This window comes from Clostridium sp. Marseille-P299 (assembly GCF_900078195.1).
Classification (GTDB): Bacteria; Bacillota; Clostridia; order Lachnospirales; family Lachnospiraceae; genus Lachnoclostridium.
Genome location: NZ_FJVE01000005.1, coordinates 245,685 through 303,355, shown reverse-complemented (window position 1 = coordinate 303,355; position 57,671 = coordinate 245,685). Strand labels below are relative to the sequence as shown.

Sequence of the window (57,671 nt, the reverse complement as noted above, 5' to 3'; positions counted from 1 at the left end):
TCCTGGTGAAGGTACATATGGTGATTGGGCTATGACTGCAGGTCCTCAAGAATATTATTGGGGTGGTACTTGGTTAGCAGCTTCTAAAGGTTGCTCGGATACTGACTTAGCAGCTAAAATCATGAGAGCAGCTACCGTTGATACAAAGATGATGAAAGAAATGTGTGTAGAGACTCTTGATTATGTAAACAATAAGCAAGCAATTGCTGAATTAATAGCAGCTGGTGAAGGTAACTTTGATTTTCTTGCTGGACAAAATTTCTTAGAGTATTTCTCACCGTTAGCAGACGCTATTGAATTACCAGCAATGAGCGCGGAGGATTTCTATATCACTCAGAAATTTGACGATCAGGTGACCGAATTTGTAAATGGTAATAAAACTAAAGATGAAGCGTTAGAAGAATTTAAGAAAAATGTTATTGATGCTTATCCTTATTTGTCAAAATAACTTATAAATAAAATAATCGAATAGTTATAAGGGGTATGTTGCAAATGAAATATGAGTTTGCAGCATTCCCCCTATAAATAAATTTGAACAAATCCACATTCTGAACATTTTATAGAGCCTAGAGGTTCTTTGGTGGATTTGGGTTTTATAAAGTGTTCAATGAGTAACATGTAATTATATCAATAATTCAATATAGTAGCATGCATTAGATTGTCCAATATTTTAAAAGGAGTTGGTGCAAATATGGCGAAACAAAATAAGAAAAAACATAAAACGGTAGAATATGGTCGCTACGGATATTATTTTATAGCACCATTTTTTATTGTATACTTTCTTTTCTCATTCTGGCCATTAATTTATACCTTTTGGTTAAGTACTCAAGAGCTTTATTATAGAGGATTAAAAGCAGTAGGACCGACCTTCAATGGACTTACGAATTTCAAACGTGTACTTTATGATACTAATTTAAAAGGAGTAGTGAACGAAGGGGCAAAGCTTTTTGATACAATGACTTTTGATACATTAGGAAACACGATTATTATGTGGCTAATTAATTTTATTCCTCAAATATTGTTATCTTTACTATTAGCAGCATGGTTTACAGATACTAGAATTAAGATAAAAGCTCACGGTGCTTATAAGATTATGATTTATATGCCTAATATCATAACAGCTGCATCAATCGCAGTGCTATTCTATACTTTATTTAGTATACAAGGACCGATTACACAAATTTTCCGTTCTCTAGGGTTGATTGATGTAGGGCGTGATGCAACGGATTATTTTATGCAAAACAAATGGTGGACTAGGATAATCATTAGTTTTATTAACTTTTGGATGTGGTATGGAAATACGATGATCTTATTAATAGCGGGTATTCTTGGTATTAGTCCTACCTTATATGAAGCAGCAAGAGTGGATGGGGCTAGCAGTGTTCAAATATTTGGCCGAATAACGCTTCCATTATTAAAACCAATTTTATTATTTGTTTTAGTAACCTCCTCCATTGGTGGTTTACAGATGTATGATATACCAGCGGTGTTTAATGTAAATAACGCGGGCGATGGATTGCCTGATTATGCGTCTGAAACGATTACAATGTACATAAAGCAAATAGCCTTAGGTAATAGCCGTGATATAGGCAAAGCCTCGGCAGCTTCTCTCGTTTTATTTGCAGTAACATTAATGATTAGTTTAATCTTCTTCTTTACAATGGGTGATAAAGAACCTAAGCAAAAGAAGATAAAAAAAGCGTAAAGGAGGGAAATAAATGAGCAAAACGGCTATGTCTGTTAATGATGCTAGTTATTCAAGACGAATTAAACGAGGAAAAATATTTCGTAATGTTATTTGCATTTTTCTTAGTCTATTAAGTTTATTTCCTTTCTATATTATGATAATTAACTCTACAAGAGCAAGTGCTGCGATTCAACAAGGAATTAGTTTACTACCAGGTAGAGAATTCTTTAGAAATATTGATAAGCTTATAGTAAAGGCAGCTGGAGTTGGTACACCATTATGGAAGAGTATGCTTAATAGCGCTACTATTGCAGTGCCATCAACGATTCTCTCCGTTTATTTTTCTGCACTTACTGCTTATGGAGTGTTTGCTTATAAGTTTAAATTAAGAAGATTCGCATGGTCTTTTATTCTTGCAATCATGATGATTCCCTCTCAAGTGTCTATTATTGGGTTTTATCAATTTATGATTAAGCTACGACTTAATGATACATATATTCCACTGATTATACCCGCATTAGCGGCGCCAACAACAGTATTTTTTATGCGTCAGTACATGCAAGCATCACTTCCATTAGATATTATTGATGCTGCACGTATTGATGGCTCTGGAGAATTTAGTACCTTTAATCGAATTATTATTCCATTACTAAAACCAGCAATGGCGACCCAAGCTATTTTCGCGTTTATTGCTTCATGGAATAATTTATTTATGCCTACGATGATTATAAGCTCACAAACTAAGGTTACTTTACCGATGTTTGTTCAACAGCTTCGAAGTGAACAATTCAGATCTGATTTTGGTATGGTTTATATTGGTTTAGTGTTAACTGTGTTGCCTATCATGGTAGTTTATTTCCTTCTATCAAGGTACATCATTGCTGGTGTAGCGCTTGGTGGAGTAAAAGAATAAAGATTGGGTTGTTGCAAAGATATATAAATTTTTGCAACAACCTTTTTTGTATCACAATAAAAATAAACCACCGGCTATGCCGATGTGTCCCCAATTAGCTTTAGCTTCAAGTAAAAAACCTCCTATGTTATAATAAATTTGGGTTCGCCAACCACAAATATAACAAAGGAGGTATCCAAAAATGGATATGAATAGTTTAGCTCATACAAAATGGGAATGCAAGTATCATTTGGTTTTTGCACCAAAGTATAGAAGACAGATTATATACGGAAAGATAAAAGCAGATGTTGCTCAAATACTAAGCACACTATGTAAAAGAAAAGGAATTGAAATAATAGAAGCAGAGTGTTGCAAAGATCATGTGCATATGCTTGTAAGAATACCGCCAAAGTATAGTGTCTCTGAAATAATGGGATATTTGAAAGGTAAAAGTTCGCTTATGATATTTGAAAAGCATGCGAATTTAAAATATAAGTATGGAAATCGACACTTTTGGTGTAGAGGCTATTATGTTGATACTGTTGGAAAAAATACAAAAAAGATTCAAGAATATATTGCAAATCAGTTAAAAGATGACCTAGAAGCCGATCAACTCATACTGAATGAGTATATTGACCCGTTCACGGGTGAGCCGGTACAAAGAAGCAAAAAGTAATCCCTGGAAGGGAGGCTGGTAAATAAAGCTATCATGAAAGGCTCAAGGAGCTTGCAGGAGTAAGAGCGGTTGGCAAATCCTTCAGGGGCCTTCCGGGCGCAAGCAGGTAAGAGCCCCTTATAGAGGCAGAGCAAACCACCGGATAAGCCGGTGGTCCTGATTAGAACAAAAGATGTGCTATAAAAGATTTGCTCACTGGAGTGTGGGAAGAACACTTTTGTTTTATTTATAGTATCTTGACAAAAATAATTTGCAGGATTATAGTAAATTTATATGCAATAAGTATAGTATTAAAGGAAAGTGAACATATAATCATGCAATCAGACCTGAATGATTTAAAATATATTATGAATCGCCTACGTACGTTAACCTGTCAAATTAAACTCTTTAAAAACATCACATTTGGTGAGTATACCATGTTATGTGCTATTGGTAAGATGATTGAGGGTAATCAGGAGAGTAGGTTGACCCCGACTAAGTTAAATGACTTTTTTGGAACAAAGAAACCTGCAACGTCAAGGATGCTTACTGTATTAGAAAAAAAAGGTTACATTACTCGTAAAGTGGATACAAACGATCATCGTATTGCTTATTTAATGCTTACGGATATAGGGCAAGTTGTTCTAAGAGATGAAACAGAGCCCTACAGGGAATTAACTAAGAGAATCGCAGAACGAATGGGAAAAGAAGAGCTTGCAGATATGATATCAACTATGACTAAGTTTAGCCGTATACTAGAAGAAGAATTAGGGACTTTATCAAATTAGAAAAATAATAAACTTGTTAATAATTATATAATCGCAAATTGCGATAACAAGCTGAACTAATTTATAGATATACACTTATTTTCAAATCACTTATGCTGCATATTTAAGTTGTTCTTCAATAGGCTCTTCTGGAATCTTATAGTGTAGAATTTTACGAGAAAGTGTAATCATTTACTCTTCGATAAAAGCTATATCATCTAGATTATAATTCTGTATACGTTTACCCTATGAAATGAATCTTGGAATGAGACCATTATGTGGCTCATTTGTACCAAGTTCAAAGGATGAATATGCATGTTAGCTGTAAACTAAAGTTGAAGTTTCAGTTTCTAGTTTTGCTAAATCAGCAGACTCAAAACCATTATATCCAACTTGATCAAAACGTTCACCAAAGAAACTACGTATATTATTTAATTCATTCATAATAGCATCCTTAGTTTTTGATGTTATTTTTCGCACGAGTGCGTGACGTATTTGTCACTCTACAATTGTTAGAGGGACACAATCTGTGTTAGTCTTAGTCTTTTCTTCTATAACAGTATCGATTTCCAAATGGCCAAACTCACTAAGTAGTTTTCCGTGTTTGATTTGAGTAGTAGTACCGCTTTTAATTTTTATTAAAAAGAGTATTGATAGGGGGGACCTAATTCCTTGGATATTTATAAGGATTCCAACTATCTTGAAGGCGTATTTCAATTCTCATGCGCTCATTAAAATTTAGGCGTTTGTTTTTACGTGATTATATATTATGATTTGAATAGTCCATAGTGATTATCCTCTTGTATATTGTTTTTTTGTGGTGATTAAATAATAATACAGAGTAATCCACTATGGATTTTTATTTTTACAACTTCATTTAAAACCAGCCATAATTATATAATATACAACTAAATAATATGTATGTAAAATCTAAGTATTATTATATACAAGATTCTCTTGAGAATTCTTCTTAAACTGAAATTGACTACAGTTATTGGCGATTTTAATAGCTGATATAGTGAATAATGTAGTTGTAAGTTTTGTTGGGACAAGAATAAAAGAATTTATTCTAACGAGGTATGCTTTTTCAATATCTAATAGTTAACCTGATTATTCATACTGTAATTATCATCAATTTTCGTAGAAGATAATTTTCATTTTAACGAATGGCGTATAAAGTTTTGTTTGGTTCTAGTTTTTTATACAAAAAAACATCAGCAAATACAATCCTTTCAGAACCTTTAAATTCCGGTCATGAATATCCGATATCGATTAAATGATCGGATTTTCATAAAAGATGGTGAAATAAAATGGGATCGATTAATAATTTACTAAAAGAATAAGAGTCCACGATTGCAATTACTAGAAGATGTAAAACGTCAACTAACCATAATAAGGAACACTAACAATGCTACTATTGGTGTTATAACCATATGGTGGTTTTATCATACTGTTTATAGGTTTGTTGTCCTGTTGTTGATTACTGCTTGAAGAAGTTGGGAATTCAGCATATTTTATGCTGTTCCGGATTGGTTGGAGCCTTGATGTTCAGTATTATCCTGTGTGCGTATACAGATGAAAAAAATTTTCTCACATTAACATATAAGAGTTAAAGTGGTAATTTTTTATTCAAGCATATAGGTTTTGCAGGAAAAAGATTTTGTAAAAGTGTTATTAAAACAAAAGTAATATGATATACTATAAATGGTAAATATTGTAAAAATAGTAAAAAAAGGGAGGGATAATGTGTTGGAAATACGTGCACCGAATACAAAATGCTTGCAATAAACCTCAAATACTCATCATGAATTTTTACCAAATTATTAATGATTTTAATAAAGAAATTTAGAAAGGAAAAAATTATGAAAAAAACTATGAAAAAATTATTTGTTTTAGCTTTTTCATTGGTATTGTTGTTATCTACATCAATAACTACCTATGCGGCTAGTATCTGCCCGCCACATGTTACATATCCGGACATTGGAGGATTAGTAGGAACTAATACAACTTCAAATACTCATGATTATACATATGAATACAGGAATACTATTACTGGAGCTATTGAACTTAAAAGTGCAAAATGTCAAAGTTATATTATTACAAAAACGTATTTAATTAAATATATATGTTCAAGTTGTGGTATAGTCACTGGTAGTGGAACGACTTCTTATAATGAGGAAGTGCATCCTAGTTGTGGCAAATAAAAATTGTTATAAGTTATATGTTTAATAAGATGGATTATATCTCCAACAAAGTTTTATTAGTTGGAGATATTTTTATTGTATCCAATAAAAATAAACCACCGTCTAAGTGGTCATGATTGTATTGCGATGAAAATAAAACAAAAGTAGAGGTAACTTAGATGAGTACACTCGGTGAGTCAGTAAAATAAGCAAAAATAATCACGGAAAGGGAGCCTAGAAAATACAATTACTAAAAAGCTAATGGGCTTACAGGAGTAAGAGAGTATAAATAACCCCTTTTTGAGCAAGCACGAGAGAAAAGCGGCTTATATGATACAAGATTTATTGAATTAAGCATAGAAGGAATTTACAGAGGAGAATTTATGGGTATTTATACATTGGTTTTAAATCCTTTTGTTAACGGAATATTAATAAGTTTTTTAAATAAGTTTCATATCCTATCAGTAATTATATATCTTTTAGGTGTTTTTTATAAGTACTATATTTTTTAGTTTAATAAAAATTAACAGACATGTATAATAATTTACTAAAATATTGAAAAAAATATTGACAGAGGTTTCAATTTATTAGATACTTATAAGTAAAACCAATAATTAACGTTGTTAAATATATCATAAGGAGGAATTCTATGCAAGAAGTAATTTTTCAAATAACACCACAGGTGAAGAAGTTGGTGGAGGTATGTGAAAGATGTGATAAAGTGGAATCTGACTTATACAAAGAATATGATGTGAAGCGTGGATTAAGAGATATTAATGGGAAAGGTGTTGTGGCTGGATTAACGAATATCTCAGAAGTACATGCAAAAGACATTGTGAAGGGCGAAGAAGTACCATGTGAAGGTAAGTTATATTATAGAGGATATGATATTCGTAATCTAACACAAGGCTTTTTAAGTGAAGGACGTTTTGGATTTGAAGAGATTGCGTATTTATTATTGGTAGGAGAGCTACCAAATGAGGAGGAGCTAAAGGAATTTAAAGCGGAATTGGGGAAAAGACGAACACTTCCACAAAACTTTTTTCGTGATGTAATTATGAAGGCTCCTAGCAAGGATATGATGATTTCTTTGTCTAAAAGTATTTTAACACTATATTCCTATGATTCCGATGCGGAGAATACTTCTCTTTCTAATGTAATGAGACAATGTCTAAATCTAATAAGTCAATTTCCTATGTTGGCAGTATATAGTTATCATGCATACAATCAAAGTATCGGTAATAGTTTATTTATTCATCCACCCAAAGAAGAATTATCAACTGCAGAAAATATTTTAATGATGCTAAGACCTAATAAAAAGTATACGAAGTTTGAAGCAGCTGTACTTGATTTGGCTTTAGTTCTTCATATGGAACATGGTGGTGGTAATAATTCATCTTTCACAACACGAGTTGTTAGCTCTTCTGGAACGGATACATATTCAGTTATGGCAGCTGCACTCGGGTCTTTAAAAGGTCCAAGACATGGTGGAGCCAATATTAAAGTAATGCAGATGTTTGAAGACCTGAAAGCGAAGGTTTACAATTGGGAAGACCAAGATGAAGTTGCTAATTATTTAAGAAAAGTACTACGAAAAGAAGAATTTGATCAGTCTGGACTTATTTATGGAATTGGGCATGCAGTATATTCCATATCAGACCCTAGAGCAGAAATATTTAAAATATTTGTAGAAGAACTTGCAAAAAATAAGGGGCAGGAAGCAGAGTTTAATCTTTATACAACCGTTGAGAAACTTGCGCCAAAACTAATTGCAGAAGAAAGAAGAATATATAAAGGTGTTAACACCAATGTAGACTTTTATAGTGGATTTGTGTATCATCTACTTGGACTTCCATTAGAACTCTACACTCCTATTTTTGCAATTGCAAGAATCGTTGGGTGGAGTGCACATCGCTTAGAGGAAATCGTTAGTGCAGAAAAAATTATTCGTCCAGCTTACCAAAGCATTGCGACACAAAGAGAATATAGTCCGTTAGATAAACGGCAATAATAAATATAAAGTAAAGGGACTGATTATGCATGAGTATAATAATTTTAAATTCACGCTTAACAGCCCCAGTTACATACTACATAATATAATTGTTTTTAGTACATCAAAATAGTTTAGCCACGTAGGCCTTTAACAAATCTTTCGACGTCCGCTCTAGTTTGAAATTGATCTCGGTTTCTTGCGATTGCTTCTTTTGTTGAACTATCCAATGTTTCAATGTAATCATCAATACTATAATTAGTAAATGTTACAACTGGATAGACTCTACTACTAAAATTATCGTCTGAATCAAAAGAAAATGGATCCATTTATTATCACCTCAAGTTTAGTTTGTGAGACTTTCTATTTAATATTCATGAATTTTAAATCTGTGGTAGAAATTCCATTGACAAATAATATTTTCTATACTAAGATAAACAACATAAAGTTAAAATTATAAAAACGTTGACGAAGAGAGTAAGAATCAAGGAAAGTCAAAGCGAGTCGCAGAGAGTGTAAGTGCGATACGAGTAGAGGATATCTGAAAATCACTTCTAAGTTGCAAGGCTGAACAGTTAGTAAGCTTTGTCGGTACCTACCGTTATATGGGTAATGTATAAAAGTTGTATTTACAGGAAAGGCTCCTGTAAAGAGATGGAGTACGTGAAATAGGTGGTTACGTGATTGCATATATGCTCTCATCCTGTTTTGGATGAGAGCTTTTTTATTTAATAGGAAATTGCTCTGCATTTCCTATTAAATAAAAGCCCTACGGGCAAATGATGCGCAGCTACGCGCGCGGAACAAAAGCTGTGCTTGGGCAGTATTTGCTCGCGAGAGTGTGCGAAGCACACTTTTGTTCTATTTATAATAAATAAAAGCAAAAAAGCTTTGCTTTATAAATCAGGAAATCAAGAAATCACGTAGGATACGCACTCACACATAGGAAAATATAAAACAATTATTGGTTCTTACAAATCAATGAGAAGACAAATCAGAGAGGTGAGTATGGAACTTTGGGATGTTTATGATCAATGTTTTAGGAAAACAGGTCGAGTGCATGAAAGAGGTAAAGAATTAGCCCGTGGAGATTACCATTTGGTAGTGCATATATATCCAGTGAATGATAAAAAAGAAATATTGATTCAAAAAAGAAGCGATACAGTGGCATGGAAACCAGGGAGCTGGGCAGCAACAGGAGGCTCAGCAATCAAGGGTGAAGATATGTATGAGGCCTGTATTCGAGAATTAAATGAAGAAGTGGGAATTTTAGCGGAAGAAAAGAACATGGAGCTATTTGCAGTTTTTAAACGTGAAAGTAGCTATAATGGAGTATGGATTGTTCGAAGCAATGTAACTATTTCAGAGCTTACTCTTCAAGAGGAAGAGGTTTCAGATGCAAAATGGGCTACTAGTAGTGAAATAAAAGAAATGGTTGCAAATGGCGAATTTCATTCCTATCCATATTTAGATTCACTACTTGATTATATAGATGAAAAATAATGTGACATACAATGTTTAATTGTTTAAGAAAAAAGTTAAAACGATATTTCCCTAATTTTTGAATAAAGGAATATAAGTAGAAAGGATGAATTCACATGTACCAAAAAGTATCTACAAACATGAAGTTTGTTGACAGAGAAAAAGAAGTTCTAAATTTTTGGAAAGAAAATGAAATCTTTGAAAAGAGTATTGATTCAAGAAAAGAAGGAGAAACCTATACGTTTTATGATGGTCCTCCAACTGCAAATGGAAAGCCTCACATTGGTCACGTTTTAACACGTGTTATCAAAGATATGATTCCTAGATATCGTACAATGAAAGGATATATGGTTCCAAGAAAAGCAGGCTGGGATACTCACGGGCTTCCTGTTGAACTTGAAGTTGAAAAATTATTAGGCTTAGATGGAAAAGAGCAAATTGAGAAATATGGACTTGAACCATTTATCGATAAGTGTAAAGAAAGTGTTTGGAAATACAAAGGTATGTGGGAAGATTTCTCAGGTACAGTAGGTTTCTGGGCAGATATGGATAACCCATACGTAACTTATGATAATAACTTTATTGAATCCGAATGGTGGGCACTTAAGAAAATCTGGGATAAGGGCCTTTTATACAAAGGATACAAGATCGTTCCTTATTGTCCACGTTGTGGAACTCCTCTTTCTTCTCATGAAGTTGCTCAAGGTTATAAGGATGTAAAAGAAAAATCTGCAATTGCTAAGTTTAAAGTAAAAGATACAGAAAACGAATATATTTTAGCCTGGACAACAACTCCATGGACATTACCATCTAACGTGGCCCTTTGTGTAAACCCAGAGGAAACTTATGTAAAAGTTGAAGTTGGTGTTAATGCAAAAGGTGATGTTGTAAAAGCGCCAAAAGAAGGGGAAGAACTTACAGAGGCAAATACCGTTGTTGCAAAAGAATACTACATCTTAGCAGAAGCATTACTTAAAGTTATTGAAGGTGATTACCAAGTTGTAGAGACTTATGTAGGTACAGACTTAGAATATAAAGAATACGAACCACTATTTGATTATGCATTTAATAATCCAGATGGTACAAAGAATCCAAAGGCAAATAGAGACAATGTGAATGGTAAAAAAGCTTACTATGTAACATGCGATACCTATGTAACATTAACAGATGGTACTGGTGTGGTTCATATTGCACCTGCATTTGGTGAAGACGATGCTAACGTTGGACGTAAATATGACCTTCCATTCGTACAATTAGTAGATGAAAAAGGTGAAATGAAGCCAGAAGTTACTGATTTTGCAGGAGTATTCTGTAAAAAGACAGACGAAGGTATTATGAAAATGCTTAGAGAGAAAGGATTATTATACAAATCTCTTAAATTTGAGCATAGTTATCCATTCTGCTGGAGATGTGATACACCATTAATCTATTATGCAAGAGAATCTTGGTTTATCAAAATGACAGCTGTGAAGGAAGACTTAATCCGTAATAATAATACAATTAACTGGATTCCTGAAAGCATTGGTAAAGGACGTTTTGGTGATTGGTTAGAAAACGTTCAAGACTGGGGTATTAGCCGTAACCGTTACTGGGGAACACCACTGAATGTATGGCAATGTGAATGTGGTCATATGCACTCCATTGGAAGCATTGAAGAATTAAAATCAATGTCTGATAATTGTCCAGATAATATTGAGTTACACCGCCCATATATTGATGCTGTAACGATTAAGTGTTCCGAATGTGGTAAGCAGATGAAACGTGTTCCAGAAGTTATTGACTGCTGGTTTGACTCTGGTGCAATGCCATTTGCACAACATCATTACCCATTTGAAAATCAGGATTTATTTGAACAACAATTCCCTGCGGACTTTATTTCAGAGGCGGTTGACCAGACAAGAGGATGGTTCTATTCCTTGTTAGCAATTTCAACATTAATCTTTAACAAAGCACCTTATAAGAATGTTATCGTTCTTGGTCACGTTCAAGATGAAAATGGTCAAAAGATGAGTAAATCCAAAGGAAATGCTGTAGATCCATTTGATGCATTAGCAGAGTATGGTGCGGATGCAATTCGTTGGTACTTCTATATTAACTCAGCTCCATGGTTACCAAATCGTTTCCACGGAAAAGCGGTAGTAGAAGGTCAACGTAAATTCATGGGTACATTATGGAATACTTACGCATTCTTTGTACTTTATGCAAATATTGATAACTTTGATGCAACGAAGTATCAATTAGAATATGATAAACTTCCAGTTATGGATAAGTGGTTATTATCTAAATTAAATTCTGTTGTTAAGACAGTGGATGAGAATTTAGCGAACTACAAGATTCCAGAAACTGCAAGAGCATTACAAGAATTTGTGGATGAAATGAGTAACTGGTATGTAAGACGTGGTCGTGAACGTTTCTGGGCTAAGGGAATGGAACAAGATAAGATCAATGCTTACATGACTCTTTATACAGCATTAGTTACAATTGCTAAGGCATCTGCACCTATGATTCCATTTATGGCAGAAGATATTTATCGTAACCTTGTATGCAGCATTGATAGAACAGCTCCTATCAGTGTTCATTTATGCGATTTCCCAGCATATGATGAAGCATTAATTAACGCAGAGCTTGAAAAAGATATGGAAGCAGTTCTTGATATCGTTGTTCTTGGTCGTGCTTGTAGAAATACAGCAAACATCAAACAAAGACAGCCAATCGGTAAGATGTATGTAAAAGCAGATATCACTCATACTGATGATGCTGGAAATACAGTAGAAGGAATGTCTGATTTTTATAAAGAAATCATCGCAGATGAACTTAACGTAAAAAATGTAACATTTACTTCTGATGTACGTGATTTTACTTCTTATACATTTAAACCACAGTTAAAGACATTAGGACGTCGTTTTGGTAGCAGATTAAATGCTCTAAAAGAAGTTCTTTCAGGACTTAATGGAAACAAGGCTATGGATGAATTAAATGAAAAGGGTACTTTAACAATTACCGTTGATGGAGTAGAAGAAGTATTAGAAAAAGATGATTTACTAATTGATGCGATGCAAATGGAAGGTTATGTTTCTGATTCTGACTATGGTATTACTGTTGTATTAGATACAAACTTAACAGAAGAATTAATCGAAGAAGGATTTGTTCGTGAATTAATTAGTAAAGTTCAGACAATGCGTAAAGATGCTGGCTTTGAAGTAATGGATCATATTAATGTTTATGTATCTGGAAACGATAAGATCAAAGAAATTGCATCTAAGAACCTTGATGAAATTAAGACAGTTGTATTGGCAGATGAAATTATTTTTGATCGTTTAAGTGGATTTGAAAAAGAATGGAACTTAAACGGCGAAGATGTTACACTTGCTGTAGAGAAAAGATAATATTATAAATAGGTTATGATTTAACATTAGCAAGGAAGTCCTACTCCATTTTGGCGTAGACTTCCTTGTTTTATTATGTATTTTTATCAAATACAATGACTTAATTTCTTTTGTCCTTTATCCAATAAGCTTTAAAAATTTTTATCATTGACAGATATTTGGAAATATCATATACTTTAGAAAAATATGAAAGGTAGCCAATATCTTGGCTTTAGGTGATGGAATGTTTATTAAGTAATTCAGTGTTCAAAACAATTTAGTGTTAAGTAACGCAATAGAAAAATTGCGCTATTGTTTTGTATGTAAGACTTGGTGTGCCAGGTCTGTTTACCAAGCTGGATTACAGATTATAATATCATTTCATTGCAAAATCTGCTGGATAGGAAGAGCATAAACTATAATTTATTTGTCCCATGTTTTTCATATGAAAGATATAGGGGATTTTAAATGAATCCAAAAGTTTATGAGTTACCTTGGAATCGGATATACTTTTTATGTACCTTTATACTTGCGTTGTTATAGGCATTATGATTTATTTGCATATATCAAGGGCTACTTTAGGTTTTGCAAATGATACTCTTAATTTTAGAAAAATGATTATAATCTTTCCGGCATGGGTTTGTCAGGAGGGATTTTTTTTATGCTATTATTAAAAATAAACCACATTTCAAAAATATTTGGTGATAGAGTTTTATTTAAAGATATGAACTTAGAAGTATTTCAAGGAGATAAGATTGGATTGATTGGAGCCAATGGTATTGGTAAAACAACTTTATTGCATATGATTGCAGGGGATTTAGAATTGGATGAAGGAGATATTCAAAGGTTTGGAACAATCACATATTTAAAGCAAATGCAAAATGATATAAATACAAGGTCTAAGAATGAAACTTTATGTGATACTGAGTTCATAAATAAAGAATTTGCGAAAGCTGAAAAGCTATTTAACATTCAAGAAAAAATGAATCAAGAGGTTGTTAGTGGCGGAGAAGAGATGCGAATAAAAATAGCAAAAGCCTTTAGTAAGCGAGCGATGCTTTATTTATTGGATGAACCAACGGCTAATTTAGATGAAAAAGGGGAGCAATTAGTTGGGGATAAGATTAAGGCATTAGAAAGTTATATTATAGTTAGCCATGATCGTGCACTGTTAAATAAATGCTGTCATCAGATTTGGGAGCTAAGAGATAAAAAAATTTACTGTTATTCTGGAAATTATGATACGTATAAAGAGTTAAGAGAAAAGGAAAGACAGAGAGAAGAAACAGAATACGAAGAATATATTACAGAGAAAAAACGACTTGAAGTCGTCTATCTAAAGAAAAAAGAGGCTGCCAAAGATATAGCAAAGATTCCAAAAGGAATGAGTAAACGGGAAGCCAACCTACGTAATTTCTTATGCGTTACGGGTAGAAATTATGGGGGAAAGCAACGTAGTATGAATAAAAGTGCTGAAAATGTAAGAAAAAGAATCGAAAAGCTAGAGGTAAAAGAAAAGCCACAGAGTGATAAAAGAATGTATATCGATTTCTCACTTACAAATCCACCAGAAAATGCGTATGTAATTCGAGGGGAGGGATTAAATGTTTCCTATGGGGAACATGTTATTTTTAAAGATGTAGACTTTCGAGTACCGAATGGTAAAAAAATAGCGCTCATCGGCGAAAATGGAGCAGGAAAAACAACCTTACTAAATGGGATTATGCGCAGCTATAAAGATATAGAAAAGCTTGGTATAACCACTGTTCCCAAGGCGAAAATTGCTTATTTTACGCAAAACATGGATACATTAAATCTTGAAAAGACTGTTTTAGAGAATATGTATGAAGGAGCAATACAGTCAGATAAAACAATTCGAAGCGTTTTAGCAAAATTTTTATTTACAGCAGATGATATTAATAAAAAAGCAGAAGTCTTAAGTGGTGGAGAACGAATAAAGCTAAGTCTTGCGAGGCTATTTATTTCAGAGCATAATGTGTTGTTATTAGATGAACCAACAAATTATCTTGATATGCCTTCCATACTTGCATTACAGCAAATGATCAAAGAATATGAAGGTACTATAATTTTTGTTTCCCATGATGAAGCTTTTGTAAATGAAGTAGCACAAGAGCTACTTGTAATTGAACAGAAGAAGATTCGCTCCTTTCCTGGAAAATTAAGGCAGTACAAAATCTTTAAAAATGAGCAGCTGCAAAAGGCAAAGAAAAAAGATGTAAAAAAAATAGAGGAAAAACGAATGTTACTGGAGCTTCAAAGAGCAAATATCATTGGGCGTTTTAATCGTAAGAATGAGGATAAAGAAGCCTTAGAGCAGGAATATCAAAGTATAATAAAACAAATGAAAGAATTAGAATTTTGATTTATCTAGTGGAAAATAGCTAGTTTTTTACTCCAACAATGTAATGTTAAATTCCTTAATAATAATTGGTAAAAATGTGTATCCTAACATTAAAAAGATTGTTAGGAGATTGTTATGGATTCTATATGGACAAAGACGGAGACTATTGATGAAAGGCCATCCTTGCACGGGACGATTAACGCAGATGTAGTTGTCGTTGGTGCAGGGATATTTGGAATATTAACGGCTTATTATTTGCAAAAAGCAGGTAAGAAAGTGGTGGTTGTAGAAGGAAATCGAATTGCTAGTGGACAGACAAAAAATACAACAGCAAAAATCACATCACAACATGGCATCATTTATAGTAAATTATTAGATACGATAGGGGAAGAAAGTGCCAAATTCTATGCCATGGCCAATGAACAAGCAATTAAGGACTATGAGACTTTAGTGCAGGAGGAAACTATTAATTGTGACTTTGAAAAAACCCCAGCTTATATTTATACAAACGGTGATACTACGGAATTAAAGCGGGAAGCCAACGTAGCAAAGTCTTTTGGGATAGAAGCAGAATTTTTAGAGACACTTAACATACCCGTTGAAAATAAAGGTGCTGTTTGCTTTCATAACCAAGCACAATTTCACCCAATTAAGTTTATAAAAAAACTAGCTAAGCAGTTAGAAATCTATGAACAATCAAAGGTTAAAAAGGTGGAGGAGCATGCGGTTCTAGGAGATAATTTTAAAGTTGAGGCAAAACAGATTGTTCTAGCGACACATTATCCGTTTTTAAGAACTCCTGGATATTATTTTCTAAGGATGCATCAAGAAAGGACTTATTTACTTTCTTTAGCCAATGCAAACAAAGTAAATGGCATGTACCTTGGCAATGAAGATGGACATACCATGAGAGATTTTGGCCAATATGTTTTATTCGGTGGTGGAAGTCATAGAACTGGTGAGAATAAAGAAGGCGGACGATATCAAAAACTGGAGCAAGAATCAGAGACTTATTTTAAAGGAAGTAAAGTAGTCGCTCAATGGTCAGCTCAAGATTGTATGACTCTAGATGGAATTCCATATATAGGGCATTTTTCTAATGCAAACTCAAATTGGTTTGTTGGAACGGGTTTTGGCAAATGGGGAATGACAAGTTCTATGGTAGGAGCAAAATTAATAACTGATTTAGCAACTGGTAATCATAATCCCTATGATAAACTATTTACACCACAAAGATTCCATGTGACAGCTTCAATGAAAAACTTGTTACATGATGGTATGCAAGCTGTAAAGGGACTTTCAAAAGAATTCTTAAGTTCAGCAAGTGCTGAGTTATCTGCTTTAGCACCAGGACATGGGGGAATCATTTCACATAATGGTGAGAAATATGGTGTATATAGAGATGAAAAAGGGGAGACCCATTTTGTTTCTACAAAATGCCCACACCTAGGATGCGAATTGACGTATAATCCAGATGAAAAGAGCTTTGACTGTCCTTGTCATGGGTCTAGATTTGATTATAAAGGTAATCTAATAGATGAACCTGCAATGACTGGAGTATGGGTGACGATGGATTTAAAAGAGGATGAAAAAGAGAATAAATTAGAGAATGAATCGCAGAATGAGAAAGAGGATGAATAAGAGTGTCACTGTACATTGTATGATTTTTTGTGATACAATTAATGTAATATAAGATTTAAATAGGGTCACTAAAAGATACCAACAAAAAAGCATTTAAGTTTTACTCTATAATCATAAGCATTTAATAGCATTTAACATTAATTCGTTTAGTAAAATATTTAATAACGAATGAAATAGAGATGCAAATATAATCACAAATATAATGAAAAGAAATGAGGGTACAAAAGTGGAACGTATAGAGAAGGTAGAAAAATATTATACTTGTCTAGATCTAATGAAAACTAAGTTTGACAAATATGCAAGAAAAGATAAGCTAAAAGCAAAAAATATTCAGGAATTTACGTTATGGAAAGAAGAGGCAAGGGCAAAATTGCATGAGCTTCTTGGCTTGGAAAAGATGGAAATGCCCGAACTACATTGTGAAACCCTTGAGGTATCAATGATAGAAGAAGGAATTAAGCGAGAAAAGAAGTTATTACAGACAGAACCAGGTGTTTTTATGCCATTTTATGTACTGTATCCAGAGGAAAAGAATCAACGTTATGTAAAGAATGAAAATGGAAATAAACCAGCCTGTATGATAGCGGTACAAGGCCATAGTGGTGGTGGAAAAGAGTCACTTGCAGGAAGAAGAGAAATTCCAGCTATTTCAGATGCAATTGATAAGTTTAACTATGACTATGGCTTGGAACTCGCGAAAGAAGGTTTCATAACGCTCATTCCAGATGTCAGGGGTTTTGGAGAGCGTAGAGAACTTGCTTTTCAAAAGGATGAGGAAAGTGCTTATATCGGTGGTGCATGTTATCAACTAGCACATATGGCAGAGCCTCTTGGGATGACAGTCATTGGGATGCTTACGTGGGATTTGTCTCGATTAATAGATTGGATAGAGCAAAACAATGAATGGGATATGACAGAGTTGGGATGTGTTGGTTTCTCAGGAGGAGGAATGCAAACATTAATGACGGCTGCTCTTGACGATAGAATAAAACAATGCATTATCAGCGGATATATGTACGGATATAAGGACTCACTTTTAGTGCTCAATGGAAACTGTAATTGTAACTATGTACCACATTTGTGGGAACATTTTGATATGGGGGACATCGGGGCATTGCTTGCACCAAGAAAAGTGTGTATACAATCTTGTAAAAATGACCATTTAAATGGGGCAAGAGGCCTTTTAAATGTAAATGAGCAAGTGGATATCATGAGACAAGCTTACCAATTATATTCTGCTGATAATAAATTAACACAGGATATTCGTGAGGGTGGACACTGCTTTCATAAAGAAGTATTTAAAAATTTCTTTTAATATAATACCTATACTACTTATATAGTTCCTTTATTTGTTTTATTGTTACGAAGACGTGCTGGTTACATATAATAAACTAGACGGTTTTTTATTTATATTGAATATTTGTTTTTTAAGCAATTCCATGGGAAGAATCTTTTTATATGAGGAATGTCGTATTGCTATGTATAAAGTGATGAAACATGATTACTAAAATAATGCAAAAGGGCTTCCTTCATGAAACGTTTTCCGCTATAGCGGGGGAATGGGAGGAGAAATGGAATTAAATAAAGAAGTATTGAAGCGTAACATTGAAACGAATTTAAAAACACATTTTTTCTGTAATATAAAAGAGGCTAATGAGCAACAAATTTATCAAGCAGTAGCATATGCATTAAAAGATTTCATTATAGATTGGTGGATTGCAACACAAAAGAAATGCGAGGAATTAGATGTTAAAAGAGTTTACTATCTATCAATGGAATTCTTGATTGGACGTACCCTTGGAAATACATTAATCAATTTAAATGCCAATACAATTGTGAAAGAAGTGCTAGAGGAGCTAGGAATTTGCCTTAATGTAATTGAAGATCAAGAACCCGATGCTGGTCTTGGAAATGGGGGACTTGGAAGATTAGCCGCTTGTTTTCTGGAATCTCTATCTTCTCTTTCCTATCCTGCTTATGGATGTGGAATCCGCTATAAACATGGTATGTTTAAACAAAGGATTGTAGACGGATATCAGGTGGAGATACCAGATGAGTGGCTAAAGGAAGGGAATCCATTTGAATTAAAACGTAGTGATTATTCCCAGATTATAAAATTTGGTGGATATGTACGTGTTAAAAAAGATGAGTTAAACCGAGATTGTTTCGTGCAAGAAAACTTTCAGTCTATTGAAGCTATTCCTTATGATATCCCTGTGGTTGGATATGGGAATCATATGGTAAATACCCTTAGAATCTGGGATGCAAAAGCAATAAATAGCTTAGATTTAAATGCTCTTAATAAAGGTGATTATGCAAAAGCATTGGAACAGGAAAATATAGCTAGTCTTATTTGTGAAGTACTTTATCCAAATGATAGTCATTATGCTGGAAAAGAATTAAGATTAAGACAACAGTATTTTTTCGTTTCAGCAAGTGTGCAAAGTGCGGTAAAACAATATATGAAGTCCCATAAGGATATTAAGAATATTCACGAAAAAGTTTGTTTTCAATTAAACGATACCCATCCAACAGTTGCAATTCCAGAACTTATGCGAATCCTTATGGACGAATATAATATCTCATGGGATGATGCATGGGAAATTGCTACAAAGTCCTGTGCATACACAAACCATACAATTTTGTCTGAAGCTCTTGAAAAATGGCCAATTGAGCTTTTTCAAAAACTCTTACCAAGAGTTTATCAAATTATTGAGGAAATCAATCGACGTTTCATTATTTTTCTAAAAGAAAGATACCCTAGCAACAACCATAAGATTGAAACCATGGCAATACTTTATAATGATCAAGTTAAAATGGCTAATTTAGCAGTAGTAGCATGTTTCTCTATTAACGGAGTTGCAAAACTTCATACAGAAATCTTAAAAAGAGAACAATTAAAAGATTTCTATGAATTATGGCCTGATAAGTTCAATAATAAGACAAATGGAATTACACAGAGAAGGTTTTTACTCCATGGAAATCCGTTGCTTTCAGAATGGATCACGAGTAAAATAGGTGAGGATTGGATTGTAGATTTATCAAAACTTGATGAGCTCTCACCACTAATAGAAGATAAAACTGCGTTAAGAGAATTTGCAGAGATCAAATATAAAAATAAATGCCGTTTAGCAGCGTATATCAAGGAGCATAATGGAATCGAGGTTGATCCTAATTCGCTTTTTGACGTGCAAGTGAAACGCTTACATGAGTATAAACGGCAGTTACTTAATATTCTGCACATCATGCATTTATACAATCAGTTAAAGTCGAATAAAGATTTAGAATTTCACAAAAGAACCTTTATTTTTGGGGCGAAGGCTTCTCCTAGTTATCGTAGGGCGAAAGAAATTATTAAACTTATTAATGCAGTAGCAGAAACAATTAATAATGATGTTTCAATTGAAGGTAAAATAAAAATTGTTTTTATCGAGAATTACTGTGTATCAAATGCAGAGCTTATTTTTGCTGCAGCGGATATCTCTGAGCAAATTTCAACGGCAAGTAAAGAAGCCTCTGGAACTGGTAATATGAAATTTATGTTAAACGGTGCACTAACACTTGGTACCTTAGATGGAGCAAATATAGAGATTGTAGAAGAAGTTGGAGAGAATCATTCGTTTATGTTTGGATTAACATCCGATGAGGTGATTGAATATGAGAATCATGGAGGTTACAATCCAAGAGAAATTTATCAGTCTGATTCTGAAATTAAAAAAGTATTAGATCAATTGATTGATGGTACGTATTCTGCTGGGAATAAAGAATTATTTAAGGAATTGTACCAATCCTTAATTGAAACCAATGGTTATGAGAGTGCAGATCGATACTTTATTTTAAAAGATTTTAGAGCTTATGAAGCTATTCAAAAACAAGTAGAGTTTGTTTATAAAAATAAAGAGAAATGGACAAAATCATCTTTGTTAAATGTTGCAAAATGTGGTAAGTTCTCATCAGATCGTACCATAGAAGAATATGTAAAGGAAATATGGCATCTTGAAAAAGTTACAATTACAATGTAAACATACCTTTGGACCGGTATATAATAAAGAGTCAAAAATATTAATATTAGGCTCCTTCCCTTCTGTAAAATCAAGGGAAGGAGGATTTTATTATCATCATCCCCAAAATCGATTTTGGAAGGTGATTTCTAGCCTTTATGGGGAGGAAACTCCATGTTCTTTAGAAGAGAAAAAAGAGATAATATTAAGAAATCATATTGCAATTTGGGATGTAATTGATCGCTGTGATATTGAAGGATCAAGCGATTCTAGTATAAAAAATGTGGTCCCAGCTGATATTGCAGGATTACTTAAGAAAACCTCCATCCAAAAAATATATGCAAATGGAAATAAAGCTTATGAATTATATCAAAAGTATTGTTTTCCAGTAACAAAACACGATATAATTAAGCTACCATCCACAAGCCCAGCCAATGCGGCTTGGACATTTGAGCGTTTATGTGAGGAATGGAAACAGATAATGGAAGAAGAGGTAGACAAATGACCATATCACTACCATCGAAAGTAAATACTATAATTAATGAACTTATGAAGCATGGTCATGATGCTTATGCGGTAGGCGGTTGTATTCGTGATTCAATCCTTGGAAGAATACCAGAGGATTGGGATATCACAACTTCTGCAAGTCCATATGAAGTTAAAGATATATTTCATCGGACAATTGATACAGGGATACAACATGGTACAGTTACTGTAATGTTTGGAACAGAAGGGTTTGAAGTAACGACCTATCGTATTGATGGAGAGTATGAAGATAACAGGCATCCAAAGCAGGTTGAATTTACAACAAATTTAATAGAAGACTTAAAACGTCGCGATTTTACTATTAATGCAATGGCTTATAATGAAGTGGTTGGATTAGTGGATGCATTTGATGGCTTAAATGACATTAATAATAAAATGATACGTTGTGTAGGCAGTGCGAAAGAACGGTTTGATGAAGATGCACTTCGTATTTTACGTGCTGTTCGCTTTTCCGCACAGCTAAATTTTGAAATTGAGAATGAAACATTAGAGGCGGTGAAAGAAAAAGCCGAAAATCTATGTAACATTAGTGCAGAGCGAATTCGAGAGGAATTAAATAAATTATTACTATCGGATTATCCAGAAAAAATAGTAGTATGCTATGAAACTGGTATAACAAAAATAGTATTAAATGAATTTGATCGTATGGTATTAGAAGGAAGTAATAAAGAGTATTCTTTAATGGAACATTGCATCAAAGCTCTTAAGAATATGAGAAAACTTTCTAGTAACTACGATAAGAAAACCCAGCTAATGTTAATGTGGTCTGTTTTATTAAAAAATGTAGTAATGGGCATATCCGCTGGTGATGAAAAAGCAAAAGAAATCTTAAAAAGGCTTCGATTTGACAATGATACAATTGCAATGGTAACCTGGCTTATTAAGCATCATGGACACCAATATGATTTAACACCAACTGGAATGCGAAAAGCGGTGAACCTTATAGGAATTGATGCAATTGAACTTTTATTTCTTACACAAGAAGCGGATATATTAGCAATGGATTCCAGTGAAATAACGACTAATATGGATGTTCTTCATAAAGCAAGAAAGTTATACGCTGATATCATAGAAAAGAATGAATGTGTAAATTTAAAGATGTTAAGTGTTAATGGGAAAGATTTAATTGATCTTGGATATACTCCTGGGAAAGAACTTGGGGTGCTGTTAGAAAAACTTCTTATAGTCGTATTAGAAAACCCAGAAAAGAACACCAAAGAAGAGTTATTACAAGTCGTTCAATATATAAAACCGTTAAATGAGGCTGTTACGAAATAGCATTTGCTATTTGTAACAGCCTTTTCTAATTCTTTGCTATTGTTTGAAAAAGTACATAAAACAATGCATTTTTTTGCGATTTCTAACATAAGATTAGATGAACTCCCATGGAATAAAGATTGAGAAGGGGAGAGTAAGTTTTCAGTTGGAGGGATGGAATGTGGAGGATAGAAATCAGGAAATCATAAGCAAATATGAATTAGTAATTTACAATACATATCGTACCAGAGGCGCCCTGTTACTGGAGACCAATCAGGGATTAAAACTTATGTGCACTTGTGAGGGTAGCGAAAATCGCTTAGAGTTTGAGGATACCTTGAAAATGTTTCTACTTGCCCAAGGTTATTTTTTTGTAGACAGCTTTGTTAGAAATGAATCAGGCTCTATCATTACAGCAAACGCCTTTGGTGAAAAATTTATAATTAAAGATTGGTTTGATGGCGAAGAATGCAATTTAAAAAAGGACGATAAGATCCGTTTGGCAGCAAGTAACTTGGCAGATTTACATCGCTGCTTAACGGGAGTTTTGGTTGAAGAGGACTGGCGAAAATATAATGTACAACAAAACTTAATGGACATCTTTGAAAAAAGAACAAGAGAATTAAAAAGGGTGAAAACCTATATAAGAGATAGAAAGCAAAAAAATAATTTTGAGGTCACTTATTTAAGTGTTTGTGAAGAATTCTATAAAGATGCACTTAGCGCCACTGAATTGTTAAAGGAGCTATCCTATGATGAGATGCTTAAAGAGGCAATTAATGAAGGTAGCATTTGTCATGGAAACTATACCTATCATAATGTTTTAGTTCTAAATCAGAGTGCAGCAAATGAAGAATTGTGTCATGCAGCAGAACTAAAGGGATGTGAAAGGTTTGTGGCCACGACAAATTATGAAAAGGCAGTGTTTGGCTTACAAGTAACGGATCTGTATCAGTTCATTCGCAAAACAATGGAAAAGAATGATTGGAATATCTCCATAGGAAATCATATTCTAGAAGAATATCAAAAAATTAAACCGTTAACTAAGAAGGAGATGAAGTTACTCTATATCTTATTACTATATCCTGAGAAGTTCTGGAAAATCACAAACTTTTATTATAACAATAAAAAGTCTTGGATTCCTCAGAAGAATGTGCTTAAATTAGTAACACTGCAAGAGCAAATGTCACAAAAATCTAAATTTCTTCAAAAAATAGAGACCTTAATCAGTACTTGCTAAATGCTTCTAGTACTTTATTCTTAAAAAGCTAGAAATACAGAACGTTAGCGTATTCTTAGGTTGATTATGATATAGAATTTTATTATAATGAGCATGTAACTTAACAGAATTTAGTAAAATACCATAACAATGAGGGGTTTATAGAAACGGAAGAGGTATTAATTTGCATAACGTTAACAGAAAGAAAAATTCATCAACAACGATGCTGATACTTATTACATGCTCATTTTTAGCCATTGTAACATTAGCTGTAATCTATGCGGTTGGTGAGAAACCATTAAGTAGTGTTGGTAAAAATGTAGTAGAAGATTTAGTGGATACAATGAATGAAATTACAAGCAGTAGTAATGCGCTAGTTTATAGCGATCATATGCAAGGAGTTATTACAAAGATCGACACCACAGAAAAAAAGGTATCTCTCCTTGATATTTCAAATGGTGTGGAGCATGAGTATCGCTATAGTGGTGGTACATATTTTCTGGATAAATATGATCAAATAATTGCGGCACCTCAATTAACAGAAGGTTTAATTGTTGACGCATATTATATTGAAGATGAAAATAAACTTGCTAAGCTTCAAGTGTCGAAAGATGCATGGGAAAGCATTGGCGTAACAGGAGTTATCATTAATGAAGAAAAAGGAATTTTATCCTACAATGGTCAAAGGTATCCTCTTTTAAAGAATGCGGTGGTATTAGATAAATCACAACCGATTTCATTATCAAATATTTTAACCATGGATTATGTGACCCTTCGAGGAACCAAGGACAATGTTTGTGTCATTAGTTTAACCAAAGGGCATGGATATTTAGAACTTGCAGGGGAAGAGAAATACATTGGTGGTATTCTTTATATTGGCACTGAGGTTATTACACAAATAGAAGAAAATATGAGAATCCCTGTAAGGGAAGGGAATTATTCCATTACAGTGGTGAATGGAGATTTATCTGGTACAAAAGAATTAACCATTGAGAAAAATAAAACAACGTTATTTGATGTTTCAGAGTATGGAGAGTCTGATACTGAAAAGGGACTCGTACATTTTAAGATAAATCCAAAAGATGCAATTCTTTACATAGATGGTGTTAAAAAAGACCACTCACAGCCGATTGAACTTAGCTATGGAGAGCATATGTTAGAAGTCTCTTTAGGGGGATATGTCACGTATAATGGAACCATTGTTGTGAATAGTGCTGATCGAATATTCAACATCAATTTACCAGATAATACAAATGGAAACACAGAGAATAATTCGGATAATGACTCAAACATTGACTCTAATAACGGAAGCAATACAGATAATAACAATACGGGTTCAGGTTTGGGGAATGATTCAAATAGTGATTCCAATAATGATTTGGATGATGATGCAACGGATGAATCGAATGATTTGAATGGTTCTGATCTAGATTCGGATGATAATGATACTGAAGATGGTGAGGACCTTGAGGATAATGATGCCGAAGAGGATAATAGTAATCAAGATAATAGTGACTCTGAGGAAGAAAATGAAGATGAGGAACCTACCATAGGTGGTGTAGATGAATCTAAAACTCTTACAATTTCTTGCACGGAAGGAACTCTTGTATATATCGATGGAAGTTATATTGGTAAGATTAAGAATGGGAAATTAGTTACTAAGAAGTATACTGGATATCATACCATTAAATTAGTATTAGATGGTTATAGCAATAAGACCTATAACATAGATTTAGAGGATGATGGCGAGAATGCAGTACTTAAATTCCCAGCATTTAGCTAAGATTTTATAAGAATATAAATTAATATATAGCGTGTTTTTTAGGTAAGTAGATGTAAAATCTAATACTTAAAAAAGCACGCTATTTGTATGCAATTCTTGTATATTTGAAATATTATTCAGTTTCTTGCTTTTTGAGTGCAATACCGATAAAATATACATAGAATAAATAGGTTGATAATAGACTTTCATTTAAAAATTGAACGATGAAAGTCAACATGGAGTATCGTGTGAAAATTAAAAATCAATTTTCACACACAAGTTTGTGCTTGCGCACCACAAACTTGTTATGGACAAAGAACGTGGGCAGGAATGGGGATTAAAATGGAAGACATTGTGATTGAAGAACTTAGTGCGAGGGCATATAAGATTGTACTCTCGGGAGGGATTATGTTTATTGCCTCAATGATATTATGGGGGTTTGGAAGATATGAACACAGTAGGTTATTCAAAGCAATAGGAGTCTTAGGTATTGTATTTTTTGGTATAAGTACAGCAGTTGCACTGTATAGAGCAAGTAAAAATAAACCCTTGCTGACCATTACAACAGATGGAATTATTGATACGTCCTGTGCTAGCGGAGTAGGATATATTGGATATGATGAAATTGAGTCCGTTGAAATAGTTAATATTTTTGGACAACATGTCATAGGGGTAACACCGAAGAATGTCAACGAATTTATGAATCGATTACCAAAGAGTAAGCAAAGAGCTGCGAAAATGAATATTAAAATGAACTATCCACCAATTTCAATTCGTGTGGACACAGCAAAAGATATGTCCATTGAAGATATTTATACTATGCTATTAAAAAGATTAAAGGATTACAAAAGTTTATTTAACTAATCAAAGACAGAGAGGAAATATGTGCGATGAAGTATGTATTTATGGATTTAGATGGAACAATAACAAACCCGAAAGAGGGGATTACAAAGTCTATTCAGTATTCCCTAGATTTTTTGGGAATAAAGGTAGATAACCTTGATACCCTTACAATTCATATCGGACCGCCTTTGGTTGATACATTTAAGGAGTACTATGGGTTTGATGAAGAAAAGACAAAGGAAGCAGTGAAAAAGTATAAAGAAAGATACATAGAAGTTGGCTGGTGCGAAAATATAGTCTATGAAGGAATGGAAGATACTCTGAAATCTTTAACAGAGGCTGGGAAAAAATTAATTGTTGCAACTTCCAAGCCAGAGAGTATGGCAAAGAAAATATTAGATCACTATAATTTGTCTCAATACTTTACTGATATATGTGGTTCGGCTGACAATGGGGATAGGGCTAAGAAGCATGAGGTAATTCAGTATGCAATGGATAAGAATGCTATTACAGACAGAGATGAAATCATAATGGTTGGTGATCGCAGTTATGACATTCTTGGAGCAAAAAAGCTTGGGATAAAATCTATTGGTGTATTATATGGCTTTGGCAATTTAAAAGAATTCGAAGATGCGGGAGCTAACTATATTGCAAAAACAGTTTCTGAAATGAGAGATATTTGTTTCGCATTGTAAGAAAACTTATAAAATCTTAATATAAATCTAAGATATCTTTACTTGTAATTATCTTTTAAAGTGGATAATATTTAGGTGATACCAAGAAAAAATTGGTTTTATAGGAATCTAATAGATACCAGAAAGAGGGATAGGATGAGAGATAATATACCTGTGAAACATGTAGTCAGAACAGTTGTAGTTGTCGCAGTGATAGTAGCTTTATTAGTGATTTTCGGTAATTCAATGTATACTATTAATGAGCAAGAACAAGCAGTTGTTACGACCTTTGGTAAGGCAAGTACAGTAAATGAACCGGGCCTGCATTTTAAGATACCTTTTATTCAAGAGGTGACAAAAGTAGATACAACAATTAAAGGATTTGCAATTGGATATGATGAAAAGACGGGAGAGACAATTTCAGAAGAGTCACTTATGATTACTTCCGATTATAATTTCGTTAATGTAGATTTTTATGTGGAATATAAAGTAATTGATCCCGTTAAAGCATTGTACGCTTCCGATCAACCAGTGGAAATATTAAAAAACTTAGCTCAAAGTTGCATACGTGCCGAGGTGGGAAGTTATGATGTAGATAGTGTAATTACCACAGGAAAGAATGAGATTCAGAATGCAATCCGTGAAAAGATTGTAAAAGAATTAGAAAAACAAGATATTGGTGTGCAATTAATAAATTTAACAATACAAGATGCTGAGCCTCCAACAGAAGAGGTTATGGAAGCATTTAAAGCAGTTGAAACAGCGAAACAGGGGAAAGAAACAGCCATTAATAATGCAAATAAATATCGTAATGAAGAATTACCAGCATCCGAAGCTTCCATTGACCAAATATTAAAAGAAGCGGAAGCAACAAAAGAAGCAAGAATTAATGAAGCAGAAGGACAGGTAGCTCGTTTTAATGCAATGTATGCGGAATATATTAAGTTCCCACTCATAACAAAGCAAAGAATGTTTTATGAGGCGATGGAGGATATTCTTCCTGATCTTAAAGTTATTATAGATAACACAGAAACTGGAACGCAAACAATATTGCCATTGGATTCTTTTGTGCAGGAGGGAGAATAGTTTATGGGTGAAGTTGAACGTATCAAACAAAAAAGAGTAGCGCCCAAAGTGATACTTCTAATTGCGGTAATTGCAGCATTGTGGGTGCTTGGCATGTCCGTAGTAGTAACTAAGGAAGATGAATACACATTAATAAAACAATTTGGACGAGTGGAAAAGGTAGTAAAAGAAGCAGGATTAAGTTTTAAAGCTCCGTTTGTTGAAACAACAACTACCTTACCAAAAAAGACCTTGCTATTTGATCTTGCTACATCCGATGTTATAACAAAGGATAAAAAAACAATGGTTGCGGATAGCTATGTGTTGTGGGAAATTACAGATCCAGTAAAATTCGTTCAAACTTTAAACTCTCAGATGGCGAATGCAGAGAGTAGAATTAATACGATAGTTTATAATTCACTTAAGAATGTAATTAGTAGCATGACCCAAGCAGAAGTAATCTCTGGTAGAGATGGTGAGCTTTCTGATGCTATTATGGATAACATAGGAACAACGATGGATCAGTATGGAATTCATTTAATTAGTGTAGAAACAAAACACCTCGATTTACCAACGGATAATAAGACCGCTGTTTATGAACGAATGATTTCAGAAAGAAATAACATAGCAGCATCTTATACCGCAGAAGGTGAATCTGAAGCCAAGAAAATAAGAACTACAACAGATAATGAAATAGCAATTAGTGTTTCTAAAGCAAAGGCGGAAGCGGAAAAAATAATTGCAGAAGGAGAAGCAGAATATATGAAGATACTTTCTAGTGCATACTCGGATGTTTCAAGAAGTGACTTCTATTCATTTGTTCGTTCTTTAGATGCTGCGAAACTTTCTTTAACAGGCTCTAATAAAACATTGATACTATCTTCTGATTCGCCAATTGCTCAAATTTTTAATAACATTAAGTAATGGTTTGAATGTATCTGTAAAATAAACCAATAATGTATATAACTATAAATTAGTCAGGGGGTCTTATTGTGAAGAAAAGTAAAGCACTGTTTGGATTTGTTATAACCTTAAGTTTACTTACGCTTATCGGATGTAAACAAAATGATGACGGTAAGAATACAGTATCTGAAGATAACATTTCAGTTACTGCAGGGGTGAGTCCTACTGTTACGGTGAAACCTACGGATACGGAAGAGAAAGTAGATGAAGTTGATTTATTAGAGTTATCGAAAGAATACGCAAATCAATTTGTAAAACTTGATTTCAAAAAAGTAGTAGAAAATTCTACAGAGGAAATAAAGAAGCAAGTTTCAGAAGAATACCTAAAATCGGTATGGCAATCAACTGTAGAGGCACTTGGTGAGTTTATTGATATTAAATCACAGGACATGGAAACAGAAGGTGACACTACCGTCGTTAAAACTGTAATGGAGTTTGAAGAAAATGGTCTTTTACTTACACTTAGTTATGACAAGGAACAACAAGTGAAAGGAATCTGGTTTTCTTATCAGGCCTTAGAGGAAGAGGTCCAAAGTGAAAAGTTTACTGAATATGATATATCAGTGGGGCACGGAGATTTACTCTTGGATGGTAAATTAACACTTCCTAATGGAGTTTCAAAACCACCTGTAGTTATCCTTGTCCAAGGCTCTGGTTCAACAGATTTAGATGAAACCATAGGAGCAGTTAGCAATAAACCATTTCGTGATATTGCCCATGGACTTGCAGAACGAGGAATAGCTTCTATTCGTTATAATAAACGTTTTTATCAATACGCAGATAAGGCAACGGATCGTTTTACAATCTATGATGAAGTACTTGACGATGTTTCCTATGCAATCGATTTAGCGGCAACAGATGAAAGAGTGGATGGTAGCAAAATATATGTAATTGGGCATAGTCTTGGTGGCATGTTAGCGCCTAAGATAGCAACAGATAATCCTGAGGTAGCAGGAATAGTCTCTCTTGCAGGAAGTCCAAGACATTTAGAAGATATTATTCTTGACCAGGTTACAGATGCGTTGGAACTTCAGACAAATCTTACGGAAGAAGATAAAGCATATACCCTAAGCCAATACAACGAAATGATTCAGTCAATTAAAAACATAGACAATGAAAATCTAGGAGATGCAATTCTTGGCGCTACGGGTTATTATTGGAAGAGTCTTAATGAAATAGATACGAAGAGTTTAGTAAAAGAATTAAAGATTCCAATGCTATTCTTACAAGGTTCTGAAGATTTTCAAGTTTATGCAGATGTGGATTTTGAGGAATGGAAAACCATATTGGAAGGCAATGAGAATGCAAGTTTTGTTCTATATGAAGGTTTAAATCATTTATTTATGCAATCCAATGGGTTATCTGATACGAAGGAATACGACATCAAAGGGAATGTAGATTCTAAGGTGATTGAAGATATTGCAGAGTGGATATCCATTCGAGAGTAAAGATGAGAATATAGTTTTTATGAAATATTGTTACAAAATTAAAGGATATAAAAATTAAAAGAATCTGGATAGGAAGTTGGCCAAAGCCAACGACTTATCCAGATTTTTTAATTTAATGGCATTACTTTTTATAAGTAAAGCTTTAAAATTATTGTTTAATTTAATATTAAACTGATTTATTACGATAGTTCAGAACAATGTTTTTTAATGCAATGTTGGGCATAATAATAGCAATTTATTGAATCATATTTATTAAGTATGAACATCTTAGATATTGAAGTTTCATTTTTATAACAAAAATTTGAAATTCCTACTTGAAAAATATTATTATAGGTGTTATATTAGTTATATAACAAGAAAATAATTTTGATGGATTAAAAAATGAAATCAAGTAATTAATATAAAAATAGGAAAGAGGGATAGCTATGAACATTAACAAGTTTACACAAAAGTCAATGCAAGCAGTTCAAGATTGTGAAAAAATTGCATATGATTACGGTCACCAACAAATTGATCAAGAGCATTTCTTATATTCTCTTTTCAGTGATTCAGAAGGCTTAATTCCTAAGCTATTCATGAAAATGGAAATAGATCCAGCAGTGTTTAAAGCACAACTAGAAGGATTATTAAAGAAACGACCAAAAGTATCCGGTGGCCAAGTATATATAAGTAATGATTTAAATAAAGTACTTATTTATGCAGAGAATGAAGCTAGCCAAATGGGGGATGAATATGTTTCTGTGGAACACCTTTTTCTAAGCACATTAAAGTATCCAAATAAGGAAATTTCAAATCTCTTTAAAGAGTTTCGAATTACAAGAGAACGTTTTCTTACAGCATTAGCGACAGTGCGTGGAAATCAAAAGGTAACAAGTGATAATCCAGAGGCAACATACGACACTCTTCAAAAATACGGATATGATTTAGTAGAGAGAGCTAGAAATCAAAAACTAGATCCAGTAATCGGTAGAGATTCTGAAATCCGTAATGTAATTCGTATCTTATCAAGAAAGACGAAAAACAACCCAGTTTTAATTGGTGAACCTGGTGTTGGTAAAACAGCTGTTGTTGAAGGATTAGCTCAACGTATCGTTCGTGGTGATGTACCAGAAGGTTTGAAAGATAAACGTCTATTTGCACTTGATATGGGCTCTTTGGTGGCTGGTGCAAAGTATCGTGGTGAGTTTGAAGAACGTTTAAAGGCAGTGCTTGAAGATGTAAAAAATAGTGAAGGACAAATTATCTTGTTTATCGATGAGCTTCATACCATCGTTGGAGCAGGTAAGACAGAAGGTGCTATGGATGCAGGCAATATGCTTAAACCAATGCTAGCACGTGGTGAACTTCACTGTATTGGTGCTACAACTTTAAATGAGTATCGTTTATATATAGAAAAAGACGCTGCTCTAGAGAGACGTTTCCAACCAGTTATGGTAGATGAGCCAACTGTGGAAGATACCATTTCAATCTTAAGAGGTTTAAAAGAGCGTTATGAAGTATTCCATGGAGTTAAGATTACAGATGGAGCTTTAGTTTCAGCAGCTACCCTATCCAATCGCTATATCTCTGATCGTTTCTTACCAGATAAAGCGATAGACTTAGTGGATGAAGCATGTGCTTTAATTAAAACAGAGCTTGATTCTATGCCTACAGAACTTGATGATGTGCAACGTAGAATCATGCAAATGGAGATAGAAGAAGCAGCCCTTAAAAAAGAAGAAGACCGTTTAAGTAGAGAGCGTTTGGAAGACTTACAAAAACAATTAGCAGAACTTCGTGAAGAATTTGCTGTGAAAAAGGCAAAATGGGACAATGAGAAAGCTTCCGTTGAGAAAGTTCAAAGACTCCGTGAAGAATTAGAGGCAGTGAATAATGAAATTCAAGTTGCAGAACGTGAATACAACTTAAACCGTGCTGCTGAATTAAAATATGGTAAATTACCTGAAATTAAGAAACAATTAGAACAAGAGGAAGAGCGAGTTAAGAATGAAGAACACACCATTGTCCATGAAAATGTAAGTGAAGAAGAAATCGCAAAAATCGTTTCTAGATGGACAGGAATTCCAATATCTAAGTTAACAGAAAGTGAGCGTAATAAGACACTACACTTAGATGAGGAACTTCATAAACGTGTTATTGGACAAGAGGATGGCGTTAGTAAGGTATCCGATGCAATCCTACGTTCTAAAGCTGGTATTAAAGATCCAACAAAACCAATTGGTTCATTCTTATTCCTTGGACCTACTGGTGTAGGTAAAACTGAGTTAGCCAAAGCATTAGCGGCAGCTTTGTTTGATAACGAGCAAAATATGGTTCGTATCGATATGAGTGAATATATGGAGAAATATTCGGTAAGTAGATTACTTGGAGCGCCTCCAGGATATGTAGGATACGAAGAAGGCGGCCAATTGACCGAAGCAGTACGTAGAAAACCTTATTCGGTAATTCTCTTCGATGAGATAGAAAAGGCGCATCCTGATGTCTTTAACGTGCTTTTACAGGTACTTGACGATGGACGTATTACCGATTCACAAGGACGTACCGTTGATTTTAAAAACACAATTCTGATTATGACTTCTAATATAGGGTCTTCTTATTTATTAGATGGAATCAATCCAGATGGTGAAATCAGCAGTACAGCCCAGGCCGAAGTAATGAATGACTTACGTGGACATTTTAGACCTGAATTTCTAAATCGTTTGGACGAAATCATACTATTTAAGCCATTAACAAAACAAAATGTAGGAAGTATTATGGACTTATTAGTAAATGATTTAAATAAGAGATTGGAAGATAGAGAGATTAAAATAGAATTAACCGATGCAGCAAAAGATTTAATTATTGATCAGGCATATGATCCAATCTATGGTGCAAGACCATTAAAACGTTATCTACAAAAGAATGTTGAAACTTTAAGTGCTAGACTAATTTTAAGTGATCAGGTAAAACAAATGGATACGATAGTAGTTGATAATGAAAATGGTAAATTAGTTGCAAAGGTTAAGAATGCATAATATAAAAGTGGTAAATTAGTCGTAAAGTTTACATTGAATAATAAAAGTATCAAACAAAAAGGCTAATACTATTTAAAAAAGCAGTCTACATTTGTAAAATATAGCATTTATCAATAGTTTATGAAAAATGACCCCCTTGACGGGCAACTAAATACTATGATATACTACAACCCGGTACAATAATTTATTTAGAGCATTTAAACAAAAATCTGAAAGCTCTTGTCCTTAATGGCCAAGAGCTTTTTTGGGCTATTTTCGCCGAATATAAAATATTTTGCGTGCAATTTCCTTTTGTTAGATGCTTTGTATCTTGACAACCCAGGGATGGGAAGAGAAAGGAAATCTATAAATGACAGTAAGATTTGATGAAATGGAGTTACAAACTCCGATATTAAGAGCCATTGCAGAAATGGGCTTTGAAGAAATGACACCAATACAATCGCAGGCAATACCGGTTGTATTATCTGGGAAAGACATTGTTGGTCAAGCGCAGACAGGAACTGGTAAGACAGCAGCATTTGGTATTCCAATATTACAAAATATTGATCCAAAAGTAAGAGCCGTTCAAGCAATCGTTTTATGTCCAACAAGAGAACTTGCAATTCAAGTATCTGATGAAATGCATAAATTTGCGAAGTTTCTTCATGGGATTAAAGTGTTACCTATCTATGGTGGGCAAGACATTACAAGACAGATTCGTGCATTAAAATCAGGAGTTCAAGTTGTGATTGGTACACCTGGCCGTGTCATGGATCATATGAGAAGAAAGACAGTTAAGTTTGATCAGGTTAAAATGATTGCACTTGATGAAGCAGATGAAATGCTTAACATGGGATTCCGTGAGGATATTGAGACTATTTTAAAGGATATGCCAGAAGATAGACAGACAATTCTATTTTCAGCAACTATGCCTCAACCAATCATGGAAATCGCAAGAACTTATCAAAAAGACGCAACCGTGGTTAAGGTAGTAAAGAAGGAATTAACCGTTCCTAAAATTGAGCAATACTATTATGAAGTAAGACCTAAGAATAAGTTAGAAGTTTTAACTCGCTTACTTGATATGTATTCACCTAAACTTTCCTTAGTATTCTGTAATACAAAGCGTCAGGTAGATGAATTAGTGAGTGCATTACAAGGAAGAGGATTCTTTGCAGAAGGTCTACATGGTGACTTAAAGCAGCAACAAAGAGATCGTGTTATGAATTCCTTCCGTAACGGTAAGGCTGAAATACTTGTTGCTACTGACGTAGCTGCTAGAGGTATCGACGTTGATGATGTAGAAGCAGTATTTAACTATGATGTTCCTCAGGATGAAGAATACTATGTACACCGTATTGGACGTACAGGACGTGCAGGAAGAACTGGACGCGCATTCAATCTTGTAGTAGGTAAGGAAGTTTATAAGTTAAGAGATATTCAACGTTACTGCAAAACTAAGATTAAAATGCAGCCAATTCCATCAATTAACGATGTAACTGCTGTGAAAGCTGAAAAAATTCTTGATCGTATCAATGATGTAATTGAAAAAGAAGATTTAACAAAGATGATTGCTTTAATTGAAGAAAAGGTCAATGAAGCAGATTACACAACTCTTGATATGGCAGCAGCTTTCTTAAAACTTGCAATGGGTGAGGATACAGATTCTGCAGAAGAGTGTAAAGCAAAGTATGATGACTTTGGTGATACAGGTGCAGAAGATGGAATGGTAAGATTGTTTGTTAACCTTGGTAAGAAACAAAATATCAGACCAGGAGATATTCTTGGAGCGATTGCTGGTGAAACTGGAATGCCTGGTAAATTAATTGGAAGCATTGATATGTTTGACAAATACACATTTGTTGAAGTTCCAAGAGAATACGCTGCTGAAGTAATTCAGGTTATGAAAGAAGCGAAGATTAAAGGTAAATCAGTAAATATTGAGCCTGCAAATCGTAAATAAGATATTATTTTTCAGAAATTAATATTTATTTGAATTAAATTTAAGAAAAAATAATATATAAATAAAAGCTGTTGAATCTAGTACCTATATTGGTAAGTAACTAGATTAACAGCTTTTTTGCTTATATTATATAAGAATGCTAACGAACAATCGGAAGTAATTCTTTTAATTCGTGTATTTCATAAGTAATTGGTAGTTTAAGACTATTATTAACACCTGCTTTATTGTACCAACAAGTATCAATTCCAGCATTAATACCGCCTTGCATATCAGAGCTTAGTGAGTCACCAATAATAATGGTTTCCTCAGGATTAAAATTAGGGATTCTGTCAAAAACATATTTAAAAAATTCAACCTGAGGCTTTTGATAACCAGTTACCTCAGAAACAAAAATTTCTTTAAAATAAGGCAAAAGAGAAGATGCAGTAAGACGTTTGTATTGCGTATCTGCAACTCCATTTGTAACGATATATAAATCATGTGTATCCTTTAACTCTTCAAGTAATTCTATAGTACCTGGTATTATCTTATGCCCTTTATTTAACTCTTGATGATATTCTTTTTCAAAGGCAACCCCATCCACGTTATATCCAAGTTCATGAAAGAGTTTTGAGAACCTTGTGTTAAGAATCTCATCTCTTTTAATTTCGCCTCTTTCATATGCTTTCCAAAGGCTAGTATTGAGGGTGTGATATTGTTCACGGATGGAATCATTAATTTCAAAACCATGGTTTTCAAATAGGGTGGTTAGAGCATCATATTGCGCTGCGTTAAAGTCGAGAAGTGTTTCATCTGCATCAAAGAGTAATGTTTTATATTTCGTATTTGTATTGTTTTTCATAAAGTTCGTCCTTTTCTTATATGTGTGAGATATATAACTATTATGCCAAAGGATTTTATAGCCTAACCAAAAGAAACTCATGATCATAAAGCTTAAATCGGCATTTTAGAGGTGAGATTTCAGGGTACCTCATTCCGTATTCATTATACCATGATTTATTTGAGAGTAAAGAAGTGTTAGGAGAAACTGTAGCGTTTATTGATATGTATCTAAGATTTTTATTATTAAATAGCAACAAAAAGGCATCTGATGAAGGGAACTAACATCAGATGCCTGGGGGGAAATATATAGTTAGGAAGAAGCTGTTGCATAATAATAACTATTTAAATGATATTCATTCTGTAACAGCTTCGGAGGAAAGCATAATTATTTACCGAAATATCTATTAAGTAAACCTTCGAATGCTCTACCATGTCTAGCTTCGTCTCTAGCCATTTCATGAACTGTATCATGGATAGCGTCAAGGTTAGCTGCTTTAGCACGTTTTGCAAGATCGAATTTACCTGCAGTTGCACCATTTTCAGCATCAACTCTTAATTCAAGGTTCTTCTTAGTAGAATTTGTAACTACTTCACCAAGTAATTCTGCAAATTTTGCAGCATGTTCTGCTTCTTCGTAAGCAGCTTTTTCATAATATAAACCGATTTCTGGATAACCTTCTCTATGTGCTACTCTAGCCATTGCTAAGTACATACCAACTTCAGTACATTCACCTTCAAAGTTAGCTCTTAAATCCATCATGATGTCTTCGCTTGCACCTTGTGCTACACCTACAACGTGCTCAGCTGCCCAAGTTCTTTCACCAGATTGAAGAACGAATTTTTCTGCTGGTGCTTTACAAATTGGACATACCTCTGGTGCTGTTTCTCCTTCGTGTACATAACCACATACTGAACATACATATTTAGTCATAATAATTAATCTCCTTTTAATCTATAATTTTGATTTTATTGTTGTAAACATTTAATTAACTTTAAATCAATAACAGTAATCGTTATCGTTATCTATATAATACATCAAAAAAAAATAAATGTCAACACTTATTTGATATTTTTTTTCAATTATTTCTCTCATATTATCTTTTGGAATCTATTCTGACTTATTGATATAGGAGAGATATCCCCTATATAAAGTCATAATAAGCTTATAAGCGGGCATAAAAATACAAACTATAATAAAATTAATGAACTATTAAAATTCAATCATTCCATTATAGTTTGTAAATTTTTGAAACTTATTTATCAATACAATTCTTACACTTTCCATAAAATAAAGCAGTATGACCACCGATTTCACCAGGAAAGTTATTTGCTGCTAACTTATTAATTTGATCAAGATGATCTAGTTCAAGATCTATGATTGAACCACATTCTTGGCAAAGAAAATGATAATGTGGTTCGACCTTATAGTCAAAGTGGTCAGAGCCATCTCCACATGATAATTTTATAATTTCGCCTTGATCCACTAATAAATTTAAGTTTCTGTAAACTGTTCCAAGACTAATGTGAGGGTATATTTCACGTATTTTTGTGTAAATAGTATCAGCCGTTGGATGCTCATTTGTCTGAGCTAAATATTGCTTAATAGACTCTCTTTGTTGACTGTATTTTATTGTAGCCACATTCAATCTCCTCTCTAAACTAGGAAGACAAATAATAGTAATCGTTATTATAATAGTATATTTTTAGATTTATGTCAATCAATTTAATATTTATACAGAAAAGTATTCAAACATGAAAAAAAGGCTGTCGTCAAACAACAGCCTATCACACTTAGTTAGCAAAGAACTAACTCCACTTCCTTAGTTAAAACGTCTGTATAACTAAAGGACATTGTTTTCAAAGAATCAGGGGAGTTGCCATCCAATTCAATAAGAAATACACATGGATAGGTGGCAGATATAATACCTTCTGCAACATCTACTTTATTACGTCCTCTATAAGATCTAACTTTAACTTTCTTTCCGATGTTTTTCACCACCGAATTTCTCACATAGCACATATTTTCTGGTTGCCTCATAATACTATTCTCCAATCTACACGGTTTCCTAATTCAATAGGACACGTTATGTGTTATTAAGTTTATTGTGCGATCACTAAGAAGTAAATTTTGGAAACAAAAAATGTAACTTTACTATAGCATATTAGTGATATAAAGTCAATAAATAGTCAGAAAATTCCGACAATGATGAAGTCTGTTTTAATAAAATATACACAATAAATACTTAGTTAATTGTGAATTATTGTAATTAGGCATAATAGATATAGTTCTATAGCACTATATCGTAACAAAATAGTGCACAATAATCAGGACACAATCCTGTAAAATAATAACAAAAGTGTAGAATTAATAGAAAAATCACCATATATAGAAATATAGGATATAAAAGCACAAGATATGGTACGGCAGTTATTTCGATTTCTTAGCTTGGGTAAATTGTTTCTCATTTAAAGATTCATTTCCGTATCTTGCAACATTATACAAGTGAGTTAAATCAGCAAGATTCTCATCCATAGAGGTAAGAATGTCATCTTCTCGTTCTAAAGGTGTGTGAGTTGTTTGAATTTTATATCCATGTATTTGCAATTTGTGTATGCGCTTTTTATATAAGTGGCGTATTTTTTCACTTACACTCTTACTTTTAAATCGTGTTTCTTTGTTTATATTTTTCTTATGTTTTATCTTTTCCCTTACTTCAATCACTTCGAATTCTGAATCTTCTTCAATCATAGATTGTGTACGATGAAAGTGCTGAATTATAAATCTACAAATAATAAATATAAAAAAACCCAAAATAGCAAATCCAACGAGATATTGATATACAATACCTAAAACATAAAAAAATATATTCAACCATGATCCATCCGTTTCTAGCATAGGTGCCTTTGAAGATACGTCTATGGGAGGTAATGCATAATTCTTTGGAGCATTGTTAGGCTTTAAGGAGAGTATCAATATAATCAGCTTTTTGAATATAAGGCCTATGGTTGTTAAGGATTGAGTTAAGAAGTTCTCAATTATTTTAGATTGAAAAAGTATCGTAAATACAAACAAAATGAGTATAATTGTTACTACTATTTTAGTATTAAGATTGATAATATTCTTTATGGGTACACGATTATCATTATTGGTGTGAAACGTAGCAATATTAACTAGGTAAAGGCGCAATAGATATAAAGTGATATATATAATACCAGCATAATATGAGAAATGTCCTAATGGGAGGGAGAGCCCAAGGGTTCCATGAATGCTAGTTATAATAAGTAGTATTACTAAAGCTAAGGAAGGAGGGAATGTTTTAGAAAATAGGGTGTGCCTCCAATAATTAAAATCTATAATACATAAAACTATTAAAACTAAAGTGAAAAGTGAGCTTGCATGTAGTCCTAGTGATAAATGATATAGTACATAGAAAATGAAAAAGTGTAAGCCAGCATAAAGAAAAAGATTACGGATAAAAGTATTCATAAGGTAACAAATAATTTGAAACGTTAGAATAAGTACACAATATTCAAGCTTCATTGGTACTTTAAAAAGGAGCGTAAAATACCAGAATATTGCCGTAAATATTAAAAACAACATGAGGGTATTGATAATATCAATGGATAGATTAAGAAATTTTTTCAAGATAATCAACCTCCCACACATTTATATTTGGTAAATCAAGATTTACTGGAGTATCTTTAAATTCAGGTACTATAAATAAAGTAGAAAACCCACGTTCTACAATGTCAGAATAAGCCTTTAGTAAATCATCTTTCCTATAGTTTGAAATGATAATAATTTGATGCTTATTTGGATCTTTGTGTGAAATCTCGTCTAAAAGTTTGCAAAAATCAGTTGGCTTTTGTGATAAATCAATTCTCGCAAGCGCTAAATCGATTTGATTTATGTGATGGATTCCGCTACCAGCATCGATGCAATATGCTTGCTTACTAATTTTATCTACACCATTGGTATAAAAACTAAAGGATACGTTTGCACTTATTAATTCACTTGCTATTGTAGATGCTAATCGAATGCTTTCTTCTTGAAGATAATCGGCTCGGTATAAAGCATTTGGCTCTACGTTTAAGTATAGGCTAATCTCTTTTGCGCAGGTAGAATAGTAGGTATTTACTTGTAAAGCGCCAGTTCTTGCAGTACATTTCCAATTAACCATACGAATGGAATCATATGGTTGGTAATCACGAATCCCTTTAAATTCAAAGGGGTCCTCGTAAAGATTGTATTTGTTAATCATATCACCTAAAGAAAGAAGAAGAGCTGTATTAAGTTCGCTATTCAATAGTTTCTTAGGTAAAATATGAATACTTGTATCAATATTAGTATGTGTTGCTAAAATTTCAGTTAAAAATAAATCTTTTGATATAATATCAAGATGTTTTATCGTATAAAAGCCACGTCTACTACAGATAAACGAATATTTTCTAGAGATTCGTTGGTGGGGCATTACGCTAAAAACATCATTTCGATAGTTATTTTCAGGTCTTAAATCTTTTTCATCCTTTGAAAATATAAAGGATTGAGGGGCTGCAAACTTTACATATAAAATAGGTAGTGGTAAAAACTTATCGTTTTCAATGGTTTCTTCTAAATATGCTTTTTGTCCCTCTATTAGGATAGTATTTGAAAGGGCGATATGGACTTTAAGATTTTTATCCCAATATTTTAGAAAAAGTCTTTTCTGTAGCATATATATAATAGAGAAAAAAAGCATAGCAACTAGTAATTTCATAGACCTCCAATCTGTCATTTTACTTGACAAAGTAAGATATATTACTTGTTAGAAAAGTCTTCACTTGGTACAGGAATTGATTTTATAATCTCCTCAACTGGATGTGTGGCATTTCCTAAATTTTTACCAGTGTAACAGATGGTACGATGCTTTAAGATAGGAAGTGCTAATGCTTTTATGTCATCTGGTAATACAAAAGTTCTATTATTGATTGCAGCATATACCTGAACCGCCTTTATAAAAGCAAGTGTACCACGTGGGCTCACCCCTAATGATATTGCAGAATGTTTTCTTGTTTGCTGAATAATAGAGACGATATATTCACGCAAACATTGATGGATATAGATTCCTTTACAATATTCACGCATAGCGATAATATCAGAAGTAGTGCATACTGCGTTAAGTTCTGCTAACGGATTGTCTGCTATGAAGCGGTCAATCATCAGTAGCTCCTCCTCTTCGTTTGGAAACCCTACCGATAATTGCATCATAAATCGGTCAAGTTGAGCCTCGGGAAGAGGGTAAGTACCAGCTGTTTCAATGGGATTTTGAGTTGCAATTACGAAATATGGATCTTCTAAAGTCCTTGTTACACCATCTATTGTAATTTGATGCTCTTCCATACATTCTAAGAGACTGCTTTGCGTTCTTGGAGTAGCACGATTAATTTCATCCGCTAGCAAAATATTTGTAAAGGCTGGTCCTTTTATAAAGTTGAAATTTCCTTCTTTTTGATTATAGATATTTAGACCAGTGATATCAGCTGGCAATAAATCAGGTGTAAATTGTACACGTTGAAATGATGCATCAATGGATTTGGCTAAGGATTTTGCTAACAAGGTCTTTCCAGTTCCAGGAGTATCTTCCAATAGAACATGTCCACCAGCAATGAGAGCAGTTATAACATAATTGATAGTTTCATTTTTACCAATGATAACTTTATTAATATTATTTCTTAAGTTACTTGTAAGTGTATTCATAACTTGTATATCCATAATGACCTTCTTTCTGTGACAGTAGTTTCACATAAAATCTGTATTATTTTATTATAGCAATTTAATTTGTGAAAATCTATCAATACATTGAATTATTTTCCAACATAACTTCCAAAAATAATCTCCTAGAATATTCTCCTACAACATGCCTCCGGATTAATTTCTTAGAATAATCTATAAAAAAAAGATGACTCCGATAAAATATCGAAATCATCTTCTAAACCTCGCATAACTTTTTTAACGCTACTTTATAGGATGTGCTTTCTTTTTTACTAATCCCAGATAACTTTTTTATCTAGAAATTCTATTTTTACTACAATAAATGGATATGTAATTACTTGTGTAACAAGTTCATCTTTACCAGGCCCTAATAGTGTTGTCTTAAAATGAATCCCATCCTCAGCTAGAAAGAGTTCATTGGCAGTAATACTATAACCACCACTTCTTTGTTCTCCATAGCCTCTGACAATATAAAGATAGTTATCGTTTGAGTATGTCATTTTAAATGGCGTAGCTTTTTTTTCATTTATGGAAGTGAGTAACTCTTCTGGAAGATCAGCTTCTTCAACTACAGTAAATTCTAGGTCGTTTAATTTTTTAATCTCTGTTTGTTTCTGTTTACAACCAATGAATGTTAGCGTAATGAGTATACAGCACATGAGTAATGCTATTTTTTTAAAGAAATGTTGTTTCATTGAAATAACTCCAAAATAGGTTCTTATTTTATTTTATGACAACATTATGAAAATCAGACTATAAAATAAGAAAAAAGCTAAGAAGAGTTTAGGAGCTGCTCAATTTAAGTTTTAATTAAATTATGGCAGCTCCCATATAACCCTATACTAAGTTTACTTTACGTTTCACATAAGAGGTGTGTAAAATGTGGTGCGCCTTTAGACTTCCTGGTTCACCAAGATATTCATCATACAATTGTTTTACGGCTTCATTTTCGTGAGATTTACGAATTGTTTTGGCTATATCGTTTGCATAGATTGCCTTGGCACGAAGCTTTCTTATATCATTAAAATTACGAATGGAAGCAGGGACATGTGGTTGACCACCACCGTTAACACAACCACCTGGACATCCCATAATTTCAATAAAATGATAGTTTGCCTCACCACGTTTTACCTTTTCAAGAAGTTCTTTTGCATTTACTAATCCAGAGGCAACAGCAACGTTAACGTCCATGTCTGCAACATGATACGTGGCCTCGTTGATTCCAGATACACCACGAACTTCTGTAAATTCAATCGGCGAATCGGAGTTTTCACCAGTCAATTTCCATACTGCGGTACGAAGAGCGGCCTCCATAACACCACCAGAGGCAGCAAAGATAACGCCAGCACCCGAGGAGATTCCAAGAGGGGCATCAAAATCTTCCTCCGGCAAGGATAAGAAGTTAATACCTGCACGTTCAATCATTCGACCAAGCTCACGAACCGTAAGTGCAATATCAACATCAGCAACACCTGCAGCGGCTTCATCATCACGACCGATTTCAAACTTTTTAGCGGTACAAGGCATAACGCTAACCATTACGATATCTTTTGGATCAATTCCCATCTTTTCAGCATAATAGGTCTTTGCAATTGCACCAAACATTTGCTGAGGGGACTTACAACTACTTAAGTTTTCAATCATATCAGGGTAATAGTGTTCGCAGTACTTAATCCAGCCTGGAGAGCAGGAGGTGATTAACGGTAAAACACCGTTATTTTGTATACGGTCTAGCAATTCATTAGCTTCCTCCATAATAGTTAAATCCGCTGCAAAGTCAGTATCAAATACTTTACGAAAACCTAATCTACGAAGTGCGGCAACCATTTTACCTTCAACATCGGTACCAATAGGTAGACCAAACATTTCACCTAGGGAGGCACGCACTGCGGGTGCGGTTTGTACGATTACGTATTTATTTGGATCTGCGATGGCATTTAATACTGTTGTTGTGTTGTCTTTTTCAGATAGTGCACCAGTTGGACAGACTACGATACACTGGCCACAAGAGACACAACTTGTGTCGGCTAAGTCCATTTCAAAGGCGCAAGAGATATTGGTACTAAAACCACGTTCATTAGCACCTATTACGCCAACATCTTGAATTTTGGAACAGACAGCGGAGCAACGTCTACAAAGAATGCACTTATTATTATCACGATACATATGGGCAGCGCTTGTATCCAGAGTATACTCGGTACGTTCCCCTGCATATTTAGTTTCATCATCTACATTTAGGTCTTTACATAGCTTTTGTAATTCACAGTCACCACTTCGAACACAGGAGAGGCAACGTCTATCATGATCCGATAATATTAATTGTAAGGTCTTTTTTCTGCTTTCAAGAACTTTTGGAGTGTTTGTAAAAATCTCCATACCTTCATTGATTGGGTATACACAAGAAGCTACTAAACTTCTAGCTCCTTTTACTTCAACAACACAAATTCGGCAGGCACCAATCTCATTGATCTCCTTTAAATAACAAAGGGTTGGAATGTCAATGTGTGCGGATCTCGCAGCTTCTAGGATAGTGGAACCTGCTGGTGCGGATACATCCATACCATTGATTTTAATATTTATATTCGACATAATATTATCCTCCATGCTACCATCGGTAGCTTAACTATAGGTTGGGATATCTATTTTAACCTATCCATCTATCTATTTTTTGCTGATAGCACCGAACTTACATTTCTCCATACAGGCGCCACATTTAATACATTTTTGCTGTAAAATTACGTGAGCTTGACGTACAACACCTTCAATTGCACCATTTGGACAGACTCTTGCACAAAGAGTACAACCCTTACACTTATCCGCATCAATGGTATAGGAGAGAAGTGCCTTACAAACGCCAGAAGGACATTTCTTTTCTACCACATGGGATACATATTCATCTCTAAAATAGCGAAGGGTAGATAATACAGGGTTTGGAGCAGTTTGCCCTAGCCCACAAAGAGAATTTTCCTTAATGTAGTAGCAGAGCTCTTCTAATTTATCAAGGTCTTCTAAAGTTCCTTGACCTTTTGTTATTTTATCAAGGGTCTCATACATACGCTTCGTACCAATACGGCAAGGAGTACATTTACCACAGGATTCATCAACGGTAAACTCTAGGAAGAATTTTGCGATATCAACCATGCAGTTATCTTCATCCATAACGATTAAACCACCAGAACCCATCATGGATCCAATGGATAGTAAGTTATCATAATCAATTGGGATATCGTAATATTCTTCAGGAATACATCCACCAGAAGGGCCACCAGTTTGAGCTGCTTTAAACTTCTTGCCATTTGGAATTCCACCACCGATTTCTTCTACTACTTCACGTAGGGTGGTTCCCATTGGAATTTCAACAAGACCTGTATTTTTGATTTTGCCACCTAGTGCAAAAACCTTTGTACCTTTTGATTTTTCCGTACCCATAGAAGCAAACCAATCAGCACCATGTAAGATAATTTGCGGAATGTTGGCATAAGTTTCTACGTTATTAAGAATCGTAGGTTTACCATACAGGCCTTTTTGCGCTGGAAATGGCGGGCGAGGACGTGGTTCCCCACGATTTCCTTCAATGGAGGTCATAAGAGCAGTTTCTTCACCACAAACAAAGGCACCTGCGCCTAATCGTAACCCAATATCAAAACTAAAATCAGTACCAAATATATTATCACCTAATAAGCCGTATTCTCTTGCTTGCTTGATAGCGATCTCAAGGCGCTTTACTGCAATCGGGTATTCTGCACGAACGTATATGTATCCTTGGGAGGCACCAATGGCATATCCTGCAATTGCCATTGCTTCTAGAATAACATGAGGATCTCCTTCTAATACGGAACGGTCCATAAATGCTCCAGGGTCACCTTCGTCCGCATTACAACAGACATATTTTTGATCTGCGTCATTTCCTTTGGCTAACTTCCACTTTAATCCAGTAGAGAAACCACCACCACCGCGACCGCGTAAACCACTGTCTAACAGTGTTTGTATTACATCATCTGGAGTCATTTCTGTTAATACTTTGCCTAATGCTTCATAACCATGTGTTCCAATATACTCCTCGATATCCTCTGGGTTAATTACACCACAGTTTCGTAAAGCAATACGATGCTGTTTCTTATAAAAGGCAGTCTCGTTAAGGGCTTTAATACCATCTTCTGTAACCGTTTCATTATAAAGAAGGCGCTTTACAATTCTACCTTTTAATAAATGTTCGGTTACAATTTCGGGAATGTCTTCTTCATTAACCATGGAGTAAAATGTACCTTCTGGATAAATTAACATGATTGGACCTAATGCACAAAGTCCATGACATCCCGTTTGAACAACGGATACTTCTTCTGTCAGTTCATTTTTTGCAATTTCAGCTTGTAGTGCATGGATAATTTGGTGACTTCCTGAGGAAGTACAACCAGTTCCACCACATACTAATATGTGTGATCGATACATGTGATAACCTCCCCATTAATTCATATAGTTTTGTATTGTGTATTCTGTAATAATCTGGCCGCGAACAAGATGACGGTCTACAACTTCCAGTGCCTTTTCAGGGGTCATTTTAACGTAAGTAACTTTGTCTTTCCCAGGTGCAATAATTTCAACGATTGGTTCATATTGACATAATCCTATACAGCCAGTTTGTATGACGGATACCTTCTCTAATCCTTTTAACTGGACTGCATCAGATAGGGTGGTAAGAACAGGTCTTGCACCACTTGCAATGCCGCAAGTGGCCATACCAACGATAACTCTGGTATGTTCGTCACTTTCAGAACGCAGGCCCACTTGAGACTGCATCTTTTCTCTGATTGCTTTTAATTCTTCAAGAGACTTCATAAAAGATCCTCCTATTATAATAGAATTGTTCCGCTATCAACATCTTGTTTGCCTTCTACTAAGTATTCTTTGATGTATGCCTTAACTTCAGGAGCTGTAAAAGGTACATCTCCTAAGATTTTTTTAAACTCTCTGGTGTCTAACGTAAAATGTTTGTCGTCAATAATATAGGTATATAAAAAATCCAACGGATAATTAAACGTTATTAAGCTATGCATTGTTGCAGTAATATCCCCTAAGGGCATTCGGTCAATGTGATATAATAAAAAAGTTGCAACTACAGTTGTACCGACACCAACTTTTGAGGTAATTGTAAAATCACCTCCACTGATATTCGCAGCATACTTAAAAAATGGAATCCCAAGTCCAATTCTTCTGGTAGTCCTTGTGGTGTAAAATGGATCTGTAAGTAAAAGAAGCGTTTCTTTTGTCATGCCACAACCGTTATCCTTAATGGTGATTGTAAGTGTTCCTAGTTGTGTATTAGCTACAATCGAAACTTCAATCAATGTAGATCCTGCCCGTATGGAATTTTGCACAATATCTAAAATATTCAGAGATAGTTCTGTCATCATAAAATACCTATGTAGTTTTAAGAATACTTCTTTAAGATACCATCGATATCATCGACGGTTAATCTTCCATAGACATCATCATTCACAGTTAAAACAGGAGCCAATCCACATGCGCCAATGCATCTGCAGGCTTCGAGTGAAAACTTACCATCAGGAGTGCATTCCCCACTAACAATATTAAGCTTTTCCATTAGTTTGTTATAGATATCTCCAGACCCTTTTACATAACAAGCTGTACCAAGGCATACAGAAATCTTATATTTACCCTTTGGATAGAGCGAAAATTGTGAGTAAAACGTAACAACTCCATAGATCTTCTCAAGTGGGATATCTAATTCGTTAGATATTATGGTTTGCACTTCAATTGGAAGATAGCCGTAAATATCTTGTGCCTTTTGAAGAACCGGCATTAAGGCACCTGGATCAGACTTAAGTTCATTGATCACGCTTAAAAGTTCTTCTTCTTGCTCTTTTGTACCTGAAAAAGGTACCGTATTTTTTTGAGAGCTCATTTAAAATCCTCCTTGTCTATTTTTTAACAATATTCTAGTTGTCATGTTGTCCAAAATCAATAATATTATAGCATTTTAATTGGTAAAAAGCTACAATGATATATATTTAACAACTAAAATATGGGAAATTAATACATTTTAAAATAAACAATAACAATTGTATATTAAAACCAGAAAACAACAGTATAAAACAGCAAATTTTTTAAGTAGTGTATGTGAAGATGAAAATAAATTTAAGGCTAAAGTTAAAAATATAACAAGAATAAAGGGATTTACCTTACTACTAATATTTGGTAAAATTATACTAATAAGTGTTAATTTGAGTTTGAAAAGTATACATAACAACTTAATAGAAGCTAATTTCATGTTTTTACAAAAGGTACGCATTCGAGTATAAAATAGGAGGGCTGATAGATGACTGTAGGTGATGTAAGAAAAATATTGGATGCAAAAGTAATCTGCGGAGAGAGTTATATGGACCGTGTAGTACATACTGCTTGTGGTTCGGATATGATGAGTGATGTGTTAGCGTTTGTAAAAGACCAATCAGTACTATTAACAGGTTTGTGTAATACGCAAGTGATACGTACAGCAGAGATGATGGATATGGTATGTGTTGTGTTTGTTAGAGGGAAACAGCCAGATGAAACTATGGTATCTCTTGCAAATGAAAAAGAGATACCTTTACTTAGTACAGAGCTAAGGATGTTTACTGCTTGTGGAATGTTATATGAGAATGGGTTACATGGAGGTGCAGCTTGTTGATTGAGCCAATTCATCTACAATATAAAATATCAGGAGATGATTTTACAAGAGCAGGGGAGGCCTCAAGTGATGTGAAAAAGAAACTAAAAGCAATTGGTGTGGATCCAATTGTAGTCCGTAAGGTTGCCATTTCTATGTATGAGGGAGAAATCAATATGGTGATTCATGCAAATGGAGGAGATATTGATGTATCTATATCACCCACGGAAATTACTATGGTTCTTACAGATATAGGACCAGGAATTATTAACATCGATCAGGCAATGTTAGAAGGTTTTTCTACAGCCCCTGATAATGTTCGTGCACTTGGGTTTGGAGCAGGTATGGGATTACCAAATATGAAGAAATACTCAGATGAAATGCAGATTAAAACAACGTTAGGGGTAGGGACAACAGTTACGATGAAAGTGTATCTTGGAGGGTTGTGATGGGGAAATTTTATACTTCCGTTCGATTGGAGGAGAGTCTATGTAAGGGCTGTATCAATTGTATCAAACGGTGTCCAACAGAGGCTATCCGTGTGAGAAATGGAAAAGCAGCAATTACCAAGGAATTTTGTATTGATTGTGGAGAATGCATTCGAATTTGCAAGCATCATGCCAAGCTTGCAACCTATGATAAATTAGAAATGCTACAGCAATTTTCCTATACAGTTGCTTTACCAGCGCCTTCCTTGTATGGTCAGGTGAATAATCTTGAAGATATTAATATATTGCTTCATGCCCTTAAAAGGATGGGGTTTAATGATGTTTTTGAAGTTGGTGGAGCTGCAGAAATAGTTTCAAGATTATCAAGACAATATATCTTAAACCATAAGGAAAAATGGCCAATTATTAGTACTGCCTGCCCTTCAGTAACAAGATTAATTCGTGTAAGATTTCCAAATCTTATTGAACATTTGTTACCAATCAAGGCACCGATTGATATTGCAGCAGAGTTAGCAAGTAAAATGGCTATGGAGAAATCGGGGTTACCAAGAGAGAAGATAGGGATATTTTTCATATCACCTTGCCCAGCAAAAGTGACAGCCGTTAAGACACCGCTTGGATATGAGAAAAGTGAAGTCGATGGTGTATTAGCAATGAAAGATATTTATCCACTTTTGATATCGAATATGAAGGAAGTTGCCAAAGAAGATAATCTTGAAGAGATTTCAACTGCAGGGAAAATAGGAATTAGCTGGGGAAGTAGCGGTGGTGAAGCTAGTGGTTTGTTATCAGATAGCTATTTAGCAGCAGATGGTTTTGAAAATGTGATTAAAGTGCTTGAGGATATGGAGGATCAAAAGTTTACAAACCTAGAATTTATTGAGTTAAATGCATGCAGTGCTGGATGTGTTGGGGGTGTTTTAACCATTGAAAATCCTTATGTTGCACGAGTGAAATTAAAGAATTTAAGAAAATATATGCCGGTTTCTAAAAGCCATATGGAATTAAGTGAAGAGGGATTATATTGGACGAAAAAGGTAGAATATGAACCCGTGTTTAATCTTGGTGAAACAATGGAAGAAAGCTTCAAACGATTGGCGAAAGCAGAGAAATTGTATGAGCATTTTCCAGGGCTTGATTGTGGCTCTTGTGGGGCTCCTACTTGTAAGGCATTTGCAGAAGATGTAGTACGTGGTTTAGCCGTGGAAAATGATTGTATACATATTATGAGAGAATATATGCATAAGTTATCGGATGAAATTTCACATTTAAATACGATATAAGGATGTAGGGATACATTCTTTTTAATTATTATAGAGTAGTATCATAATGAAAGATTAAAGAGGTATTATAGCAGAATGGAGGATAATATGGATGTACGAAGTTTAGTTGGGATACCAGGCTTTACGCTGCTTAATGAGGGGAATATGGATCTTAAAATACAAACCCCATTTTGCTGCGACTTATTAAGTATCGCAATGAGTAAAGCACCAGGAAACGCTGCTTGGGTTACCATTATGGGGAATATAAATACAATTGCTGTAGTTACATTAATTGAGGCATCTTGTTTGATTTTAGCTGAAGGAGCAAAACTAGACGAACCGGCGCTAGAAAGGGCAAAAAGCGAGGAGATTACTATATTTACCACAGATATGCCAATCTTTGAAGCTGCGCTCTTAATTTATCAAGCCATTCATGATACCAATCGCATATGATTTTCATATACATTCTTGCCTTTCCCCTTGTGCAGATAATGATATGACGCCGGAAAATATTATTGGAATGGCTTTTATAAAAGGCTTAAGTGCAATTGCTATTACGGATCATAACAGTTGTAGGCATTGCGAACTTGCCATTGAAATTGGGGAGAAGTATGGAATCATTGTTATTCCTGGAATGGAACTAAACACAAAAGAGGAAGTCCACGTTCTATGCCTGTTTAAAGATATAGAAGCAGCACTTTTGTTTGAGGATTATGTGCAGGATAAATTGTATCAAATAAAGAATAAACCAGAGATTTTTGGAAGGCAAATTATAGTAGGAAAAGAGGATAAGGAAATAGGGGAAGTTGAGCACTTATTGATACAGGCAACGGATATCTCATTTCATGAGGTGTATCATCTGACAAAGCAATATGGTGGGATTATGATACCTGCTCATATTGATAAAAACTCCAATAGTCTGTTATCCAATCTAGGTTTTATACCTTTAGACAGTCAATTTTCCTGTGTGGAAATCAAAGATGCAACTAGAAAGGAAGAACTGCTTGAGAAGCATCCATATTTAAGAACATGCAATTGTATTTCAAACTCGGATGCTCATAGTTTAGGGAATATTAATGAGGCCATAAATGTTATATTCGTGGATGAATTAAATAGAAAAGAGATTCTAAAGGAACTAGGTAGAAGGTAGAAGTATAGGATATCCTATAGCTCATAGGTTGCGCATAAAGAACTCATAGACAATTCATAAATAATTCTAAACAGTAGGGAAGTAGCTTTAAATTACCATTTTTGTGTAATAAAGGTTTACAGCTATTAATATTTCTTTCATTCCTGACGATATGCTTGTCATAGAAATCTATTTATATGAACTATTGTTTTTCTGAACCAAGGAGGGTGAACATGATGGGCATACAAGGAGTAACAAGTGGTAGAGTTGTTTATGAGAAAACAACAGCGGGACCAACATCAAAACAGAAGAATGCGACAGCAACAAGTACAAATCAAGCAGAAAATAAATCTGCTTATAGTGAAGAGGCAGCTACCTGTGAAATAAGTTCAAATAAAGAACAAATTACAGGCAAAGCAGATAAGGCGACCATTGAGCGACTAAAGGCAGATGCAGAAGCTAGAAATGCGCAGCTTCGCTCACTTGTTGAAAAAATGTTTTTAAAACAAGGAGACACACTTTTAGCGTCGGATAATATTTATGAACTACTTAGAACCGGAAAAGTAAAGGTTGATGATGAAACGGCTGCAAAAGCGAAGCAAGAAATTTCCGAAAATGGATATTATGGTGTTGAGCAAACTTCAGAACGTTTAGTGTCATTTGCTAAAGCATTGGCAGGAAATGATCCTGAAAAGGCCGATGAATTAATGAATGCTGTGAAAAAAGGCTTTGAACAAGCAACAAAAGCATGGGGTGGTGAATTACCGGAGATTTGTAAGAAAACATTGGATACTACCCTAGAGAAATTAACAAAGTGGAAAGAAGAGCTTAATAAGAATTAAAGGTTTGTTTATTATAGGCGTATGTTAGTATAGGCTTGATATAACAGGGGCTTATATAAGGTAGTTTTTTAAGACAAAACTATTTTATATAAGCCCCTGTTTTAAAAATCTTTTTACTAATATTAATTAAATACTGGATTCACTTCTTTAATAATTAATAAGTGCTGGCCTGGATGTATTACATCTGAATCTAAATCATTAATCTCTTTGATAGTTTCAACCGTAGTATGATAAGCTTTTGCTATGTTCCATAAAGTATCACCAGGTTTTACAACATATCCAATCATACCAGGCATTGCTTGTAATTTTTCCATGTCTAAAGGAGCTTCGGTGTAATCGATTAAGAAGGATTCCTCTAATTGATCAAATACGATGACATTAAATACAACACTAGCCTTTACTTCGATTTCAACAGTATCAAGCATTATGATACTAATCTGCTCAAGAGAAGGCTTTACATCATAGATACTATTTGGTTTAATATCTTTTACTTCAATTTGCTGTGAAAATGGAATGAAAGTATTAATGGACTGCATAGGAGCAGAATCCTCAGAGGATACATAAAGGATATTTAAATTCAATGCACCTTCAACATGAAGACCATTATCGACAGGAGTGATTTCGTCCATTTTAACTTCGCCGCTACCATGACAGATTTGAAGGATGCGTGGATTTCCAGCTCCAATTTTTACTCTCTCATTAACTCTGGCTTTATTGCTGTTTCTCATCAGTAGATTCTCGTAACAAGCATCCTTATAGATTGGAGTGATATCTCTATTTGGAGAATAAATGTCTTTTAATATTTCCATTTGTGTTTCTTCATAGATTTTGATATTTACTTCGATTACGGTTTCTACATCAATGACTCTTTCTTCTCCATCAGTATCAGGCTTTATCTCAAGGTTTCTATCAAGTAAGGATAATGTAATATCTGGAGTCATATCTTCTGAACTACCGTTGCATTCAATTGTAGAACTAAATGGAAGTTCAGATTCATAATATTCCACTGGTGCTTCGTCGCCATCTCCTAAATATAGAACAAATACTAAAACTTCACCTTTGATGGTAAATCGATCCGTTAGCAATCGAATGTCTACATTTTTTAATTCGATATCACTAAACAATATTTCAGAAATATTGCTCTTACCAGTTGGTAATACGATTTCGTCTCTAAAACGATAGGAATCTCGTTTATTTACTGCCATATTTGTAATATCAATCAATTTAGAAAGAGTATGTACATCGTTTGCATCCTCAACACCAACTGCACCCTCTTCATCATATACGCTTTCAACAGCTAGGGATAAGCTTATTAAAGCTTTTAAACTTAATTTTCTTGAATTGATGATATTTGCACTCATATCCTGAATATCATATTTTATATGTGCATTTTCTTGATCGCAATCCTCAGTTAAGTTCATAACTTCATTAAATGGGATTTGTCCATGAATGCTTTGGATTGGTCTTGAGCCTTCATCGCTTAAATAAAGGACTGTAAATACTAAATGTCCATTTACATAGAGTTTACCATTCATTATCTTTTGCTCGTTAAATTTTATTTCTCCACCAGTTTTTATTAGTTTGCTAATATCGGGTCTTGTATCTGGAACATTAAAATCATCATCTAATGTCATCTGCAAACTGCTTTTGCATTTTAATTTATTCATGTGAATATTTTTTGTAACAAGTTCCAAGTGACTCCCTCCTTTAAGGTATTTGAATTCCGTGGTACTGCACATCCTGTCTACCACATTATATGCAAGGTAAATTTATAATATGAAGAAAGAGAAAATAAAAAGGCTACTGCAATAAGATTTTTAAAGAAACTCTTTTTGCAGTAGCCTTTTTTATTATGAATTTTTTTAAGAAAATGATTTTGGATGATAGAAAGAAGTTAAAAATGTTTGCTTACCATATTCCCCTACTTTGAATTGATAAAATGCTTTTTCAGCTACTTTTTTATCATCAAATAATCCGAATACGGTTGGTCCACTTCCACTCATTAATGCTCCAGTCGCCCCAAGAGAAAGTAACTCTTCTTTGATTTGTTTGATTTGTGGATATTCCTTTAAAGTAACGGACTCCAAAACATTGCCAAGAAGAGAACTTACTTGTAATAGATCCTTAGCATTAATCGCTTCTATCATACCATCTATATTTGGATGTTCTATTTTAGAATCAAGAACAAGGTTTTCATATACAAATTTGGTAGAAACGCTAATTGGAGGTTTCACTACTAAGCATAAGCATGGAGGTGCATTATGAAGAGGTGTTAAAATTTCACCAATGCCCTCAGATAAAGCAGTACCTCGTAGTAAACAATATGGAACGTCTGCACCTAATTTTACTCCAAGTTTCATTAGCTCTTCTAGTGTAAGTTTCGTCTCAAATATTTCATTTAAGCCCCATAAGGTAGCGGCAGCATCTGTGCTTCCCCCAGCCATACCAGCTGCGACTGGAATACGTTTTTCTAAGTTAATGTGGACACCATCTTTTATTTGAAGTGTTTCCTTGAATAGTTTTGCTGCAGCATAAACTAAATTATTTTCATTCGTAGGTAGGTAGTGTAAATTTGTTTTCACTAATATTTCATTATTTTGTATTCGTCTAATGTTTACCTTATCATAAAGACGAATGGTCTGCATTATCATTCTAACATCATGATATCCATTCGGACGTTTTCCAATAACATCAAGCGCGAGATTTATTTTTGCATAAGCTTTTAAGTTGATATTATCCATAAGAGACTCCTTACATTTATCTATAAATGGACTAAGCGTTTTATGTTTAACAACTGGAAAAGCCTATAGTCAACTTCCTTAGCCCTTTCCCTATTATAAAAGGCGATTTTGAGTTTTGCAAGTAAATACCAAAGTTCGTGTTAAAAATTAGTTCGATTGGAAAAAATGTTTAAACCAATCGACGATTTTAAATTTTACTACAACATCAACATCATTTGAAGCAATCGCCGTATACTCTTTCTCTGTAAGTAAGGTTTTTAACTGTTTTTTAGACTCATCAGGAACAACACTATAAGTACCATCCACGAAGCAAAGCTGAGGAAACATAATACACCACCAATTTTGACCATCTGCTTTTCCAAGTTCTATTCTAAGGGCATCATATTCACCAGGCGGTAAGGTGATGTCTCCATAGACTTTTACTGGAAAAGTGGTCGAGCTTAAGGAAGATTTTGCTGTATAAGTAAAACCATTGTTTGATAATACCTCATCTGCAACCAACTCTAATGTGCTTAGTTGCTCTTTTATAACATCCATGGCATCTGCTTTATTAGTGACATTTGTAAGGTATGGCTTTAAATACGTAATTACAGCTTCTTTTACTTTTAATTTTACTTCTTGGTCTTGTGTAGAATCGCTGTTTGCAATCACATGAAATCGAAGTAATTCTTTTGCAATATCAACTTGTAATTCAGAATCATAGAAGGAGGTTGTTTTTGAGCAGCCTGTTGCAACAATAACGACTCCCACAATGGAATAAAAAAGTATACAAATAGCAAGTGTAATTGGTGATAGAATTGTAAGCAGTTTTAAGCGTCTTTTCCGAGTTGTATAAATTGTGTTTTTGCCAAATACTAAGGTAGTGAATTCTTCATAAAAATGAAGGATACGTGTTTTTAATTTTTTCATTATAATACCCATGCCTTTCTGTTTGAATGGGTAGCTGCATTCGTTAGCAACAACCGATTTTAAAATCTATGTAATATAACTATCTAGGTTTTTAGAGTATGCCCATACTTAGAAAAATCATTCATTTTTATATATAGAGTCTTTTAGAAATTGACATTATGATTTGAGTTATATATTCTAACAATAATAGGATATAAACCCGCGATGCGGTACTTTCATTAAATAATGTGGCACCTTAAGCGGTAGTATGGGGGAAAACATGAACCGAGCGTTTGAAATGATGTATCTTTTAATGCAAAAAAAATGTATGACTGCAGGGGAGCTTGCTAAGCATTTTGAAGTTTCTACTCGAACAATTTACCGAGATATTGACGAATTATCGGCAGCAGGGATTCCTGTATATGCTACAAAAGGAAGAGGTGGCGGAATCCAGTTACTTGAAAACTTTATCCTTGATAAGTCTTTGCTATCCGAAGAAGATCAGGATGAAATATTATTTGCATTGCAGAGTTTGAAGGCAACGAATGCAGGAACTGGTGATCATATATCAGAGCGGCTTGCCGGATTGTTTCAAAAAAGTAGTAAGGACTGGATTGATATTGATTTTTCCCATTGGGGAAGTTCAAATCATGAAAAAGATAAGTTTAAAAAATTAAAAGAAGCGATTTTGACAAAAAGATTTGTAAGATTTTCATATTATAATGCAAATGGGAAAACAAGCATGCGTAAAGTAGAACCGATGAAACTAATATTTAAAGGTGGAAATTGGTATTTACAAGCATACTGTTTGATAAGAAATAGCTTTCGTACCTTTAAAGTGCTACGAATGGATGAGGTTGAAGTTTTATCTGAGAATTTCTTAGAGAGAGAGGAAATCATGCCTGAATTACCAGGTTACTGGGATGAAGGGGAGAGTATAGAGTTTCAACTATTATTTACAGAACGTGTTTCGTACCGAGTTTATGATGAATTTCCTAAAAAGCAAATCAAAAGAAACCAAGATGGAACCTTACTAGTTACCGCAAGATATAATAAAGGTGAGTGGCTTACTGGATATTTACTTTCTTATGGGACAGATTTGACAATTATTTCACCGGAGGAACAGCGTGAAAATTTAAAAAAGGTATCTTCCATTATTTTGAATAAATATAGTTAATTTTATAATATGACAAACTCATGTCATATTAACTATGTTAGGATAACCTTATCAACAAAACGTAAAGTTTTTATGTGTGTTTTGTTGGAATAACAAGAAGAAAGGAATAAGGTTATGAGTGAAAAGATTTTTTGCCAAAGCTGTGGAATGCCAATGACAAAGGAGGAGCATTTTGCTTCAAACG

Annotated in this window: 50 protein-coding genes (2 of these 50 cut by a window edge); 32 read left to right on the top strand and 18 right to left on the bottom strand. The window is 34.1% G+C overall.

Features of this window, described 5'->3' with window-relative positions; translation table 11 throughout:
* The 5 genes from BN4220_RS03190 to BN4220_RS03170 all read left to right on the top strand — a co-directional run.
* A protein-coding gene (locus BN4220_RS03190; RefSeq protein WP_066713502.1) for a hypothetical protein crosses the window boundary here: on the top strand, nt 1–448 show its final stretch. 1,013 nt of this gene lie to the left of the window's left edge; only the last 448 of its 1,461 coding nucleotides appear in the window; its start codon lies off the left edge, out of view; the stop codon is at nt 446–448.
* Nucleotides 449–691: 243 nt separating this feature from the next.
* Complete coding sequence (locus BN4220_RS03185; protein ID WP_066713500.1) at nt 692–1,705, top strand: carbohydrate ABC transporter permease; 1,014 nt, start codon at nt 692–694, stop codon at nt 1,703–1,705.
* A 13-nt stretch (nt 1,706–1,718) separates the two neighbouring features.
* Nucleotides 1,719–2,600, top strand: coding sequence for a carbohydrate ABC transporter permease (locus BN4220_RS03180; protein WP_242867731.1), 882 nt, complete (start codon nt 1,719–1,721; stop codon nt 2,598–2,600).
* A gap of 181 nt (nt 2,601–2,781) precedes the next feature.
* Nucleotides 2,782–3,255: an IS200/IS605 family transposase gene (gene tnpA, locus BN4220_RS03175; RefSeq protein ID WP_066713497.1), complete on the top strand. Its 474-nt coding sequence runs from the start codon at nt 2,782–2,784 to the stop codon at nt 3,253–3,255.
* Nucleotides 3,256–3,569: 314 nt separating this feature from the next.
* On the top strand, nt 3,570–4,022 hold the full coding sequence (locus tag BN4220_RS03170) for a MarR family winged helix-turn-helix transcriptional regulator (RefSeq protein ID WP_066713495.1): 453 nt from the start codon (nt 3,570–3,572) through the stop codon (nt 4,020–4,022).
* A gap of 297 nt (nt 4,023–4,319) precedes the next feature.
* Here the strand turns inward: BN4220_RS03170 and BN4220_RS20600 are convergent, their stop codons facing one another.
* Nucleotides 4,320–4,445 (bottom strand): hypothetical protein, encoded by a 126-nt coding sequence (locus BN4220_RS20600; RefSeq protein ID WP_278280707.1) that lies wholly within the window; start codon nt 4,443–4,445, stop codon nt 4,320–4,322.
* 1,418 nt (nt 4,446–5,863) lie between these two features.
* Between BN4220_RS20600 and BN4220_RS03165 the strand changes: the two genes are divergently transcribed.
* Both BN4220_RS03165 and BN4220_RS03160 read left to right on the top strand, forming a co-directional pair.
* On the top strand, nt 5,864–6,205 hold the full coding sequence (locus BN4220_RS03165; protein ID WP_066713493.1) for a hypothetical protein: 342 nt from the start codon (nt 5,864–5,866) through the stop codon (nt 6,203–6,205).
* A gap of 628 nt (nt 6,206–6,833) precedes the next feature.
* Nucleotides 6,834–8,195, top strand: a complete 1,362-nt coding sequence (locus BN4220_RS03160) for a citrate/2-methylcitrate synthase (RefSeq protein ID WP_066713491.1) — start codon at nt 6,834–6,836, stop codon at nt 8,193–8,195.
* A 113-nt stretch (nt 8,196–8,308) separates the two neighbouring features.
* Here the strand turns inward: BN4220_RS03160 and BN4220_RS03155 are convergent, their stop codons facing one another.
* Nucleotides 8,309–8,503: a hypothetical protein gene (locus BN4220_RS03155; RefSeq protein ID WP_066713489.1), complete on the bottom strand. Its 195-nt coding sequence runs from the start codon at nt 8,501–8,503 to the stop codon at nt 8,309–8,311.
* Nucleotides 8,504–9,182: 679 nt separating this feature from the next.
* Between BN4220_RS03155 and BN4220_RS03150 the strand changes: the two genes are divergently transcribed.
* The 17 genes from BN4220_RS03150 (at nt 9,183) to BN4220_RS03070 (ending at nt 35,758) form a co-directional block, all read left to right on the top strand.
* On the top strand, nt 9,183–9,677 hold the full coding sequence (locus BN4220_RS03150; RefSeq protein ID WP_066713486.1) for an NUDIX hydrolase: 495 nt from the start codon (nt 9,183–9,185) through the stop codon (nt 9,675–9,677).
* 95 nt (nt 9,678–9,772) lie between these two features.
* Entirely contained in the window at nt 9,773–13,042 is a 3,270-nt protein-coding gene (ileS, locus tag BN4220_RS03145; RefSeq protein ID WP_066713483.1) for an isoleucine--tRNA ligase, read from the top strand.
* Between the two features lie 640 nt (nt 13,043–13,682).
* On the top strand, nt 13,683–15,404 hold the full coding sequence (gene abc-f, locus BN4220_RS03140; protein WP_066713480.1) for a ribosomal protection-like ABC-F family protein: 1,722 nt from the start codon (nt 13,683–13,685) through the stop codon (nt 15,402–15,404).
* Between the two features lie 114 nt (nt 15,405–15,518).
* On the top strand, nt 15,519–17,024 hold the full coding sequence (locus BN4220_RS03135) for an FAD-dependent oxidoreductase (RefSeq protein WP_066713477.1): 1,506 nt from the start codon (nt 15,519–15,521) through the stop codon (nt 17,022–17,024).
* Between the two features lie 226 nt (nt 17,025–17,250).
* Nucleotides 17,251–18,339: a dienelactone hydrolase family protein gene (locus BN4220_RS03130; protein WP_242867730.1), complete on the top strand. Its 1,089-nt coding sequence runs from the start codon at nt 17,251–17,253 to the stop codon at nt 18,337–18,339.
* Between the two features lie 256 nt (nt 18,340–18,595).
* Nucleotides 18,596–21,046, top strand: a complete 2,451-nt coding sequence (locus BN4220_RS03125; RefSeq protein WP_242867729.1) for a glycogen/starch/alpha-glucan phosphorylase — start codon at nt 18,596–18,598, stop codon at nt 21,044–21,046.
* Complete coding sequence (locus BN4220_RS03120; protein ID WP_066713472.1) at nt 21,021–21,530, top strand: DNA-deoxyinosine glycosylase; 510 nt, start codon at nt 21,021–21,023, stop codon at nt 21,528–21,530. The genes BN4220_RS03125 and BN4220_RS03120 overlap by 26 nt, the downstream gene beginning before the upstream one ends.
* A complete protein-coding gene (locus BN4220_RS03115; protein ID WP_066713469.1) occupies nt 21,527–22,849 on the top strand; it encodes a CCA tRNA nucleotidyltransferase in 1,323 nt (440 codons plus the stop codon). The genes BN4220_RS03120 and BN4220_RS03115 overlap by 4 nt, the downstream gene beginning before the upstream one ends.
* Nucleotides 22,850–23,009: 160 nt before the next feature.
* A complete protein-coding gene (locus BN4220_RS03110) occupies nt 23,010–24,068 on the top strand; it encodes a hypothetical protein (RefSeq protein WP_066713466.1) in 1,059 nt (352 codons plus the stop codon).
* Between the two features lie 163 nt (nt 24,069–24,231).
* Nucleotides 24,232–25,830, top strand: a complete 1,599-nt coding sequence (locus BN4220_RS03105) for a PEGA domain-containing protein (RefSeq protein ID WP_066713463.1) — start codon at nt 24,232–24,234, stop codon at nt 25,828–25,830.
* Between the two features lie 321 nt (nt 25,831–26,151).
* Complete coding sequence (locus BN4220_RS03100) at nt 26,152–26,673, top strand: STM3941 family protein (protein WP_066713460.1); 522 nt, start codon at nt 26,152–26,154, stop codon at nt 26,671–26,673.
* A 26-nt stretch (nt 26,674–26,699) separates the two neighbouring features.
* Nucleotides 26,700–27,347: an HAD family hydrolase gene (locus BN4220_RS03095; RefSeq protein ID WP_066713458.1), complete on the top strand. Its 648-nt coding sequence runs from the start codon at nt 26,700–26,702 to the stop codon at nt 27,345–27,347.
* Between the two features lie 135 nt (nt 27,348–27,482).
* Complete coding sequence (hflK, locus tag BN4220_RS03090) at nt 27,483–28,412, top strand: FtsH protease activity modulator HflK (protein WP_066713456.1); 930 nt, start codon at nt 27,483–27,485, stop codon at nt 28,410–28,412.
* Nucleotides 28,413–28,415: 3 nt separating this feature from the next.
* A complete protein-coding gene (locus tag BN4220_RS03085; RefSeq protein ID WP_066713454.1) occupies nt 28,416–29,315 on the top strand; it encodes a protease modulator HflC in 900 nt (299 codons plus the stop codon).
* Between the two features lie 68 nt (nt 29,316–29,383).
* Entirely contained in the window at nt 29,384–30,802 is a 1,419-nt protein-coding gene (locus BN4220_RS03080) for an alpha/beta hydrolase (RefSeq protein WP_066713452.1), read from the top strand.
* Nucleotides 30,803–31,227: 425 nt separating this feature from the next.
* Nucleotides 31,228–33,816: an ATP-dependent chaperone ClpB gene (clpB, locus tag BN4220_RS03075; protein ID WP_066713450.1), complete on the top strand. Its 2,589-nt coding sequence runs from the start codon at nt 31,228–31,230 to the stop codon at nt 33,814–33,816.
* A gap of 349 nt (nt 33,817–34,165) precedes the next feature.
* Entirely contained in the window at nt 34,166–35,758 is a 1,593-nt protein-coding gene (locus BN4220_RS03070) for a DEAD/DEAH box helicase (RefSeq protein WP_066713448.1), read from the top strand.
* A 139-nt stretch (nt 35,759–35,897) separates the two neighbouring features.
* On the opposite strand, the gene BN4220_RS03065 is transcribed toward BN4220_RS03070, so the two are convergent.
* The 13 genes from BN4220_RS03065 to BN4220_RS03005 all read right to left on the bottom strand — a co-directional run bounded on the left by BN4220_RS03065 (nt 35,898) and on the right by BN4220_RS03005 (nt 48,255).
* On the bottom strand, nt 35,898–36,599 hold the full coding sequence (locus tag BN4220_RS03065; protein WP_066713446.1) for a YjjG family noncanonical pyrimidine nucleotidase: 702 nt from the start codon (nt 36,597–36,599) through the stop codon (nt 35,898–35,900).
* A gap of 366 nt (nt 36,600–36,965) precedes the next feature.
* Nucleotides 36,966–37,511: an NADH peroxidase gene (locus tag BN4220_RS03060; RefSeq protein WP_066713443.1), complete on the bottom strand. Its 546-nt coding sequence runs from the start codon at nt 37,509–37,511 to the stop codon at nt 36,966–36,968.
* A 322-nt stretch (nt 37,512–37,833) separates the two neighbouring features.
* Nucleotides 37,834–38,220: a Fur family transcriptional regulator gene (locus tag BN4220_RS03055; RefSeq protein WP_066713431.1), complete on the bottom strand. Its 387-nt coding sequence runs from the start codon at nt 38,218–38,220 to the stop codon at nt 37,834–37,836.
* Nucleotides 38,221–38,375: 155 nt separating this feature from the next.
* On the bottom strand, nt 38,376–38,618 hold the full coding sequence (locus BN4220_RS03050; protein ID WP_066713429.1) for a Veg family protein: 243 nt from the start codon (nt 38,616–38,618) through the stop codon (nt 38,376–38,378).
* A gap of 390 nt (nt 38,619–39,008) precedes the next feature.
* Nucleotides 39,009–39,476, bottom strand: a complete 468-nt coding sequence (locus BN4220_RS19975) for a hypothetical protein (RefSeq protein WP_148401680.1) — start codon at nt 39,474–39,476, stop codon at nt 39,009–39,011.
* A gap of 733 nt (nt 39,477–40,209) precedes the next feature.
* Complete coding sequence (locus BN4220_RS03040; RefSeq protein WP_066713424.1) at nt 40,210–41,337, bottom strand: DUF58 domain-containing protein; 1,128 nt, start codon at nt 41,335–41,337, stop codon at nt 40,210–40,212.
* Nucleotides 41,338–41,378: 41 nt separating this feature from the next.
* The gene (locus BN4220_RS03035; RefSeq protein ID WP_066713422.1) at nt 41,379–42,332 is read right to left on the bottom strand and encodes an AAA family ATPase; all 954 of its coding nucleotides are present in this window, start codon (nt 42,330–42,332) and stop codon (nt 41,379–41,381) included.
* Nucleotides 42,333–42,604: 272 nt separating this feature from the next.
* A complete protein-coding gene (locus tag BN4220_RS03030) occupies nt 42,605–43,027 on the bottom strand; it encodes a protease complex subunit PrcB family protein (RefSeq protein ID WP_066713419.1) in 423 nt (140 codons plus the stop codon).
* Nucleotides 43,028–43,169: 142 nt separating this feature from the next.
* On the bottom strand, nt 43,170–44,921 hold the full coding sequence (locus tag BN4220_RS03025; RefSeq protein WP_066713416.1) for an NADH-dependent [FeFe] hydrogenase, group A6: 1,752 nt from the start codon (nt 44,919–44,921) through the stop codon (nt 43,170–43,172).
* Nucleotides 44,922–44,993: 72 nt separating this feature from the next.
* The gene (locus BN4220_RS03020) at nt 44,994–46,781 is read right to left on the bottom strand and encodes an NADH-quinone oxidoreductase subunit NuoF (protein WP_066713412.1); all 1,788 of its coding nucleotides are present in this window, start codon (nt 46,779–46,781) and stop codon (nt 44,994–44,996) included.
* Between the two features lie 15 nt (nt 46,782–46,796).
* Complete coding sequence (locus BN4220_RS03015; RefSeq protein WP_066713409.1) at nt 46,797–47,168, bottom strand: (2Fe-2S) ferredoxin domain-containing protein; 372 nt, start codon at nt 47,166–47,168, stop codon at nt 46,797–46,799.
* Nucleotides 47,169–47,182: 14 nt separating this feature from the next.
* Nucleotides 47,183–47,743, bottom strand: coding sequence for an ATP-binding protein (locus tag BN4220_RS03010; RefSeq protein ID WP_066713406.1), 561 nt, complete (start codon nt 47,741–47,743; stop codon nt 47,183–47,185).
* Nucleotides 47,744–47,760: 17 nt separating this feature from the next.
* Nucleotides 47,761–48,255 (bottom strand): NADH-quinone oxidoreductase subunit NuoE family protein, encoded by a 495-nt coding sequence (locus BN4220_RS03005; RefSeq protein ID WP_066713403.1) that lies wholly within the window; start codon nt 48,253–48,255, stop codon nt 47,761–47,763.
* A gap of 414 nt (nt 48,256–48,669) precedes the next feature.
* Here BN4220_RS03005 and BN4220_RS03000 point away from each other — a divergent pair, with 414 nt between their 5' ends.
* The 6 genes from BN4220_RS03000 (at nt 48,670) to BN4220_RS02975 (ending at nt 52,681) form a co-directional block, all read left to right on the top strand.
* The gene (locus BN4220_RS03000; protein WP_066713401.1) at nt 48,670–49,020 is read left to right on the top strand and encodes a DRTGG domain-containing protein; all 351 of its coding nucleotides are present in this window, start codon (nt 48,670–48,672) and stop codon (nt 49,018–49,020) included.
* Complete coding sequence (locus BN4220_RS02995; RefSeq protein WP_066713398.1) at nt 49,017–49,448, top strand: ATP-binding protein; 432 nt, start codon at nt 49,017–49,019, stop codon at nt 49,446–49,448. The genes BN4220_RS03000 and BN4220_RS02995 overlap by 4 nt, the downstream gene beginning before the upstream one ends.
* On the top strand, nt 49,448–50,731 hold the full coding sequence (locus BN4220_RS02990; RefSeq protein WP_066713395.1) for a [Fe-Fe] hydrogenase large subunit C-terminal domain-containing protein: 1,284 nt from the start codon (nt 49,448–49,450) through the stop codon (nt 50,729–50,731). Before BN4220_RS02995 ends, BN4220_RS02990 begins: the two co-directional genes overlap by 1 nt.
* Before the next feature lie 87 nt (nt 50,732–50,818).
* Nucleotides 50,819–51,163 (top strand): hypothetical protein, encoded by a 345-nt coding sequence (locus BN4220_RS02985; protein ID WP_066714020.1) that lies wholly within the window; start codon nt 50,819–50,821, stop codon nt 51,161–51,163.
* Nucleotides 51,144–51,860 (top strand): PHP domain-containing protein, encoded by a 717-nt coding sequence (locus tag BN4220_RS02980; protein ID WP_066713392.1) that lies wholly within the window; start codon nt 51,144–51,146, stop codon nt 51,858–51,860. The genes BN4220_RS02985 and BN4220_RS02980 overlap by 20 nt, the downstream gene beginning before the upstream one ends.
* 212 nt (nt 51,861–52,072) lie before the next feature.
* A complete protein-coding gene (locus tag BN4220_RS02975) occupies nt 52,073–52,681 on the top strand; it encodes a hypothetical protein (RefSeq protein ID WP_197467882.1) in 609 nt (202 codons plus the stop codon).
* A 122-nt stretch (nt 52,682–52,803) separates the two neighbouring features.
* On the opposite strand, the gene BN4220_RS02970 is transcribed toward BN4220_RS02975, so the two are convergent.
* The 3 genes from BN4220_RS02970 to spoIIR form a co-directional block, all read right to left on the bottom strand.
* Nucleotides 52,804–54,375, bottom strand: coding sequence for a DUF3794 and LysM peptidoglycan-binding domain-containing protein (locus tag BN4220_RS02970; protein ID WP_066713389.1), 1,572 nt, complete (start codon nt 54,373–54,375; stop codon nt 52,804–52,806).
* A 168-nt stretch (nt 54,376–54,543) separates the two neighbouring features.
* Nucleotides 54,544–55,422 carry a 4-(cytidine 5'-diphospho)-2-C-methyl-D-erythritol kinase gene (gene ispE, locus BN4220_RS02965; protein WP_066713381.1) on the bottom strand — a complete coding sequence of 293 codons (879 nt, stop codon included), beginning with the start codon at nt 55,420–55,422 and terminating at the stop codon, nt 54,544–54,546.
* A gap of 147 nt (nt 55,423–55,569) precedes the next feature.
* Nucleotides 55,570–56,331, bottom strand: coding sequence for a stage II sporulation protein R (gene spoIIR, locus BN4220_RS02960; protein ID WP_066713379.1), 762 nt, complete (start codon nt 56,329–56,331; stop codon nt 55,570–55,572).
* A gap of 259 nt (nt 56,332–56,590) precedes the next feature.
* On the opposite strand from spoIIR, the gene BN4220_RS02955 reads away from it, so the two are divergent.
* Both BN4220_RS02955 and BN4220_RS02950 read left to right on the top strand, forming a co-directional pair.
* Nucleotides 56,591–57,487, top strand: coding sequence for a helix-turn-helix transcriptional regulator (locus BN4220_RS02955; protein WP_066713376.1), 897 nt, complete (start codon nt 56,591–56,593; stop codon nt 57,485–57,487).
* A gap of 114 nt (nt 57,488–57,601) precedes the next feature.
* Nucleotides 57,602–57,671, top strand: partial view of a zinc ribbon domain-containing protein gene (locus tag BN4220_RS02950; protein WP_066713373.1) — the start only. Its footprint extends 197 nt past the window's final position; 70 of the gene's 267 nt are visible here — the first part of the coding sequence; the start codon lies at nt 57,602–57,604; its stop codon lies off the right edge, out of view.

Bases quoted from the DNA above. Each gene is read 5' to 3' on its own strand.
- BN4220_RS03065 (WP_066713446.1), bottom strand. From the start codon at position 36,599: ATGAAAAACAATACAAATACGAAATATAAAACATTACTCTTTGATGCA.
- BN4220_RS03155 (WP_066713489.1), bottom strand. From the start codon at position 8,503: ATGGATCCATTTTCTTTTGATTCAGACGATAATTTTAGTAGTAGAGTC.
- tnpA (WP_066713497.1), top strand. From the start codon at position 2,782: ATGGATATGAATAGTTTAGCTCATACAAAATGGGAATGCAAGTATCAT.
- BN4220_RS03050 (WP_066713429.1), bottom strand. From the start codon at position 38,618: ATGAGGCAACCAGAAAATATGTGCTATGTGAGAAATTCGGTGGTGAAA.
- spoIIR (WP_066713379.1), bottom strand. From the start codon at position 56,331: ATGAAAAAATTAAAAACACGTATCCTTCATTTTTATGAAGAATTCACT.
- BN4220_RS03005 (WP_066713403.1), bottom strand. From the start codon at position 48,255: ATGAGCTCTCAAAAAAATACGGTACCTTTTTCAGGTACAAAAGAGCAA.
- BN4220_RS03115 (WP_066713469.1), top strand. From the start codon at position 21,527: ATGACCATATCACTACCATCGAAAGTAAATACTATAATTAATGAACTT.
- BN4220_RS03085 (WP_066713454.1), top strand. From the start codon at position 28,416: ATGGGTGAAGTTGAACGTATCAAACAAAAAAGAGTAGCGCCCAAAGTG.
- BN4220_RS03160 (WP_066713491.1), top strand. From the start codon at position 6,834: ATGCAAGAAGTAATTTTTCAAATAACACCACAGGTGAAGAAGTTGGTG.
- BN4220_RS02990 (WP_066713395.1), top strand. From the start codon at position 49,448: ATGGGGAAATTTTATACTTCCGTTCGATTGGAGGAGAGTCTATGTAAG.
- BN4220_RS03025 (WP_066713416.1), bottom strand. From the start codon at position 44,921: ATGTCGAATATAAATATTAAAATCAATGGTATGGATGTATCCGCACCA.
- BN4220_RS20600 (WP_278280707.1), bottom strand. From the start codon at position 4,445: ATGAATGAATTAAATAATATACGTAGTTTCTTTGGTGAACGTTTTGAT.
- BN4220_RS03100 (WP_066713460.1), top strand. From the start codon at position 26,152: ATGGAAGACATTGTGATTGAAGAACTTAGTGCGAGGGCATATAAGATT.
- BN4220_RS02955 (WP_066713376.1), top strand. From the start codon at position 56,591: ATGAACCGAGCGTTTGAAATGATGTATCTTTTAATGCAAAAAAAATGT.
- BN4220_RS02985 (WP_066714020.1), top strand. From the start codon at position 50,819: ATGGATGTACGAAGTTTAGTTGGGATACCAGGCTTTACGCTGCTTAAT.
- BN4220_RS03170 (WP_066713495.1), top strand. From the start codon at position 3,570: ATGCAATCAGACCTGAATGATTTAAAATATATTATGAATCGCCTACGT.
- BN4220_RS03015 (WP_066713409.1), bottom strand. From the start codon at position 47,168: ATGAAGTCTCTTGAAGAATTAAAAGCAATCAGAGAAAAGATGCAGTCT.
- BN4220_RS19975 (WP_148401680.1), bottom strand. From the start codon at position 39,476: ATGCTAGAAACGGATGGATCATGGTTGAATATATTTTTTTATGTTTTA.
- BN4220_RS03165 (WP_066713493.1), top strand. From the start codon at position 5,864: ATGAAAAAAACTATGAAAAAATTATTTGTTTTAGCTTTTTCATTGGTA.
- BN4220_RS03150 (WP_066713486.1), top strand. From the start codon at position 9,183: ATGGAACTTTGGGATGTTTATGATCAATGTTTTAGGAAAACAGGTCGA.
- BN4220_RS03135 (WP_066713477.1), top strand. From the start codon at position 15,519: ATGGATTCTATATGGACAAAGACGGAGACTATTGATGAAAGGCCATCC.
- BN4220_RS03060 (WP_066713443.1), bottom strand. From the start codon at position 37,511: ATGACTAAATATGTATGTTCAGTATGTGGTTATGTACACGAAGGAGAA.
- ileS (WP_066713483.1), top strand. From the start codon at position 9,773: ATGTACCAAAAAGTATCTACAAACATGAAGTTTGTTGACAGAGAAAAA.
- ispE (WP_066713381.1), bottom strand. From the start codon at position 55,422: ATGGATAATATCAACTTAAAAGCTTATGCAAAAATAAATCTCGCGCTT.
- BN4220_RS03095 (WP_066713458.1), top strand. From the start codon at position 26,700: ATGAAGTATGTATTTATGGATTTAGATGGAACAATAACAAACCCGAAA.
- BN4220_RS02980 (WP_066713392.1), top strand. From the start codon at position 51,144: ATGATACCAATCGCATATGATTTTCATATACATTCTTGCCTTTCCCCT.
- clpB (WP_066713450.1), top strand. From the start codon at position 31,228: ATGAACATTAACAAGTTTACACAAAAGTCAATGCAAGCAGTTCAAGAT.
- abc-f (WP_066713480.1), top strand. From the start codon at position 13,683: ATGCTATTATTAAAAATAAACCACATTTCAAAAATATTTGGTGATAGA.
- BN4220_RS03030 (WP_066713419.1), bottom strand. From the start codon at position 43,027: ATGAAACAACATTTCTTTAAAAAAATAGCATTACTCATGTGCTGTATA.
- BN4220_RS03040 (WP_066713424.1), bottom strand. From the start codon at position 41,337: ATGAAATTACTAGTTGCTATGCTTTTTTTCTCTATTATATATATGCTA.
- BN4220_RS03035 (WP_066713422.1), bottom strand. From the start codon at position 42,332: ATGGATATACAAGTTATGAATACACTTACAAGTAACTTAAGAAATAAT.
- BN4220_RS03125 (WP_242867729.1), top strand. From the start codon at position 18,596: ATGGAATTAAATAAAGAAGTATTGAAGCGTAACATTGAAACGAATTTA.
- BN4220_RS03000 (WP_066713401.1), top strand. From the start codon at position 48,670: ATGACTGTAGGTGATGTAAGAAAAATATTGGATGCAAAAGTAATCTGC.
- BN4220_RS03180 (WP_242867731.1), top strand. From the start codon at position 1,719: ATGAGCAAAACGGCTATGTCTGTTAATGATGCTAGTTATTCAAGACGA.
- BN4220_RS03185 (WP_066713500.1), top strand. From the start codon at position 692: ATGGCGAAACAAAATAAGAAAAAACATAAAACGGTAGAATATGGTCGC.
- BN4220_RS03020 (WP_066713412.1), bottom strand. From the start codon at position 46,781: ATGTATCGATCACACATATTAGTATGTGGTGGAACTGGTTGTACTTCC.
- hflK (WP_066713456.1), top strand. From the start codon at position 27,483: ATGAGAGATAATATACCTGTGAAACATGTAGTCAGAACAGTTGTAGTT.
- BN4220_RS02975 (WP_197467882.1), top strand. From the start codon at position 52,073: ATGATGGGCATACAAGGAGTAACAAGTGGTAGAGTTGTTTATGAGAAA.
- BN4220_RS03070 (WP_066713448.1), top strand. From the start codon at position 34,166: ATGACAGTAAGATTTGATGAAATGGAGTTACAAACTCCGATATTAAGA.
- BN4220_RS03010 (WP_066713406.1), bottom strand. From the start codon at position 47,743: ATGATGACAGAACTATCTCTGAATATTTTAGATATTGTGCAAAATTCC.